The organism is Cyanobacterium sp. uoEpiScrs1 (genome assembly GCF_947331815.1).
Lineage (GTDB): Bacteria > Cyanobacteriota > Cyanobacteriia > Cyanobacteriales > Microcystaceae > Rippkaea.
In genome coordinates, this window is sequence record NZ_OX373462.1 from 807,398 (window position 1) to 865,068 (window position 57,671).

Consider the following 57,671-nt stretch of genomic DNA (forward strand, 5'->3'; position numbering starts at 1 on the left):
TTACTTCTTGGTGTTTCTCAGCAAATTCAGTTCCTAAACGAGATAGAGCTTTTTCTAATTCCTGTTCTCGAATACTTTCTACTTTAGTTCGCAGAGAACTGATGGTGGGAACTGTTTCTAAAGAACGCCACCATAACTCAAAGGCCTTTATTTCTTCTTCAAGGGGTTTTTCAGCTTCTTGTGCCATCTGACGACGGCTTTCATGATTTTGAGCTACTACTGCTTTTAAATCATCCACATTGTATGATTCAATGATATCCATCTCTTGAACATCAGCAGCTACATTTCGGGGAACTGAGATATCCAACAATATTAAGGAGTGATTCGGAGCTAATGCCTTGGTCAGATTTTCCTTACACAAAATCGGTTCTGTTGCTCCTGTGCTCGTAAAAACAATATGGGAAACAGCTACTACTTGCATCGTCTCATTAAGAGATTTTAAGGTAAGGGGCGCTTGAGAAAATTTATTAACTAAGTCTTGAGCACGTCGTTGGGAACGGTTAACAACCGTAATATCTGTTGCCCCTTTAGCTAAAAGATGCTGAACTAACAAACGAGCCATTTTTCCTGCACCAATAATAGTCACTCGACGATTGGCAAAATCTTTAACTTTAGTTTGGGCTAATTCCACCGCTGCAGAACTTATAGAAACAGCTCCAGTTCCGATATTGGTCTCGCTGCGAACCCGTTTCCCAGCAATTATTGCTTGTTTAAAGAGACGATCAAGTAATTGTCCAATGCCTTTATATTTTTTAGCTAATTTATGGGTGGTTTTCACTTGAGCTAAGATTTGTCCTTCTCCTAAAACTAGACTTTCTAAACCCGCAGAAACTCGTAGCAGATGACGTACTGCATCCTGATGGAGCAAAATAAATAAGTATCGTCGTAGAAAATTTAATGGCAAATGACTCACTTCAGATAGAAATTGGTTAATTTCTATTACCCCTTTTTCGGTATCAGTAACCACTGCGTAAATTTCCAAGCGATTGCAAGTGCTAATAATTGCTACTTCGTCGATGTGGAGATAGCTTTTTAAATGGACAATAGCTTCTTCTATTTTGGCTTCTTGAATACTCAACTTTTCGCGGATTTCGAGAGGGGCTGTTTTATGGCTTAAACCCACAACGGCAATATTCATGTGTTCTCCTATAAGGATTCGATCTTGCACTGTTAAGCAATGAAGAATTTAAGTTCTGTTCTCTTTGATTTGGATCATTTATATCTAAGTAGCCACTATAGCTAATATTTATTGAAATAAACCTTATAAAATTTAAAACAGAAACTAAAAGTTTGGAAATTGAGAGCCACGAAAATTTTTACTCAAAAGCCTTACTCTTCTAGACTCCTATATAGGCAATACTCCTAAGCTATAGAATCTAAAATTGGTAACTCTTACGGTCTCTTACTCCTTACATTTTCAACTGAGGCGATTTAGTGAAGATTAATAGACTTAGGTGTGTCAAATAAATGAACAGTATCGATAAAACGGGCTGTTTTAGACTGACTGGAGATAAATAAACTTTGGGTTCTAGCTCCTCCTTGAAATATACGAACCCCTTTCATTAAAACTCCCGGAGTAATTCCACAAGCAGCAAAAAGAACAGTTTCTCCACATGCCAACTCATCAGCATCATAGATCCGATCAGGATCTTCGATGCCCATTTCTTTCAGTCGCATCAGGTTTCCCTCTTTGCTCTCCCCAGTTAAACCAATTTTAACAATTGCGGGATCATAGATTAATTGTCCTTGAAAATGCCCATTTAAACAACGGATAGCTGCAGCGGAGATAACTCCTTCAGGAGCTAATCCAATCCCCATCAAAGCATGGATATTAGTTCCTTGAAAAGCGCAGGAAATAGCGGCAGAAACGTCCCCATCACTGATGAGTTGTACACACGATCCCGCATGGCGAATTTCTTGAATTAATTCTTCGTGACGGGGGCGATCCATAACAACCACAACTAATTCTTCAACGCTGCAATTTAGACATTTGGACAGAATATTAAGATTATCCGTGGCGGACTTATTCAGATCCACATGCCCTTTTGCCACCGGGGGAGCTGCTAACTTTTTCATGTAGAAGTCAGGAGCAGCAAATAATCCACCCTTTTCAGATACAGCGATAACTGCCATAGAACCATTCTGTCCATAAGCAACTAAGTTTGTTCCTTCACAAGGATCAACAGCTATATCAACTTCAAGAAGTTTTTCTGGATTAAATGTCTTAGCATTTTCTCGGGTACATATTCCAACTTCTCCCCCAATGTAGAGTGTGGGAGCTTCATTTCGTTCTCCTTCTCCTATAACAATACGACCGCGCATATGAATTTTATTCATGCGTTCACACATTGCTTCAACAGCAGCATGATCAACGGTGTTTTTGTTACCTTTCCCCACCCATTTATATGAAGCAATTGCTGCTTGTTCAACAACTTCAACAATTTCCAAGCCTAGTGTACTTTCCACAAATTTTTTTCTCCCAACTGTTGATTTAGTTTTCTTTAGCGTTCTACAGACATTAGTCAAAAGTCTATCAGAATGAGAAATATCATCAAGATTTTACCCCTCTAGGAGTTTTGTTACGTTTGATATTGCTATGGGGAACTGGTGAATAAACTTAGATCAATTTAAAATAAAAAAAGTTAAGAAAGAGTGATTTGTAATAGATTGTACTCAGCCAACAATGTTTATTGAACTAATAAAGTAACAAGAAAATAGATCAAGAATTTCAAAATTTAGCCATCTCATGTCTCGTACTATTACCTACAGTCCTGCTTATACTCTTGTTGTTACCTACGAGTGTTTTAATCATTGTACCTATTGCAATTTTAGAATTGCTCCTGGTGAAGATTTGTGGTTAAGTATTCCCAAAGCATGGGAAATTTTACAGTCTCTCCAAGGACAAAATATTTGTGAAATACTCATTATTAGTGGAGAAATTCATCCCCATTCCCCAAAAAGAAAATTGTGGTTACAAAGAATTTATGATTTGTGTCAACTTGCTTTATCGTTAGGCTTTCTACCACATACCAACATTGGTCCATTAAGTCTCACAGAGATGGAAACTCTTAAATCCGTCAATGTATCGATGGGGTTGATGTTAGAACAAATTACTCCTAAATTATTAGAAACCGTTCACCGCCGCGCTCCTAGTAAAGTTCCTCAACTACGTTTACAACAATTAGAATGGACGGGAGAATTAAAAATTCCCTTCACCACAGGACTTTTATTAGGAATTGGAGAAAATTCTAACGATTGGTGGGAAACATTAGGAGCTATAACTCAAATTCATCAAAAATGGGGTCACATTCAAGAAGTAATTCTACAACCTCATAGCCTTGGATATCAACAAGCTTTTTCAACCCCTTCCTTTGATTATTCTCAACTACCAGAGATAATACTCAAGGCAAGGCAAATACTACCTAATACCGTTACTATACAGATTCCTCCTAATTTAATATTAGATCCTTCTTGTTTACTCGATTGTTTGGAAGCAGGAGCTAAAGATCTTGGCGGAATCAGCCAAAAAGACGAAGTTAATCCAAGTTATCCTCATACCCATAGTCAGGGCTTAGTTAAGCTACTTCAATCTCAACAATGGAATTTAGTTCCTCGTCTTCCTGTTTATCCACAATACGATCATTGGTTGTCTTTCCCGTTAAAACAGGCTGTAAGAAACTGGAGAACCCAATTAAAAAGAAATAGCTTACCTTCTGTGACGAGGTAAGCTATTTCTTAAAAACAAATCCTGGCATCGAGCTATTGTCCCGGTGGGCTACCCCACAAGTATCTTGGCCGCTGCCGCGTTTCACAGACGAGTTCGGGATGGAATCGCAGTGGTACCACGGTGCTAGAGACACCAGGAAGTGATTCAGATAGAACAAATACCTTCAAGACTGCAAAAAATGAGAAAGAGTTAAGTGATGATACATTGATGTATTAAGGTCAAGCCCTCGATCTGTTAGTATGTCTCGGCTTCATTCATTACTGAACTTCCACCTAACACCTAATAAACGGGTAGTCTTCCCGTGATCTTACCAGGTTTACCCTGTGAGAGCACTCATCTTGAGGTGGGCTTCCCACTTAGATGCTTTCAGCGGTTATCCGCTCCGCACTTGGCTACCCTGCGTTTACCGTTGGCACGATAACAGGTACACCAGCGGTGCGTCCTTCCCGGTCCTCTCGTACTAAGGAAGGCTCCTCTCAATGCTCTTACGCCTACACCGGATATGGACCGAACTGTCTCACGACGTTCTGAACCCAGCTCACGTACCGCTTTAATGGGCGAACAGCCCAACCCTTGGGACGTACTTCCGCCCCAGGTTGCGATGAGCCGACATCGAGGTGCCAAACCTCCCCGTCGATGTGAACTCTTGGGGGAGATCAGCCTGTTATCCCTAGAGTAACTTTTATCCGTTGAGCGACGGCCCTTCCACTCGGTGCCGTCGGATCACTAAGGCCGACTTTCGTCTCTGCTTGACTTGTAGGTCTCGCAGTCAAGCTCCCTTATGCCTTTGCACTCTTCGGCTGATTTCCAACCAGCCTGAGGGAACCTTTGCGCGCCTCCGTTATCTTTTAGGAGGCGACCGCCCCAGTCAAACTGCCCACCTGAAACTGTTCTTTCCCCGGTTAACGGGTTAAAGTTAGAATTCTAGCCTTCCTAGAGTGGTATCTCACCATTGGCTCCATCTGACCCACAAGCCAGATCTCAAAGCCTCCCACCTATCCTGCGCAAGAAAAGCCCGAACCCAATTCCAGGCTACAGTAAAGCTTCATAGGGTCTTTCTGTCCAAGTGCAGGTAGTCCGTATCTTCACAGACAATCCTATTTCGCCGAGCCTCTCTCCGAGACAGTGCCCAGATCGTTACGCCTTTCGTGCGGGTCGGAACTTACCCGACAAGGAATTTCGCTACCTTAGGACCGTTATAGTTACGGCCGCCGTTCACCGGGGCTTCAGTCGTTAGCTTCGGTTACCCTAACCAACTTCCTTAACCTTCCGGCACTGGGCAGGCGTCAGCCCCCATACTGCGTCTTACGACTTGGCGGAGACCTGTGTTTTTGGTAAACAGTCGCCTGGGCCTCTTCACTGCGACCACCTCTCGGTGGCACCCCTTCTCCCAAAGTTACGGGGTAATTTTGCCGAGTTCCTTAGAGAGAGTTATCTCGCGCCCCTTAGTATTCTCAACCTCCCTACCTGTGTCGGTTTCGGGTACAGGTAATTAGAAATTAACGTGGTTCGGGCTTTTCTGGGAAGCCTGACATCAGTCACTTCCTCTCCGTAGAGAGTCGGACTCGCAACTCAGCTCAGGATGTTTTCTCCATCCCTCAACACCTCGTATACTTACACCGGGAACCATCATCCGGCTGACTTAGCCTTCTCCGTCCCCCGCCACAATTTCTAACCAGTACGGGAATGTTAACCCGTTGTCCATCGACTACGCTCTTCAGCCTCGCCTTAGGTCCTGACTAACCCTCCGCGGACGAGCCTTCCGGAGGAACCCTTAGGGTTTCGGGGTATATGATTCTCACATATATTTTCGCTACTCAAGCCGACATTCTCACTTCTATGCTGTCCACACCTGCTTGCCGCTAGTGCTTCACCCTACATAGAACGCTCCCCTACCACAGTTTCCTGTCCACAGCTTCGGTAGAATACTTAGCCCCGTTCATTTTCGGCGCAGGAGCGCTTGACCAGTGAGCTATTACGCACTCTTTTAAGGGTTGCTGCTTCTAGGCAAACCTCCTGGTTGTCTGTGCACTCCCACCTCCTTTATCACTTAGTATTCATTTGGGGACCTTAGCTGGTGGTCTGGGCTGTTTCCCTTTCGACGATGAAGCTTATCCCCCACCGTCTCACTGGTTGATGCATAATGGGTATTCTGAGTTTATCTCACTTTGGTACCGCTCTCGCAGCCCGCAGCGAAATAGTGCTTTACCCCCCACTATGGTACACAACCGCTGCGCCTAAACGCATTTCGGGGAGAACCAGCTAGCTCCGGGTTCGATTGGCATTTCACCCCTAACCACAGCTCATCCGCTGATTTTTCAACATCAGTCGGTTCGGACCTTCACTTGGTATTACCCAAGCTTCATCCTGGCCATGGTTAGATCACCCGGGTTCGGGTCTACAAATTGTGACTAACGCCCTATTCGGACTCGCTTTCACTTTGGCTTCAGGTATTTCCCTTTAACCTGCCACAACCTGTAAGTCGCCGGCTCATTCTTCAACAGGCACACGGTCAGACGTTGAATCGTCCTCCCATTGCTTGTAGGCTAACGGTTTCATGTTCTATTTCACTCCCCTTACTGGGGTTCTTTTCACCTTTCCCTCGCGGTACTATTTCACTATCGGTCACACAGGAGTATTTAGCCTTACGAAGTGGTCTTCGCTGATTCACACGGGATTCCACGTGCCCCGTGCTACTCGGGATCCAGCTAGGCTGTTTGAGTTTTCAACTACAGGACTTTCACCTTCTTTGGTACAGTATTCAGCTGTTTCATTTAACCGCTACAGTCCACATTGCTGTCCCACAACCCCATCGGCCTAAGCTGATGGTTTAGGCTGTTCCCTTTTCGCTCGCCGCTACTAGGGGAATCGCTTTTGCTTTCTTTTCCTCGGGTTACTAAGATGTTTCAGTTGGCCCGGTTGGCTCGTATCACCCTATATATTCAGGTGGTCGTGTTTAAAGGTTGCCCTATTCGGAGACCTCCGGCTCAATGCTTGTTTCCAGCTCCCCGGAGCGTTTCGTCGGTAACTACGTCCTTCATCGCCTCTGTGTGCCTAGGTATCCACCGTTAGCCCTTTGTAGCTTGACCATATAATTGATCATCACTTGGACTTTTGGTCATAACCTTACGTATAACGTAGAGTCATAACCGCTTTCTCATTTTTATGCAGTTTTCAAGGTACTTTACTGGACTTTAACCATCCAGCAGTCTGTCTTACCCTAAAAAAGTAAGACTCGGTGCTGAACTCGGTTTTCATATTAATTAGGTGGGCCATCCTGGACTTGAACCAGGGACCTCACCCTTATCAGGGGTGCGCTCTAACCACCTGAGCTAATAGCCCTTGTCCTGAACCTAGTCTTAGTTTAGAAGCTACTCCAAATAATTTCCCTTGCACGACCTTGGGATTAGTTCTAAGGAAAGGCTTATTTTTAACATGAGTTTTAAGACTTTGCTTTCGACTCTTTGCCTTTTTCCTTGAACTGAGGTCTCCCTATAAGGAGGTGATCCAGCCACACCTTCCGGTACGGCTACCTTGTTACGACTTCACCCCAGTCACCAGCCCTGCCTTAGGAGTCCCCCTCCAAAAGGTTAGGGTAACTACTTCGGGCGTGACCAGCTTCCATGGTGTGACGGGCGGTGTGTACAAGGCCCGGGAACGAATTCACCGCAGTATGCTGACCTGCGATTACTAGCGATTCCTCCTTCATGCAGGCGAGTTGCAGCCTGCAATCTGAACTGAGGCTGGGTTTGATGAGATTCGCTCTCCCTCGCGGGGTCGCTGCTCGTTGTCCCAACCATTGTAGTACGTGTGTCGCCCAGGGCGTAAGGGGCATGCTGACTTGACGTCATCCTCACCTTCCTCCGGTTTGTCACCGGCAGTCTCCCTAGAGTTCCCAACTTAATGATGGCAACTAAGGACGAGGGTTGCGCTCGTTGCGGGACTTAACCCAACATCTCACGACACGAGCTGACGACAGCCATGCACCACCTGTGTTCGCGTTCCCGAAGGCACCCTCAAATTTCGTCGAGGTTCGCGACATGTCAAGCCCTGGTAAGGTTCTTCGCGTTGCATCGAATTAAACCACATACTCCACCGCTTGTGCGGGCCCCCGTCAATTCCTTTGAGTTTCACACTTGCGTGCGTACTCCCCAGGCGGGAAACTTAACGCGTTAGCTTCGGCACGGCTTGGGTCGATACAAGCCACACCTAGTTTCCATCGTTTACAGCTAGGACTACAGGGGTATCTAATCCCTTTCGCTCCCCTAGCTTTCGTCCCTGAGTGTCAGTTCCGGCCCAGTAGCGCGCCTTCGCCACCGATGTTCTTCCCAATATCTACGCATTTCACCGCTACACTGGGAATTCCCGCTACCCCTACCGAACTCTAGTTTCTCAGTTTCCACCGCCTTTCCAGAGTTAAGCTCCGGTCTTTGACAGCAGACTTGAGTAACCACCTGCGGACGCTTTACGCCCAATAATTCCGGATAACGCTTGCATCCTCCGTATTACCGCGGCTGCTGGCACGGAGTTAGCCGATGCTTATTCCTCAGGTACCGTCAGAACTTCTTCCCTGAGAAAAGAGGTTTACAACCCAAGAGCCTTCCTCCCTCACGCGGTATTGCTCCGTCAGGCTTTCGCCCATTGCGGAAAATTCCCCACTGCTGCCTCCCGTAGGAGTCTGGGCCGTGTCTCAGTCCCAGTGTGGCTGCTCATCCTCTCAGACCAGCTACTGATCGACGCCTTGGTAGGCTTTTACCCCACCAACTAGCTAATCAGACGCGAGCTCTTCTCCCGGCAATAAATCTTTCACCTTGCGGCACATTGGGTATTAGCAGTCGTTTCCAACTGTTGTCCCCAACCAAGAGGTAGATTCTCACGCGTTACTCACCCGTCCGCCACTAGCTCCGAAGAGCCCGTTCGACTTGCATGTGTTAGGCATACCGCCAGCGTTCATCCTGAGCCAGGATCAAACTCTCCATAGTGTTTGTTTGATTTGGCTCATGCCGATACATCCCAGATAACTGGTTCTTCGACTTCTTACTTCATCTTAAAAATTATGTCTTTATTGCTTATCTACTAGACAAGCAGACTAATAAGATGTACAATTGTCTTAAATGACAAGGGGCTTACTGTTGTTAGCTTCTAAACTATGATCTTTTCAAGGTTCGGTGCGCTGTAGGGAGCGTGTTGCTCTTAACCGCGCATTTACCAATGTACTCAATGTCTTAGAAAATGTCAACCCTTTCTCAAAAATTTTTTATTTATTCTCCCAAAAGTGGCTCTATACAAAGAGTAGATGCTCTAAGCAAGAAAAGTCTTGCTTAGCTTAGGTTGTTTATTTCTAAATTCTCTCCGCAACGCAGTGACATGGATTCTCTACTTTCTGCCTTAGTATAGATCCGATGAAATAAAAAACACTGATATTATTCATCTCTAGATATCTAAATGACAATGAGCCGAAGGTATTCCAACGAGGATTAAGTAGTTGTCACATTTAAAAAAGAGATGAACTAGCCTCATCATCTCACTTTACTATTTAAATAGAGAGTTTATAGGTGAAGAATCTTCATATAAATCATGTAATGAATACAAAATGATTCTAAACGCCCAACCTCTCAATATCCCTTACTATTTATTTAGTAAATGCTTATGTTTATTATTGTCAGTAAATATATATTACAGATAGGATGTTATTTTATTGAACGAATAAAATAACATCCTATCTGTAATTCACAAAAATTATATTGATTTTCTTATTTGAAAGCTAGGATTGAATTGAGAGAAAGCAATCACTATTTTATAAAGGACTACAGTTTTGAACCTCCAGATAATAATTGTATCGGAAACTATGATTATGTAAAAGCTATGTTAGTGATCATAATAATATCCTTAATATGCTATTTCATTAAGGTGTCAGTAACAATTTGCTGTCCCATAGGAGAAGTTGCATAACCTAAAAACAAATCAACTGTTTCTGAAGGAGGTTTTTTATAGACATAATAGAGTGATCGCCTATAGGGATATTTGGGAACTTCAAGGGTATGATCATCAATAGGAATAATTCGTACTGTCTTTTCGTTGGTAATCTGAGAATAGATCATATAACTAATATCATTAGTTCCTAAATTTCGTAAAATAGAAGTGTCAGTATCTTGAGTTGTAATAGCGATGTCTGGAGTATTTTTATTATCTTCTCTCTTTAGGATCAATTCTTCAAAGATCTGACGTGTACTACTGGCAAAAGGGTGGTTAATTACTCGAATTGCTCCAGACGACCGTCCTAAGGCTGACCAGTCAGTAATTTTTCCTTGGAAAATGTCGATTACTTGAGCTTGCGTTAACCCATGACGAAAAGAATTTTGAGGGCTAATTATGATGGCGACCTCATCTTTTGCTATAAGAACAGAAGTTAATCCCAGAATTTTTTCATTACTGGTGATATCACGAGATATCACTGCGACATCAGCACTACCCATTAATAATGACTGAATACTTTTATTGGATTTCTGTGTGTTTACAATGACTTTAGTTTCTGGAAATTGTTGTTCAAAACCATTTTTGAGGGCTCGATTAAATAATGCCATACTGGTCGAGTTACTCACTTTAATGATAGTTCCTGGGGTGACTTTTGTAGGAAAAAAAAAAGTTCCTGAATCTGTCAAAGAAGGTGGTGGCGACAAAGGAGAGCCGGATGTAATTACCTGGTTGTTAGGAAATATAGTTGTTCCGAAAAAAATAATTGGGAGATTCTCTCCTAATCTTTGAATTAACCACAAAGAAACCCCTCCTACAATTCCGGTAGTAATTAGAAGAAACATAATAATTGTAAAGGATCTATTTTTTTGTGACATAACCTGCTCTTAATAACGACCTCTGCTATTTGTTATAAATTTTGTTGGAGCTGGTCTGAGTTAAAGTAGGAATAAGAGCTAAAAAATAGAGTCTTTTATCTAACACAACGCAATCGTACCTTAAATCTTTAACACCGAATTCAACTTCAACTTGTACAATTCATAATAATCAACGTAGCAATCCGTTAGGATTATAAAAACAGAATATCAAGTTGGCATACACCAACAGTTTTAGTTATCCCCCTCTTGAGAAAAAACTTTTTTAGGAGTTTGAATGAGCAACGAAACTTATTTCAACCATCCCACCTTCGGACTACTTTATAGAGTATGTTCACTAGATAATAATGAAGAGTTATTTACAACATTGTATGCCCAACGGTTATTTTTCTTATTGAAAATACTGCCTACTAATATGCTTTTTGAGCCAGTAAGTCGTTCTGGTGCTAGGCTATTGGTAGAGACTCGCGTGCGTGACCTACGCCGTTTGGGAGCTCTTCAGGATTATCAAGAACTACAGACAATTTACGAACGAACATTTCCTTAATTACTCAGAATATTCAACTTTAGGCTAGGATTATATTTTGTCGACCAATGACCATTGCTCAACGTCTTAATCAGATTAGTCAACAGCTGCCTTCTCATGTCCGTTTGATAGCTGTCACTAAACAAGTGTCTGTTTCTCAGATACGAGCGGCTTATGAATCTGGAATACGAAACTTTGCTGAAAGTCGTCTTCAAGAAGCCATATCAAAACAAGAACAACTCAATGATTTGCCAGATATTTGTTGGCATTTTATCGGGCATTTGCAAGCAAATAAAGCTCAAAAAGCCATTTTACATTTTGACTGGATTCATTCAGTTGACAGTATTAAAATTGTTCAGCGTCTAAATCGACTTGCTGCTGAATCTTCTCTATCTCCTAAAGTTTGCCTGCAAGTCAAAATTGTATCCGATCCCAACAAATATGGTTGGACAGAAGAAGAACTGTACACATATCTATCAGAACTAGAGAACTGTAAAAATTTAAGAATAAAAGGTCTAATGACAATTTTGCCCTTAGGTTTATCTAAAAAAGAAATGTTAGCCACTTTTAAAAAAGTAAAAAGCTTAGCTGAAAAAATAACAAAACAGTCAAACTTAGAGCTCAAACAGTTATCAATGGGGATGTCTGAAGACTATCCATTAGCCGTACAAGCAGGGGCAACGATGATTCGCCTAGGGAAAATTATTTTTAGAGAAAGGGATTAAACGTCTCTAGTATTTAACCTTATCCTTAAATATGTAGTGAAAAGCTTCCTTGTTTTAATTCAGAATCAAAAAATCACATAATCTAACAGATTTATTGTATTTTACAAATTCTTTACATTTTTTAAGGATATTTGTCTATTGATATCCTAAAATGTAAGACAGCTGGTCAAACATGTTCTAGAATGTAAGACAGCCGGTCAAACATGTACTAGAACATTGAAACGTCCAGTTGGACTATGTCTTTCTAAAATCTAAACGGGGGAACATGTTATAGAGCTAAAACGACTAAGAACATAATTATTGAACTAAAACAACTAAATGATGTAGCTGTCTTTTGTGGTCTAGTTAGTCCAAGAAGGTTCACTATTTATTAGAACAGTCAGACAGTGAAGAAGTGGGCGAATAGCGCTCTGAAGCTAATTTTAAACCAATAGGTGCGACATTGTTATTCATCCTTTTGTTCACCCTATGTGGTTGACTCTTTGTAGAAAATTGTAAAAACGGAAATTTTGAATATGTCTTTGACAGAGAAGCTAAAAAGAATTGTAGGTATTGACGAACCCGTATATGAAGAATACGATCCTTATGGTTCGGAAGAATATAAAGGAATAGACGAAGAGCAGCACCTTTCTTCTATGGGAAAAAATTACACTCAGCCATCTTCACGCAACCGTGATTTGGATTTAACTTCTGATTCACAGATAGGAACAAACAGAAGCAATGTTATTGGAATGCCAGGGATTACTAATAGCATTGCTGAAGTGGTAGTAGTTGAACCTCGTTCATTTGATGAGATGCCTCAAGTCATTCAAACCTTACGGGAACGTAAGTCTGTTGTTCTGAATCTGAATGTGATGGATTCTGAAGAAGCACAAAGAGCCGTGGATTTCGTAGCAGGTGGAACTTATGCTCTTGATGGACACCAGGAGAGAATAGGTGAAAGTATTTTCTTATTCACACCCAGCTGTGTCAAGGTCAGCACTCATTCGGGAATGGTTCACGATGTACCAGAAGTTCCCACAACTCCTGCTCGTACTTCGGCACCTACACCTAGTTGGGGAACTGATACCAGCCGCTTAGTTCAATAACTCGGTTGTTTTGGTGAAAGCTGAATCGTTAAGTTAAATTTGATTAAAACTTGTGTCTATTAGATTGGGTGTCATCGGCGGCGGGGTAATGGCAGAGGCTATTATATCCCGCCTTCTGAGCAAAAAACTTTATCAATCCCATGAGGTGTTAGTTAGCGAGCCTAACCAACAGCGGCGGGAATTTTTTGAAAAAACCTATCAAGTTCATACTACTGAAAATAACCAGACAGTAGTTGAATCAAAAGAAGTGTTATTGTTATCTATCAAACCTCAGGTGTTAGATGAAGTTTTGACTAGTCTAAATGTGGTAGGACATTCTCGTCCCTATCCCCTCGTTGTCTCTATTTTAGCTGGAGTTTCTTTAATTCGCTTAGAAACAGGGTTTCCTGGGTATCCAATATTACGGGTAATGCCTAATGCACCGGCTGTCGTCGGGGCTGGGATGACCGTACTCTCTCCTGGACAAATGGTTAAACCTAACCACTTGGTATTAGCCACTACTCTCTTTGAGGCGATTGGACAGGTTATACAAGTGCCAGAATATTTGATGGATGCGGTGACAGGGCTATCGGGATCAGGTCCCGCTTTTGTAGCAATGATGATTGAAGCTTTGGCTGATGGAGGAGTGTACGCCGGGTTGCCGAGGGGAACAGCCATTCAACTGGCATTACAAACAGTGTTAGGAACTGTACAATTGTTACAAAACACTGAGTTACACCCAGCTCAACTAAAAGATAAAGTCAGCAGCCCTGGGGGAACTACCATTGCTGGAGTAACTCGATTAGAAAAGGCGGGATTTCGTTCAGCTATTATTGAAGCAGTACAAGCAGCCTACCAGCGATCTCAACAATTAATGGATAGGTAGGTGGCTTTAAATAAAAGTTAGAGTAGTAGATTATCTCGTTTTTCTGTATTTAAGTATATATTCAAACGATTAGTCTGGGATTTATAATATTTAAATATAGATATAATTCTTTAAAGAATTTTTCTGTTTTATCTGCCCCTTTATTATGAAATTTCTTTCTTTTAAACTACTTTTTCATAAAATATTATTGAAAACCCCACTTGCTTCGAACCCCTCTATTATATTTATTTAGTCATTTTTTAACTTTCTGGAGCTACATTATTTTTTATTTCACCCTTTATATAATTCCATAACCATTCTTTTTCCTGAATCATTCGTCTTGGAATTTGTTTTATAAACGTATAGTCTAAATCGTTTTATCTATAATTACAAACACATTTGACTTTTTATCTATTTAGATTAAAAAATAATATCTCTATTTTAGCTTTCATTGTGTAAGAAATCTTTGGACTGTGAGTCCAGTTTTAAATTATGTCTGTTATTTATCCTGTGAGCCTTATTTATACGTAGGCTTAGATCTTAAGAAACAATTCCCTTTAGTCACCTTTCTATTACTTACTTAGTTATTCAAATTATTCATAATAATGACTAATGATTTTATTTATTATTATCCTCCTCTAATTTCAGGAATTTTAATTAGACGTTATAAACGATTTCTAGCTGATATTCAACTTGAAACAGGGGAAATCATTACAGCTCATTGTGCTAATACAGGTCCAATGATAGGGGTATCTAAAGCTGGAAGTCATGTCTATGTTTCTAAAAGTGATAATCCTAAACGAAAATTATCCTACACTTGGGAAATGATTAATATTGAGGGGACTTGGGTTGGAATCAACACAGCTCTTCCTAATAAAGTAATTAAACTAGCCTTGAAACAACAATGTTTATTAGAGTTGACAGGACAATACACTCAGGTTCGTTGTGAAGTACCATATGGGAGCAATAAAAAAAGTCGTATTGATTTTCTTCTAACAAAAGAAGGAGAGAAAGCGCCCATTTATATAGAAGTAAAAAATACAACCCTTAGCCAGGGAAAAATAGCTCTTTTTCCCGATACTGTTACTAGTCGCGGACAAAAGCACTTAAAAGAATTAATATCACTTTTGCCAAATGCAACACCAATTATGCTTTATTTCATCAATCGAAAAGATTGTTATGCTTTTGCCCCCGGAGATAATTTTGATGCCACCTATGGACAAATTTTGAGAAAAGCAGTTAATCAAGGAGTAAAAATATTACCTTATCGTTTTGAAGTTACTCCTAAAGGCATTCGCTATTTAGGACTTGCAAAATTTTTAACAAACTCTCTATGATAGGGTCATAAGTAGGTTATTCCCGTTAACTTGAAATTACTTGGTTATGAATAGTCGGAAAACACGTAGTATTTATCTCTGTTTTGTATACACAAAATAACAAAAGGGTATTTAATAGAAATATCTCTTCAGAGATTTAAATCATTATCATAATAAAGAAAATCTAAAACTAGAAAAGAGACAAGTCATCAATTTTTAGATATTTGTTCACTAAATTTTCTAGGAGCGATCATACTATATTCTTTGTTTGGCTAGTTAAATCTTTACTTTTGGGTTCTGAACTTGGACCATAGCGTATGTTCCTTGTATATTCCTTAGACCCTCTGCTTTAATAATAGTAATTATGCTGCGACAACTTAGAGCATATACACAATGACCTGGTATTTAACCTTTTACATTGTTTACTATTGATTGTGTTAATTTTCAATATTTGTATAATGAGTTATATCAAAAGAATGATTTTCAATTCAATAATCATATAAGACTTTTTGAGATCAAACACAAGGGAAGGTCGGGCTTTATAAAAGTGAAATGTGCCTTCAGATTCTGATTGTCAGTTAATGAAGACAGTCTGTAATTGTGTTACATTCTAAGTCAAATATAGCTATTATTTATTCTTATCATTGGCTGTTGATTCTGTATTTTTACTACTAGTTTTGCTTTTTGTTGATTTGCGATTTGTCTTTTTCTTGGTTGTCACTTTTGTAGCTAATAATTCTAACGCTGTTTCTAGAGTTAAAGTATCAACCTTTTCTTTTTCAGGAAGACTGACATTAACCTTGCCATGTTTAATATAAAGTCCATAAGGTCCCTCATAAATATTAATGGCTTCTTTGTCTTCAGGATGAATGCCTAATTCTCTCAGCGGCTTTTTAGCCCCTCGACCTCCTTTTCTTGTTCGCTTTGGTTGAGCTAACAATTCTAAAGCTCGTTCTAGGTCAACTGTTAAGATATCATCTTCTCCTTTTAGGGAACGATAATCCTTACCTTCTTTACCCTGATCGTGCACTATATAAGGACCAAAACGTCCTAACCCAGCTTTGATTTTAGCTCCTGTATCAGGATGATTTCCTAACAAACGGGGGAGAGATAACAACCCTATAGCTCTCTCTAGAGTTACGTCTTCAGGTTTCATCCCTTTAGGCAAAGAGGTTCGTTTGGGCTTTTTATTATGCTCACTGACTTCTCCTAATTGAACGTAGGGACCATAACTACCAATAAGAGTATAAATAGATTCTCCTGTTTCAGGATGTAACCCCAATTCTTTAGGGCCTTCTATTTTCTGCTTAAGAATTGTGGATACTCGTTCAGAATTCAGATCAGCTGGAGTTAAATCTATGGGAATTGAAGCTGTAATTACTTCTTCTTCTTGCATTAGCTCAATATATGGTCCAAACTTTCCCAGTCTAACAGTAACCTCTAAGTTATTTAGGTTAACAGCCTTGGCAACCGAAGGATCTATATTTTCAAGACCCAATTTAACTAGATTATCTAATCCTTTTTTCCCAAAATAAAAATCTTTAAGATAGGGGATCCAGTGGGTTTCTCCAGTAGCAATTTCATCAAGAGTGTGCTCCATTTTGGAGGTGAATTTTGCATCTACTAAATCATGGAAATGTTGCTCTAATAGACTTACCACCGCAAAAGCAGTAAACGTCGGTATTAAGGCTTTACTACGCATTTGTGCATAACCGCGATCAATAACTGTCCCGATAATACTGGCATAGGTACTTGGACGACCGACCCCTTCACTTTCGAGGATTTTCACAAGAGACGCTTCCGTAAATCGAGCAGGGGGTTGTGTTTCATGCCCTGATACGTCTAATTGCTGACAGTTAGGATGATCTCCCACTTGCAGGGGAGGAAGGAGCACTTCTTGGTTTTCTAAAGCTACTTCAGGATCATCAGAGCCTTCGACATAGGCGCGAAAAAACCCGGGAAAATCAATACGTTTGCCTGAAGACCGAAAGCCTGCATCTTCTACTTTAAGATTAATAACAATTTGAGTTAAACGAGCATTAGCCATCTGACAGGCTACAGTACGCTTCCAAATCAAGTCATAAAGGGAAAACTCACTACCTGATAGTCCTGTCTCTTGGGGGGTGCTAAACTCATTCCCTGCCGGACGAATGGCTTCGTGGGCTTCTTGGGCTCCCTTACTTTTTGTCGTATATTGACGAGGTTTGGGGCTAAGGTAGTTCTCACCATATTTTTGTTCAACACAGTTTCTTGCAGCAGTAATAGCCTGATCAGATAAATGGACAGAATCTGTCCGCATATAAGTAATATATCCTTCTTCATAAAGTTTTTGAGCAATCCGCATCGTATCTCTCGCTGAAATACCTAATTTTCGATTAGATTCTTGTTGTAGGGTGGAGGTGGTGAAAGGAGGAGCCGGTTTACGGATTGTTGGCTTTTCTTCTATTTTGCTAACAGTCCAATGTTTTCCCTCTAAACGATCTTTAAGAGTATGAGCTTGATTTTCACCAAGAAGAACCACATCACGTCCTTGAATAATTTTTCCAGTATTAGGGTCAAAGTCGTTAGCCGTAGCGATTTTTTTATCCTTTAGAGTCACTAATCTAGCATTGAATGAGTTCTTATCCTTTGTTTTTAATAAGGCTTTGAGATCCCAGTATCCTCCTGATTGGAAAACTTGACGTTCTCGTTCTCGTTGCACCAATAAATGGACAGCTACTGACTGTACTCGTCCAGCAGAAAGACCGCGAGCAATTTTTTTCCAAAGCAAGGGAGAAACTGTATAACCAACTAAACGATCTAGAATTCGTCTTGTTTCTTGAGCATGAACCAAATTCTTATCAATATCACGACAATTCTTCAATGCTTGTTGTATGGCCTCGCGGGTAATCTCATGAAAGACCATACGCTTGATAGGAACTTTAGGTTTTAGTAGCTGCAATAAATGCCAACTGATACTTTCCCCTTCACGGTCTTCATCAGTAGCAAGAATTAACTCGTCTGCTTCTTTTAAAGCAAATTTAAGTTCTTGAACTACTTTTTTCTTACCTTTGGGAACGACATAAAGTGGCTCAAAATCATTCTCAATATTAATTCCCAAATTTGACCAACTTTTCTCCTTATATGATGTGGGAACTTCCTCGGCTGAGGCAGGGAGATCTCGTACATGACCCATGGATGCTTCGACGCGATACCCTTTGGGTAGATAGTTTTTAATAGTACGAGCTTTAGTTGGAGATTCAACGATAACAAGCGTTGGCATAATAATAGTTCAGTCTAATCGAGCGAGTGTAGCAAATAAACTAGGTCTGTAACAGAATTTTAATTAGCTCATAGTATCTGGGAGATCACCTATGTTAATCAGGTTATAGCATAAAGAATTAACTTGCTTGTTAAATGTCTTTAAATCCAACACAAAACCATTGATTTTAATAATAAAGAGTGTCGGTAAATTTTTTTATCCATCTTGTTCGGTAATTTAACATGACTTATTGAAGATAAATTATTAACTAAAATGCAATTAATTTAAGAGTCAAAGTAAATGAAAAAGTAAAACGATAAATCCGGACTTGCTCCTTCTACTGAAGCCTGAAACGCCTCTTTTTCTATACTAGATTTCACTATAGGAGGATAACAAAAAGAATTGAATTGATTGGGACATCTTTCTTATTGTTTACGGTATTTGGGAAACAATTGCTTTACCAATTTCCAAAGAGGCAGTGGCTGCCGGAGAAGGCGCGTTACAAACATGTAACGCCTGTGTATCTTGAATAATTAAAAAGTCGTTGACCAATTTTCCATTAGTTTCCAGGGCTTGTGCACGAATTCCCGATTTGCTGACAACCACATCAGACATAGTTACTTCAGGGATAAGTTGTTGTAGACTGTGAACAAAGGCCGCTTTGCTAAAGGAGCGAATCATTTCCTTTATACCTTCATCAGCGTGTTTGGCTACCAGTTTCCAAAATCCTGGATAAGTCATAACTTCAGCAAAATCTCTTAAGTTGAAGTCTGTTTTTTCATATCCTTCTCGCTTCAGACTTAAAACTGCATTGGGACCGGCATGAACACTACCATCAATCATGCGAGTGAAGTGAACACCTAAAAAGGGAAAATCAGGGTTGGGAACTGGATAAATAAGATTTTTAACTAAATAACGTTTTTCAGGAATTAATTCGTAGTATTCACCCCGAAAGGGTACGATTTTAACCTGATTATCCACTTGTGCTAATTGAGCTACACGATCACTATACAACCCAGCACAATTAATAACAAAATTAGTTTTAATTGTTCCTTGATTGGTTTCCAAAATTTGGCTATCGGAATTTTTAATAATTCTTTCAACTTTTGTATTGAGGAGAATTTCTCCCCCCTGCTCTTGAATTAATTCTGAATATTTTTGGCTTACTTTTTTATAATCAACAATTCCTGAAGTGGGAACATAAACTCCAGCTAGACAGTTAACATAAGGTTCTATTTCTTTTACTTCTTGGGAACTAATTTTTTTTACTTCTAACTTTTTTTCTAAACCCCGTTGGTAAAGATTATCTAACAAGGGAAGTTCCTTCTTTCTGGTAGCAACAATAACCTTACCACAAACTTCATGAGGAATATCATAAGTACGACAAAAATCAATCATAGATTTATTGCCAACAGAAGTAAATTTTGCTTTAAAACTACCAGATGGATAATAAATTCCTGAGTGAATGACACCACTATTGCGGCCAGTTTGATGGGAAGCAATACAGGCTTCTTTTTCCAAGACTATAATTGAGGCATCAGGATACCTCTGTCTCAAGGCCATACCCGTAGAGAGTCCTACAATACCTCCACCAATAATTGCAAAGTTATACATATTTTTTAACACCACATACAATTGTATTTTATCATTAATTTTCCTTGTCTTAAAACCTTAAGAGAGGACTATGTAAAGTGTATAATTCATAAATTCTTATAGTCAACTTATCCATTGTTAATTATTCAATTTCAGACTTCATTCTTTCTAAAGTTAAGTTCATTTGATGAAACATTTGCTGAGGAGTAATTCCGAATTGTCCTAGTTGAGTTTTAAGTTGTTCAACAGTCATTTTTGCCATAAAATCTTCTGATAGTTCAAAGCGTTTCATAAATATTTTGTACCGATCCATAAGAGACTCCATTTTATCAATAAAAATTTTCTTACCTTCACGATCAAATTTTCCATATTCTCCTCCTAATTGCATTAAAGATTGATAGTCTTCAAATAATTGTCTGGCTTCTTGTTGGACAATTTCAGAATCAAAAAATCCCATTTTTATTTCACGTAATTTTATAACGATGTCAACGAGTAGACTCATTCGATAACGAAGGTCTACTCTCTATTATAAATGACTCCAAATCTATCAAAAACCACAGATCTCCGTACTATATTTAGTAGTTTATTGAGAGCCTAATAATTATAGAGTATGCATTTCCCTAAGAATTATCTAATAAAAATTGTAGCTTTACTAGTAGGCATTGTAAACTTAATAATTAATTTTATTGAAATGCCTATACTCTTAAGAAGGAACTGTTTCCCTATCAAAGATAGTCAGAAATAGTAGATTTAACAAATTGGATCAATTATTACTCTTTTATAGAAGACTCCATGGAAAGATTAGAAAATCTATTAAATCAAAAGAAAAGCCGTAAAGTTGGAATTATTTTAGCTTTACTCGCTACAATCGTTCCCTGGCCAATTGCAGGTTGTCATAAATTTTATTTAAGACAACCTGTCTGGGGAGTCATTTACTTTCTGCTATGGGATAGTCCTATTCCTCGTATTGCCTGTGCTATTGACGTGATATGGTACCTTGTACAAGGACAAGAACTATTTGACGCTCAATTTAATGGATTATCCTTGAATTATACTCAGTCTGTTGACTTTAACCCTAATATGGTAAAACCAATGCAAGTTGAGATTATCGCCGAAGGGTTACGAGAGTTAGACCAGTTACGAGAAGAAGGATTAGTCTCAGAATATGAATTTGAACAAAAACGTCGTCAACTTCTTGATCACATAGCCTAATTTATATTATAAATTTTCATAATTATCTAATCTAAATAAGTTGTGTGAATTTTCTTCTTAGACTGTAGAAAAAACAAAACATTATAGAAATATTCCTGCTGTGGTTTCTTTCTCGCCATAACTGAGCACTTCCTTATGTAGGTAAATAAATTTCTAAGATATTAACTGATCTTTATTCTAAAGATTTAAGTTTATTTTCAATAAATGCTTTTAAATTTGAAGGCTTATACAAACAAAATTATAATTTAAACACTTCGGAAAAATATAATATTGACGGTAAAAAGTACTGCGTAAACTTCTTGCCTTCAGATGACAAATAAATAAATAAATAAATAAATTTATTTATTTATTTGTCCCACTATTGTTTAACAAAAATGACGATCATAAAGGGTGTGATATAGATATAAATAATGAAAAGTCTACTCGTAATCACCTTGTATCTTTATTTTTTAAAACTTAATATCTTTCAATTTTAGTTAAAAGATATTAAGTACAATATGAAAAGTTAATATTATTTACTAAATATCAGTAAAAACTTAGATAGAGAATATAAAAAAATTTATTTTTTTAAAATATATATTAAGTTAAAAATAAGATATTAGATATTTATTAATATAAGCTTTTTTCTAAACCTTTTTAGTGCTGGTTGACAGAAGAATCTTGCTCGCTAGACACCTTGACTGATGGAGAGTACTCAGGAGAAGAGTTGTAAACTTCTCCTGTCTCTAATTCTGAGGCTATACGTTTAAGATGATTAGAAATCCCTTCAACAGATAAAATAACAACGACAATATAAATTAAATAGAGATGAAGAGGACGTAACTCAAGTGTGGGAAAGAAAATTTGAATACGGGGAGACTTAGAAAACTTTTCTCCTATTTTTGTAGGAAAACGACTTGCTAAAGCTTTGCCGTTCAAACCTAAATAATCTGCAAATTTCTTGATTAATCCCCTAATATAGATAGGCTCTGGTAAATTTTTCAGACGACCATTTTCTAGTGATTGTAATAATCTCAAAGAGATAAGAGTATCAGCAGCAACTGTCTCAAGAGAGATATTCTGTTTTTGACGAGCCTGATAGAGTTGATCTCCTATATCGGTCAAGATATCACATTGTACTTGTTCGGGATCATATGATAAGGTTTTATTCCATCGAAACCTGGGTAAAAATAGATTAATCTTTCTTAAAGAGGAAATTATTGGTGAGTATACTTGATACTCAGTTGCTGTACTTTTTTTTGTCTGGTCTCCTGTCACTAACAGATTTAAATAAATTTTAGTTATTAACCGTCGCCAAAAAGTTGGACTTCCTTTTTTGAAGGAGATTTTAGATCGTGAGTTTGACGGTGGATTAACAGAGGGCTTTTTCCTAGACATAATGCTCAACTGAGCTTTTGAGATACTGTTGTAATGAAATCGGAACGAGATCTTAGAAAATCAATTTCTGAGTTTGTTAGTAAACGATAGTGTCCGCTGGGCAAGTTAGATTCATGAAGTGACCCTGAATCTACAGTAATAGAACCGATCGAGCTACGATGAAGTCTGATTACTTTACACCCCATTTGTTGTACAATACGGCGAATCTGACGGTTTCTTCCTTCAGTAATAACCACACGTAAGTGGATTTGCTGATGAAAGCGACGGTTAATCACCTCAACTTGAGCTGGTAAAGTCTTTTTGCCCATAAGCATAACACCTTCACGCCATTGTTGTAAGCGTGTTTCTGAAATATTTCCAGAAATTACTACCTCATAAGTTTTTGGCAAATGATACCGAGGATGAGTTAAGTTAAGAGTTAATTCTCCATCATTAGTCAAGAGTAAAGCCCCAGTTGAATTAAAATCTAGTCTTCCGACTGGATGGAGCCCTGTACCATGACAAAGTTTTTCTGGCAGTAAATCAAGTACCGTAATACGATGTTGAGGGTCATCACAAGTAGAAACAACTCTTTTAGGTTTATTAAGTAAAATATAAAGAAAATCAGGACGTTTGATCAGTTGAATAATTTGACCGTCTATTTCTAGTAGATCACACTTAGGATCAACCTTGTCTCCTAGTTGAACTAGATGTCCATTGAGTTTTACCCGTCCGGATAAAATCAATTTTTCGGCTTTTCGACGAGAGGTAATCCCCCGCTGGGATAAAATTTTTTGAACCCTTTCTTTCATTGGCTTTACCTAACTTAATAAATTGTAATGTAAACCGAAAAACTCTAAATACTGTCTTCTGTAAATAGATTTTTTGGCTTAATTTCAGGAGAAAACCAATCCTTTAATAATTTTGATTGAGGATGAAACATTTACGCTATCTTATTATTTCTCAGCTTGTTGAAAATTCTTATTAGAATAGAGGTTAACTATAAAAATAATCTTGGTGAGACTTTAGTTTTGACCAAAAACATTATTTTAATTCCGAACAATTTTTAGTGGCTTTTAAGTCATAGGAATAGTAAAATTAACCTGATTTAATACTCAATTTTTAATTTATGTTTCCGATTAATCGTCCTCGTCGTCTGCGTCAAACTGTCCGACTGCGCCGCATGGTGCGAGAAACGATTGTGACAGCTAATGATTTAATTTACCCTTTATTTGCAGTTCCTGGGGAAAAAATTGCTACAGAAGTTAAGTCCATGCCAGGAGTTTATCAGCTCTCAGTAGATAAGATTATTGACGAGGCTAAAGAAGTTTATGAGTTAGGAATTCCATCCATTATCCTTTTTGGTATTCCTAAAACTAAGGATACGGCAGCAACAGAAGCTTGGCATGATCACGGAATTATCCAACAGGCAACTACGGCTATTAAGGAAGCTGTACCTAATTTAGTAGTCATTGTCGACACCTGTTTGTGTGAGTATACTAACCATGGTCATTGTGGCTATCTAAATGTAGGGGACTTAACTGGGAGAGTACTCAATGATCCTACTTTAGAGTTACTGAAAAAAACGGCGGTTTCCCAAGCTAAAGCAGGAGCTGACATTATCGCTCCATCAGGAATGATGGACGGACTTGTCCAAGCGGTTCGAAGTGGATTGGATGAAGCAGGATTTAATGATACTCCTATTCTTTCCTATGCTGCCAAATATGCTTCTGCCTATTATGGTCCTTTTCGTGATGCGGCTGAATCTTCCCCGCAATTTGGAGATCGCCGTAGTTATCAGATGGACCCAGGAAATGTTCGAGAAGCTCTCAAGGAAGTAAAATTAGACGTCGAAGAAGGAGCGGATATGTTGATAGTTAAACCTGCTTTATCCTACATGGACGTAATATGGCGCGTTAAAGAGATAACTGACATTCCTATAGCAGCTTACAATGTTTCTGGAGAGTATTCCATGGTCAAAGCAGCAGCTCTCAATGGTTGGATTGATGAGAAAAAAGTAATTCTAGAAACTCTTACTAGTTTCAAACGGGCAGGAGCAGATTTGATACTAACTTATCATGCCAAAGATGCGGTACAGTGGCTAGAAGAAGTTTGAAAGAAAGAGTAAGGTAACAAAAAGGGGCTTTTAACTCCAAATTCCAAACTCTTAAAAATACGTTGTTAAGCCCAATATTAAATCTATATAAAGGAGAAAAACTTGTGACTCGTCAATCTGTCCCCAGTTTACAGTCTTTAATTGGTGGTATTATTGCTGCTTTATTGCTTGTTATTAGCTTTAACTCATTTATTGTAATTAACCCTGGTCAAGCAGGAGTCTTAAGCATTTTAGGAAAAGCCCAAAATGGGGCATTATTAGAAGGAATACACTTTAAACCACCGCTGATTTCAACAGTAGATGTTTATGATGTGACAGTACAAAAGTTTGAGGTTCCTGCCCAAAGTGCTACTAAGGATTTACAAGACCTTACTGCTAGTTTCGCAATCAACTTTCGTCTTGATCCTTTACAAGTAGCTCAAATTCGCCGAACACAAGGAACATTACAAAATATAGTTGCAAAAATTATTGCGCCTCAAACCCAAGAATCTTTTAAGATTGCAGCAGCTAAACGCACTGTAGAACAGTCCATCACCCAACGGAGTGAACTGAAACAGGACTTTGATGATGCCCTTAATGAGCGCTTAGCAAAATATGGAATTATTGTGCTTGATACAAGTGTTATTGATTTAAACTTTTCTCCTGAATTTGCTCGCGCTGTTGAAGAAAAACAAATTGCTGAACAGCGGGCGCAACGAGCAGTTTATATTGCTCAAGAAGCTGAACAAGAAGCTCAAGCTGATGTTAATCGTGCTAAGGGGAAAGCAGAAGCTCAACGTTTACTAGCAGAAACTCTAAAAGCTCAAGGTGGGGAGTTAGTTCTCCAAAAAGAGGCAATCGAGGCCTGGAAAGAAGGAGGGGCAAAAATGCCTAATGTATTGGTAATGGGAGGTGAAAATAAAGGAAGTGTACCATTTCTATTTAATTTAGGGGATATACAAACTTAATAACTTTTATTTAACACTTTAAAATATCTTGTCTAGCTTCCGCACGGGGATCCCTGTGCGGAAGGTAAGTGGAACCAGTCAAACCAGAAAGAAGTATTTAAAACATTCCGATTTTAGGATAAAAGTAAGCTGAAATAATTTAAGTTACAGGGTACTTTTCATCAAGCTAGTCAGAAGATAAAGAAACGAGAATAAAAACAGCTACATGACATTAGCTATCAAACAGTGCATGTACTTGTAAAATCTTGTAACTTTATCAATGCTATAATGTGTAGTACCATGAACTTGACTATTATGTCCACGCTGCAAATTTATAATAATCTAATTAACGATAATAATTTCAATTTATTTAAAAACAAGATAATATTTCAAATCAAAATAAAGTAATTTTACTTACATTTACTTAAATTCTAGGAACTTGTGTATTTGTACACTGATTCGCCAATCGGGATGTTTCAAAACAAAATCATAAATTAGTTGCTTACTTTTAAGCTTATTCCATTCTGGCTGTAAATACTTAATAGTGTTCAAAGGTACTTTTTTCGCTTCTTGCTGTCCCCACTGTAAATCCAATTCTGATGAAATAACTATTTTCAATTCATTAACCTGATCATAAATAGTGTTATTGGGTAGCTTAAACGGTTTTGGAGAAAAGGTTATCCAGTCGAAATTACCGCTGAACGGATGTGCGCCGGATGTTTCTAAATGAACTTGTAACCCTAACTCCTTTAATTGATATGTCAATGGATTTAAATCATGAATCAATGGTTCTCCTCCGGTGATAACAACAATGGCGGGATTAGTTTTTTTTGCCAACTTTGTTAATTTTTCTACAGACCATTGGGGATAAGCTTCAATTGGCCAAGACTCTTTTTGATCACACCAGGAACAGTGGACATCACATCCAGCCAAACGAATAAAAAATGCACTTACTCCCATCCATGCTCCCTCTCCTTGAATTGAGTGAAAGGTTTCTACAATAGGATAAGTAATTGTAGTTGATGAAGTTACTTTCATTTAAAACGACAATAGACTATTAATTTACCATGACTAAGAATATATCCAAAAGACAAATATTTCTGTCAAACAATAATTAGCAATTTGTATATAAAAATAGACTATATCATATATCGTCTATTTTATCTTTTGAACTAGTTGTTTTCAAATAAAAAAAGATTTAGCAAATTATTGATATTTAGAAAACTTATCTTGACTTTCATAATTTTATTTGGATTTTATCTTTCCAATACTGTTTTTTTACCCATTGTAGTTATCTCCAGACGTGTGACTTTATTATCCTAATGATATCAAGCAAAATCGTATTTTACCTCTTCTCAGTAAATATCTAAATTACCATTGAAGTTGGATATTAAAAACTAATCTCAATATAATCAATGTAAACGAAACATTATAATATCAATAGTACAACATATCATATTTTTGTATCAACTCAAAATCAATAAAATGTTTTTAGCGATAAGAGAGATTTTGGATTGAATGTCTTACCATTAATTTTACAGTAATTTTAAGAGATATCTTTTTTAAATGTAAAATAATACAATCGATTATTAATGCTTAACTAAAACCAACTTTACTATATTTTATATGTAATTCTAAAAATAGAGAATTTTGAATTTAAGAAGCTAAACTATGACTTATTTAACTTATGCTTTGCTAATATCAGTAATATAAAATATTCAATTAAACGATATGATCATGAGGCATTAACAAAAAAATATCAGTTGATTTTAAAACATCTCCTAAAAATTAATCAGTTTTTGACTATATAGTTTCTTTTCTTGACATTTCACTGATTAATTTTGGTAGAATAAAAATTTTCTTTAAAGTATTTTGTATTACGATACTAAAGTATTGTAATCTGGATTTAGTGACTTAATTTTAAATTTACTCTCACTGACTATTAAAAGAGTTTTTTTCTAGTTTTTAACTAAATTAACTTGACCGCTCTTTTTTAGGATCTATCAAACCATTAGTCAACTGATTTTGCCATGGTAACTTTAACAAATTTTCAAGTTAATGATTATGATTTGTCTGATGATACCTTGCACCGATATTTAACTACTCCAGTCATTGCAGTGGATACAGAAACTATGGGGTTAATTCCCCAACGAGACCGTCTCTGTTTAATTCAATTATGCGATTCTGATGGATTTGTAACAGCTATTCGCATTAAACTAGGGCAAACAGAAGCCCCTAATTTAAAACAATTAATGGAGTCTAAAAAAAATCTTAAGGTTTTTCACTATGCACGATTTGATGTAGCGCAGTTGCTGTACCATTTTAAGATTCAGACTGAACCAATTTTCTGTACTAAAATTGCAAGTAAATTAGCACGTACTTATACAAACTCCCATGGATTAAAAAGCTTAGTGAAAGAACTAGAAGGTATTGAGCTAGATAAAAGTTCTCAAAGTTCAGATTGGGGCGACGCCTCTAATTTATCTGAATCACAATTGAACTATGCAGCCAATGATGTCCTGTATTTAATATCTATTAGGCGAAAATTGATGACTATGTTAAAACGAGAGGGAAGATGGGGATTAGCCCAGAATTGTTTTGATTGTATCCCTGTTTTTGCAGATTTAGACATTAGACAATATAGAGATATTTTTGAACACTGAAATCTTAATGAGAATAAATACCGAACTGTTAGCTCATGAGATATCATCTATTCATGTTGAACAGAAAAATGAACTTCTAAAAAACTATATCTATCCTATTAGGAGCACTTTTTCAAAGCTGAGAGAATTTATCTCTAATAATCCTTATCAAATGCCAGGCTTCGCGTTAGTATGGCAATAATAAATTTTAAAGATTAAATAGGTTGAGGTTGACTATGGAAGCAATGACACTCACTCGAGATAATGTAGAACAAGTATTAGACGAGATGCGTCCATACTTAATGGCTGACGGTGGTAATGTAGAACTCGTAGGCATTGACGGTCCCATCGTTAAACTTCGCTTACAAGGCGCCTGCGGATCTTGTCCTAGTTCAACTATGACCCTTAGGATGGGACTTGAACGACGTTTAAGAGAAATGATTCCTGAAATTGCCGAAGTAGAGCAGGTTATATAAGGTAATAACTGGGACCCATCATCGCCTTCTAATTCAGATAATGGGGTCCAGTTACGCAAGACTATATTATGGACTTCTGTCAAATTTAGATTCTTCAACAGTCAATATTCCAATCTGCAAAATTGGGACGATTGGAGTTGATTTCTTGTGAAGTATCCTCCATTAGATTTAATCTTGGTTGATTACTTACTCAAGATTTGTTCCAAAATAATATGATTACTAAAATAAAGTCATATAACCATGATTCCTCTGTTTTGGTAGTAGAAAAATTCAGGTTCATGACATATGGAATTCCTTGCGGCAAAAAAAGACAAAATATATTGTATTGTAAGGAAAGACTATGTTTGACAATCTATTCTTCTTGGGATGAGGTCCCCATTTGACAGAAATATAGTGTGAGATAAAAACTATCGTTAATTATTAAGATGATAAAATAAAAATTGACTAATTTCATAATGGATGTCTTTAAAAATCATGTTAGATAAGAGCAAGGAATCTAATGACTTTTGAGTCTTCAAAACTGAAAAATTATCCCTCGAATAGTTTGTGGCGAAATATTTGGCGGCGCTTTTGTCGTAATCGTCTAGCTTTATTAGGGTTGAGTTTATTAGTCATTATTATGACTAGTGTAGTTATTGGTCCGTTTTTTTATCATGTTTCTATTGATGCCATTGATTTTACTCAAGCCTCTACTCCCCCTAGTTGGCAACATCCTTTCGGGACTAATGATCTTGGTCAAGATCAATTAGCAAGGGTGTTATTTGGAGGACGTATTTCCTTAACTGTAGGATTAATGTCCATGGTAGTGGCGATTTTTTTAGGAACGATTATCGGGGCGATTGCTGGATTATATGGGGGAGTAATAGACAGTGTACTGATGCGTTTAACAGATTTATTTCTATCATTACCCCAATTACCCCTACTATTATTGGTAGTTTATTTATTTCGAGACACAATTAAAGTAATTGCCGGACCTGAGTTGGGTATCTTTATCTTAGTTGTGATAGTTATTGGTGGACTTAATTGGATGTCCGTAGCGCGACTTGTAAGGGCAGATGTATTAAAGCTACGGGAGATGGAGTTTATGAGTGCAGCATCTGCTATGGGTGCGAGTCCCTTACGATTAATCTCAGTTCACATTCTACCTAATGTCCTTAGTGTTATTATCGTAGCGGCAACTCTGGCAGTAGGTAATGGAATTATTACCGAATCTACTTTAAGTTTTTTAGGATTGGGATTTCCTCCTGATACACCAACCTGGGGGCAAATGTTATTTCAAGCCAAAGATTATTTAACTTGGTCACCACATATGGCTTTTTTTCCGGGGTTAGCGATTTTTGTGACTGTTTTAAGTATTAATTATGTTGGAGATGGTTTACGAGATGCTTTCGATCCTAAAGTTCGTCATTAAGTTTTAATTAATGATATTCGAACTGACGATAAAAAATGTTACCCTAGAAGTTGTTGTTATGGGTGCGTAGCTCAGTGGATAGAGCACCAGGTTCCGGTCCTGGGTGTCGGGGGTTCGAATCCCTCCGTTCCCGTTTATAATAGGTACTCATTTTGTAAAAATTTCGATAGTTATCCTCTAAATATGCTAAGTGCTTCCATCCGTTTAATAAGTTGATACCGAGAAAGACCTATAAGACAAAATAAATAATATATATACGGAAGTTAAATTTTAACCTTTTTGTGCTGACTGTTATAAATCAGTATCTAATACTTTATAGTATTCTAATTGAGATTTGACAATATATAACAATAACTTCAGTATTTACATCCTATAAGTCAATTATTTTGTTTCCTATCTTTTTTATAAAAAAATAACTTTAATTGTTTTTTATTTTATATTTATAGTATTATCGTTACAATCAGTGTCAAAAACTAATAGTATCAATATTAAAAATATTTTCTAGAAATTGTCAGAATGGTAGATACTTAATATTCAAAATAATTATATTATTGACTAATAATTTTTTTTGATTAATCAAATCATTAAAAAATACTGGATTAAAGACAACTTTTCAGTGTTCTAATGATTAAAAGCAATTTTTATTTTAGAACACTAAGATTAAGTAAAAAATAAATAATATCCCAGATTATATTTATAATTGTTAAGAGAGATATTTTAGATAAAAATATTAGTTAATACTCATATAATTTATCTTCATGGAAAGAAAAATATATTTATTTCTATGTTTCAATTATTTAAACAAAATTAATTTTTTACTAAAAATATTAGATTATTCTTTTAATGAAATAAATAGGATAGATATAAGTTATTTTATTTTTGGTAAAAACTGGAATTAATTTGTTAGTATCTTTAAATTTAATTAATATATTATTATCTTGTTTAGTTTCTATTATCGTAAAATAGAGAGAACCTATTATTAGTATATATCTAAAAGTTAGTTTAAATATCAACTTTTTAGTTCTACTATTTTCAGTAATACCTCTCTATAGATTGTGAGAAAACTAAGATGGATAATCAAAGATACTTAATAAGTGAATCGCTATAAGTATTTCCATTTTTATTTATTTTGCCAGTAATTACCTTGGTATTCATTATTTTAATTTAATTGATATTTTTTAATTAAACTTCACTCTTGTATTGAAAAGGAGATACTGGTCAGTCTAGAGATAGAGACAAATAGAAAGATTATTGATTTAAAAGAGTTCAAAAAAGTTTAAATTTTGAACAGGTAATTCTAAAAAGAAAAATAGTTCCAGAAAAGTAATCACCAATAGGACACAATCAAAAGAAAATATCAAACTTAAAACTATACTATTAACATATTATCACTACAAAGAAAAAACTCTTTGAGAGATATATGAGTATTAAGATTAACTACATAGTAAATCTTTTTTTCCCTCTTGATAATTTATCTTTTTCAAAGAGTTAAGCTTCTCGATGTATCTAATTCTATAGTGATAGAATATAAGAATTTAAAGCAATCTTTTTATCAAAAAAATCAGACTTCCTACATTGATAGTATTCATGATATATTATAAGATTCAATATAATTACTTCATAATGTTTAAAAATATTTCTATCAATATTAAACTTATTATCTAAATTGTTAAAATCTGATACAAAATACATTTTGTCCTCAACTGTTCAGTATTTCGTGTTCTGATTGTGATAGAGCACAGTTTATAAAGGATTCTGAGTTACCATTCCTACCTGACGTGGAAATTGTCGGGTAGTCTTAGATATTTTTTTAATATAGATGAAGTTGCGAACACTCTGAGTTAATGGAGTTTCAATGGTTTTAATCGATATAATTTTACCTCCTAATTTTCTTAAAGCAGGTTGTAGAGTAAATTTGTCTCCATCGTACCAATGCCCCCTATATAATACAGCTATTCCTCCAATTTTTAAAAAAGGTAAGGTATATTCAGCACAAACAGAAGGTGTACCAACAGCGCGAATTAAAGCCAAATTATAAGTTTCTCGATGTTCTTTCATATGTCCAACAGTTTCCGATCTTCCAATTAAGGTTTGACAATTATTGATCTTTAACTTCTCTAAAACAAAGTTGATGAATTTGATTTTTTTTATTATTGAATCAAGAAGTGTTACTTGTAAAGTAGGATAAGTTATGGCTACTGGTATGCCTGGAAATCCTCCTCCTGTACCAATATCGATTACCTTTAAATGTGAATTAATATTAATTATTTTTTTATCAATTCCTACCAAGGAATCCCACAAATGTTTTTCCATAAAATCATCAGAATTAGTAATTCTAGTTAAGTTAATTTTACGGTTAGCTGATATAATTTCTTGATAGAGTTGATTCCACTGTTTAAATTGTAATCTAGTGGGTTTCCAATGTAGAGTTTCTTCCCAAAGTTCGTTAAATTCAGGCAATAAGTCAGAGGGCATAAATTATTAAATTCTAGTACTAGGAATAAGTAATTCAATGTATATATTCTACCCTAACAATATTAATATTTTTTGTTTTCAAATTGATAATCTTTTGTAATCATATAAAAAAAAGAGTAGAAATTTACAAGTTAAATAGATTTCTGCTATTGTCCCTTTAACACTTTTCTGTCAAAAAATCGTGCAATTTAGAATAAAAACTTATATTAATGTTTAAAAGTTAACTAATCACGAGTATATTCCTAAATTTAAGCAATACGTAAAGTTATAAAAATATTTTAAGATATCAAAATTTGGCAATTAATTTTTCCCGGGAAAAGGACTATATTATCTAGTCTCAATAACAGTAGAAAAATTCTCATTAAGGGAAACCTGCTATCTGTTCCTCTATTTTAGAAATACCAATAAACACACTGATATTTGTATTCGTATAAGGTATAGATATAATAGAATTGGACTCCAGGGTGTATTTCTGTATAGACCCTAATTTACTTTGTCTATTATTTGAATTCCAAGTCTTGAGTAATTCTTCGGTTAGTTTATTGATAATTTTTCTTGAAAAGGATTATATAAATAACTAAGCTAACTTTTTTCTAGTTTTTTTATAAAGTCTTATATCAGATAATTGGGCTAGGGACTTATTAATAACTCTTAGTATTTATAATACTCGTTATATCATGAGGTTATCCAAGCAAGAAAATATTTTAACAATTGTGGAGATTATTTTTTTAAGGTATATACTTTAAAGTTACTCCCACTATATAAGGCGAATAATATTTTTCATATAGAGTTTATACCTTCCTGATTTTTATTATTTAAAAAGGCATTACAATCTAAGTCAAATAGTACAGATAGGCTAATATTATTAGTCAAGTAGAATAATATTTCTCGATAACCAACTCAAGTCTTTATATAAAAACTTAAGCGACTTACATACTTAGAATAGTTAACTATATAATTTTCGCTCTTAAGAAACAGTCAACCAACTTAAATAAAAGATTATGGCAAAAATTTATCTAAAGCTGATTTTAACTCCCTAATTTCCTTGTCAAGGTTACTGTTATGTGCTACACGTGCTATACATTCATTAAAATGTTCATCTAAAATTAACCTAGATACTTGGTTAATCGTGTCCCTAACTACTGCTAATTGAACCAAAATTTCCGGACAGGTGTGATTCTCTGCTACCATAGTTTTGACTTCTCTTATATATCCTTCAATGCGAAAAAGACGATTATAGATTCTTTTTAAAGATTCATTGCTATGAACAGGGGAACATCCACCATGATAATTGTCGTTATTCGTTGGCATAAATATTGACTCTATGTTTTTGTGGGGCTATCGTAAATTGTTGTTCGAACTAATGATTCAACTTTTGAAGTACAGAATACATATACCTAGCTAATTACTATACTATTTTAGTACAAACGATGATTATCAAAACCATTAGCTATATTTTCAGGTGTTATTTGCTCATAATATTCAAAAGGTTGATGAATCCAAGGATTGTTTTCTAAATATTTCACATAATAATCAGGTTGAATTGCAGAACAACTTTTATACCAGAGAACGGCAGAGCGAATCTCAATTATGCTTTGATTATTATCATAGTTGTGCAACCATTGAATTACATTTTGAATGCTCATACCGGAATCAACTAAATCGTCGACTAACAATATCCGATGTCCTAATGATTCTTCCATCATGGCTAAGTGATTAGAAATCTGTATTTTTTCTCGTTTTTTATTTCTTTTGTCTAGATATGAAGCAGTATAAATAATTGCTAGAGGTTTCTTATAGAGACGACATAGAATATCTCCTATTCTCAACCCTCCTTTAGCCAAACAAACTATTTGATCAAATTTCCATTTTGATTTATATATCTGAATCGTTAAAGTTTCGATATATTTATGATATTCCCTCCAGGAGATATATAAATCATGCATAATCTAAACTGTGGCAAAATAATTAAATAACATGCACCATTATACACAATAGTTTTATAAATTAATAAAAATATCTCTTTTATTTGTTTTTACACTTATACAATAGTTATTTTTCCTCAGAATATATATTGCTATATATAGTATTATTTTTTAGGCATGTATCTTAATTAAGACAAATTAAGATACATGCCTAAATAGTATTTTATAGTTATTGCTTGTCTTTACATTATTGTTGTCCCATCGTAAAACAGTTCTTAAAGTAATAGTTATACAACACTATTACTTTAATACACACACAATATAAGCATAAAGATTAATACTTGATAAAAAAATAAAATACAAAGTAAATAGTAATAAGTATTTTGACTAACCTCATATTTAGAATATTAAATGTTTAATAAAAGTCTACTAATATAATAACAGTAGATTGATCAAAATAAAATTATTTACAGTATTATATACTAAGTTTATTGTAAATATACATAAGAATATTTTTATAAAAAATTATTTATTGACAGTATTTTATCATTTAAAACAATTGTTTCTATAGTTAAAATAAGACAAATACACAGTAAAATTATGAATAAAATAATTTAACAAAAAAACAAAATAACTAGAATAATATAAATAATGGTTTTTCATCTACTTTTAAAAATCATTGCTTAATCTATAAAAAATATAGATATTATTTCTCTAGTTTTACTGATATAATAAAAATAAAGTTGTCTTGTATAAAACTTTTTGTATTCAACTACTCAAATAAGTTTCAATCAGTCTTATATTTATTGGGTTAAAGTAATTACTATATAAGATAGTATACTAATAATCGTTAACTCTATCATATAAACTAAAGTCAATACTTACAGATCAGAGGATAATAAATAGTCAGGATATTTAAATTCTTAAAAAAATATTAATAAGTGAATCGGCTTTAACTATCTGATATATTAAACTATCAAAACTAATATAGTCTATCTATACTTAAGAACTACCTTAGAATGTTTATTATCTTCCAAATTACTTTATAAGTTTAAACATTTATTCTTGTATCGAATCTGTTGTCTTGTACTGTTCTGATTATTATTGTAGGTATTTTGAACTTTTTTGTTATTTAATCGTTTTGAATACAAAGGGAGTACTCTTATCGAAAGCAGAAGTTACAAATAGAGACATTCACTGTCAATCATAGATACACTAATAACTGACGTAGAGGTCGACTGCTGTTGACCTCTACTGATGAGAAATAACTCTACACCGACCTACTCAATTAAATATTATGACAACATTCGAGGGAACTTTCACTCAAAATCTATCTACCTTACGCTTTGCGATCGTTATCGGTCGTTTTAATGACCTAGTGACTGAAAAACTTTTATCAGGTTGTCAGGATTGTCTAAAACGGCACGGCATTAATATTGAACCTGATAGCACTCAGGTTGATTATATTTGGGTCCCAGGAAGTTTTGAAATCTCTTTAGTAGCTCGTCAACTAGCTTTATCTAACCGCTACAATGCCATTATTTGTCTTGGGGCTGTAATTAGGGGGCATACTCCCCACTTTGATTATGTGGCCGCAGAAGTTGCTAAAGGGGTCGCAGCAGTAGGTTTTCAAACAGGTATTCCGGTAATTTTCGGAGTTCTAACTACCGATACTATGCAACAAGCTTTGGAAAGAGCTGGAATTAAGAGTAATTTGGGCTGGAATTATGCTCTCAATGCATTGGAAATGGCCAGTTTAATGGGGCAGATCCATGAGCAAGCTTTTTCAAGGTATCAGGGTAACAATCCCCCTGAATTACCAGTTTCCTCTCATAACCACCCACTAAGTGAGTCTTTCTCAAAAATTGCAGATCAGCCAGAATAAATTTCGAAATTGATTGATCAACCAACTTTGTTTTAGCAATCTAAAAGCCCCGTTAATCCTAATAGATTAACGGGGGTATTAATTGAGTATGTTTAGACTAAAGCAACAAAAGTATTAAAATATTAAGCTGTTTCAGCACCAGCCACATGAAAGAAGCTTAAATGCAAAACTGTTCTTTTCCATGGATGGGCTTGTACTTCTCTAATTAAAGCATTGCCTGTCCAGGATAGCTCAGGGATCTTAACCTCTATAATAGTCTCATTGACTGAGACCTTTCTCAAAAGGTTAACTGCTTCCTTTGTATCAACAACTAAAGACACAGAATTCGCCCCATCATGTCCATATAAACTGCCAGGAATTAATCCTTGACGACGCAGGGCATTAGGTTTACTGCCTTCAGGTCTTTTTTGACATTCAATACTAAGAGGCATAGATAATTACTCCCTAAAATTAAGATCATTGATTATTAGTCAAATGTTGAATTAACGGGATCCCCGTTAATATCAAGTAACGCCCGTTTCGGTCCGTGAATTGGATCCTCGACGATAATTGTTTGATCACGGCTTGCCCCCAAGGAAACAATTGCAATGGGGGTTTCCATTAGTTCCGCTAGGAACTTAAGATAGTTTAAAGCAGTTTGAGGAAGATCATCGAGAACACGACAATTAGTAGTAGATTGTTGCCATCCTTCTAAGGTTTCATAAATAGGCCGACACTGAGCAAATTCTTTAGCGTTACTAGGAAGATGATTACAGATTGCCCCATTGAGTTCATAGGCAACACAGACTTTTATTTCCTTCAATTCGTCAAGGACATCCAGTTTAGTAATAGCTAAACAATCTAAGCCATTAATCCGCACTGCATAACGGCCGATTACTCCATCAAACCAACCACAACGACGACGACGTCCAGTAGTGGTTCCGAACTCTGCGCCACGATCACCTAATAATTCCCCTATTTCTCCATGTAATTCTGTTGGAAACGGACCTTCCCCCACGCGAGTTGTATAAGCCTTAGCAACCCCAATCACCCGATCTATAACGGTTGGACCAACTCCAGCTCCCACACAAGCTCCTCCTGCGATAGGGTTAGAAGAAGTAACATAAGGATAAGTGCCGTGATCTAAATCTAGTAAAGTTCCTTGAGCCCCTTCAAACAGAATATTTTTACGTTTATGGATAGCTTCAGCAATCTTGAGAGAACTATCTACTACGTAGGGACGTAGTAGCTCAGCATATTCTATATATTCCTCGATGACAGCTTTTGGATCCAGAGGAGATAGGTTATACAGTTTTTCTAAAATGACATTTTTATAATTAATCGTCCATTCTAATTTTTCCTGCAAGCTATTGAGATTCATCAAATCAATGATCCTAATGCCTGTTCGTTCCGACTTATCCGCATAAGTCGGACCTATTCCTCGTCCTGTTGTCCCTAACTTATATTCACCCCTGATTTTTTCAGATGCCGTATCAAATAGACGATGATAGGGCATTGTAACGTGGGCAGTTTGAGAAATAAAGAGGTTTTCAGTTGACACCTCTAGAGCCTGGAATTGCTCCAATTCTTCAAGTAAAACTTTGGGATCAATAACTGTCCCTGAACCAATAATACACTCTGTATTTGGGTAGAGAATTCCTGATGGAATCAGATGGAGTTTGAAAGTTTTTCCCTGAACAACAATGGTATGGCCGGCATTAACTCCCCCTTGGGGACGTACCACCACATCGGCTGAACGGCTCAATAAATCAGTAATCTTCCCTTTTCCTTCGTCGCCCCACTGTGCGCCGATGACAATTACGTTAGCCAAGAGTTTACAAAAAAGCTAAAGTTCACACAAACCATCATTATCTCTCATCAAATAAGTTTGTGTCAAGTGCGCTAGTTTATTATTTGAAGGGCTGTGTGTTTCAGATTAGTTTTCTAACGACAAAAATCTCAATTTTTCTGCGAAAAAATAAATTTTTAGGGCTCAGAACAGAGTATGGCAATAGCGCCTTATGAAGAACAAACTCTAAAATATTCTTTTGAGAAAATAAGGAATGCAATATCAGAAATTTTATATACTGTAAAATCACATAATATTAACTCCATTTGAATCCTGATGGTGAAGTAATTTAGCTATTTTGACCTTAGTTTTATTCCTTTTTGTTCTTTCTAAACTAATAAATATTTTTCATTCTATTTATACTTTCTTAGTTTTAGTTCTAGTTACAATTATTGAGTTTAACTGCCTCTGTTTATTTATTCTATAGCTACTTTTATGCTGTATATCGAAAACAATATATTTGAAACTTATTTATGTACTGGCATAAATAGTTAATTTTAAGGTAATATAAATAACAGCTAGTTATTTTTAATTAAGTCGTTTAAGATAAAATATCATATGAACATTATAGAATTGATTCTTTATAGTAAACCTGGCTGTCATTTGTGTGAAGGGCTACAAGAAAAATTAAAACAGATTAAAACTTTGAATGTCAACATAGAAATTAGAGATATTACAATTCGCGATGATTGGTTTCAAGCCTATCAATATGAAATTCCTGTTTTATATCAAAAATGGGGAAAGTACGAAAAGATAATTCCTCGTCTTTCTCCTCGTCTTTCCGTTCCTAAATTGGAACAAATTTTATTAAAATATGTATTGGGACAGGAAGAACAAAAATAATCTTTATTCATTATTTACTGTAGCAAAATATCATCCACGAGTGCCTACTGCAGTAAGTTTAGAATAACTACAATAGTTAATCTACTACTTTATCTAATCCATTACTAAAATTAAACGTATAATGATAGCCTCAATCAATACATCCAACTAGAACTTATAGCCAGTGTTTATGACTAACTAGTCAGTTGTGATATTAAGTTTGGTTGTTTTTTTTATTTATTGTGCTTCATAATGGTTGCCTGGTTACAAATGAGTGCTGTTTTTGATTTAATTAATCAAAAACTTATGCAAAATGTGGCAACACAAATTACTATATATATTTATTTTCTTATCTGTACAAATAAAACTTAACCAAGTGCAGCGATTATGTTACCTAGGCTGGAAACAACTTTTACTACTTTCAGTTTAATTATTCCTTTCTTAATAACTTCAAATTTAGTTATTGCAACCATTACTTTAAAATAATAACTCTATTTTTTAAAAAATAGGATTATTATTTAGCTATTTACTTAAAAAGAAAATATATTAAGTAAGATTTAATGAAGATTACTTATTAGTTAATAAAGTTGCATAACTTCAGTAATAGACAATCGAGAAGTTACATTTAAGGTTAAAGAAGAAGTATGTCCTCTGGAAAGATGAGCAGCCGCAGCACAGCCAATCATTGCAGCATTATCAGTGCATAATTTTAAAGGAGGAAAATGAATTTTTAAATTATGTTTGACTCCTGATGCTTGTAACTGTTTTCTCAATTCGCTATTAGCCGCAACGCCTCCTCCAATAGCAATAGAATGAAGACCATTATCTAAAGCACAAGCAATAGTTTTTTTTGTGAGTGAGCGTGCTACAGTTTCCTGAAAACTTGCCGCTATATCAGCTACAGGTAATGGTTTATTATCTCTCTTATCTAATTTTTGAATTAACCTTAATACTGCTGTTTTCAAGCCGCTAAAACTGGAATCATAAGGGTGATAACCACCTTTTGGCAAAGAAATTCGTCCCTCTGGGAAAGAAAATGCCTGAGGATTACCGGTTTGAGCAAGATAATCAATTGCTGGACCCCCTGGGTAGCCTAAATTTAATAATCGTGCGACTTTATCAAATGCTTCTCCAGCTGCGTCATCACGAGTCGTGCCTAATTGTTCATAAATTCCACAATCTTGAACTCGAATTAAGCTGGTATGACCGCCTGACACCAATAAACATAAAAATGGAGGTTCCCAAGTAGATTCACTTAAGTAAGTTGCGTACATATGTCCTTCGAGGTGATGGACACCAATAAAAGGTTTTTGATGCACAAGAGAGAGAGTTTTAGCCGTCGTCATCCCCACCATCAATGCTCCTACCAATCCAGGAGCTACAGTAGCCGCTACTCCGTCAATTTCTTGCCAACTAAGTTGAGATTGAGCCAATGCTTGTTCAATACAAAAATTGATTGTTATTAAATGTTCACGGGAGGCTACCTCAGGAACAATACCACCATAAGCAAGATGTAAAGGAATTTGTGAAGCTACTACACTACTACAGATGTTACGGTTATTTACAATTGCAACTGCAGTTTCGTCACAACTTGTTTCTATTGCTAATACTGTCGTCATTCTTTACTAACTTGCAACAAAAGACTACTTATTTCATTCTTTTTATTTTATCTACTTGACTGACAGTCTGGCGATAAAATGCCATAAATATGTAACTAGTTCCCTTATCTCATGTATAAAACTTAACTTTTTGTTATTAAGGTAAATAGTTTTTATGAAAGAAATATTTATTTAAACTAAAATATAAACTCTCCAATCTGATTTTATATCTTCCCCTCATTCATTGAAGGGGGTCGATTGCTTACCAGCACAAATGTAAAAATGTCCTGCATGCAATACCGCTAAAAAAATGTGCAGGACATTTTTACATTTCTAATATTTCTTGTTTCCCTCTATGAACAGATTTAACCAACTAAGTTTATCTAATTATTATCAACAATTAGATTAATATAAAATTCAGAAAAATTTTATTGGTTTTATAACTACATTTGTTTTTCTTTGCTTATAAAATAGTTTGTAAAATTTATCTACTTAAATAAAGTTTTTATTAACTATAGATATCCAGCCTATCTATTAAATTTTGCTAAAATCATGGAACACTCACCTGGTAATATTTTTATAAATCCGTCTCTTTTTTTATGAAAATTATCCAATTTTCTTTAACCTCCGCTATCAGCTCACCAGGAAGAGAAGAAGTGCGTGTTCGCTCAGGAGCATTAATTAATTTGATTAATGATTCTATCTGTTCAAAGCTCGGATTTTTAGAACTTATTTTAAAAAAAAATTGGCGCATTACTCTACGTTGTAATACAAGAGGAATTAACTGTAAAACTGAACGGTTTAACTGAGTTTCATCTTCACTAAGTGCTCTTGTTAAACTCACTCTAGCACAATTTTCTAAATATTCAGTTTCATCTCTTATTATCTCAGCGGTTCTTGCTAAAGTTTTTTCAACTTGAGGATTAAAGTTCATTTCAAGATAAGGGATTAATTCTTTTCGAATACGGTTACGAGCATAGTTTAAATTTTCATTTGTTATATCTTCCCATATTGGAAGTTTATGCTTCTGACAAAAATCCCAAACTTCTGAACGATTAATAGTTAATAAAGGACGAACTAAAATAATGTTATTTGTTAGGGGACGTTGCCAAGTCAAAGCACTTAATCCATCATTTCCTGAACCGCGAAAGAGATTATAAAGTAAAGTTTCAGCGCGATCACTTTGTGTATGTCCCGTAACAATTATAGGAAAGTTGTTTTCTTGGGCAACTTCTATTAATGCTTGATATCGCCAATTTCTAGCTGCTGCTTCGGTTTCTTTTAGTTTAGATGTAGTTTTCAAATGAAAGGGAATTCCCCATCTTTTTGCTAATTGTTGTACATGCTGTGCTATTCCAGTATCGTGTTCCCATCCATGATCACAATGGGCAATTGCAATTTTCCAATTCCACTTGGATTGCAAGTCAAGTAAAAGCTTAAGTAAACATAACGAATCTTGTCCCCCTGAAACGGCAATTAGAATATATTTGTGTTGAGGTAGCAGTTTTCGTTGTCGTAACGTGATGTGTAAGCGAGCATGGAGAAGAGTAAACATATCTGTTGAAAAAATGAAAAGTAAAAAATATCGAGATAAATATCAAGTAAGATAAGAAGTTTGAGACATAAAAAATTTGCCAAAGGAGAGAATTAACTTAACTTACTGATACTTAAAATTATTTAAGATATTAGTTTTAATGAGTTATATTATCGATATAATTTTTCATATAGTCTAAAATAAATAGTTAATAGATTACATAGGGATTCATAATTCAATAATTTCGCTTAATACATAGATATTGTTTAATCAGTAATATAATTCCCAGTTATTCAACAATACAGTACGCTAGGTACATTTTTTGATTCAGATTACAACAATATCATTACTTCAGCAGTTTTTGTCTATAATTCACGTTGATATTTTAATCATATTTGTGGTTTGAATAAAACTTTTTTTGATATTCTATTGTATTCCCATAATTATTGTAGAAAGATAGATGAGAATAGTTATTTATGATGTATTTTTATGATCAATACTTTTAAAATAATCTCTGTGTTGCTTGTATAAATTTTTATTAAGTAAAATAACAATAATTTACCATTAGTTAATTAAGATATAAAAGGGTCTAACGATACAAGTGGTTTATATATATAAATCAAATCATTTATTGTTTTACTTAATTTTTAAAAAGATAATAAAGAAATATATTTAATATTTATTTTTGATAACTACTCAGTATATTTTAGGCATACTAATAGCTTTTTTGTTAAAAAAATTTTATTGGACTGCTATTTATAGTAATCAATTTAATTTGATATAAAATATAACAATATATTTTTAAGTTTAATCATACAATTAAAAGATATAAATTGTTTTATATCTTTAATATCTTCTCTGCACAGTTTTGAGAACTATTAATTTTTTTAAATTTACACTTCTACAAAACAACACAGTGCAGAAATAAAAAATAGTCGTAAATTTCACTATGGAAATAGTAGACAGTCAAAAAATACATCATCTAATTGTGTTATGCACCTTTCGCCAAAAAGAACCTGCAGAGTAAGATAGCTTATGTTTAGGTAAGTATTCATAAACAAGTACAATTATTAAAGAGATAATTTTTTTTAAATAGAGTTTAACTTAAAAAAATAATTATTTTTTTAAGTTATTAATAGTTTTTATCACTATTTTTACATTCTTTTTGGTTGATTTTTACTAAACTATAAAATTCTAAAGAATTTTATAGTTTAGTAAAAATAATTATTGTTATTATTTTTAACATATAATTATACTCATTATTTTTTTAATCACTCAGATAATTATGTTTATATTTGCTGCTTATAATAAACAATTAATATCTATGATATGTTTATAGAATGAATATATATATTAACAATGAAGTATTAAAGTTATTTTATTAAATAAATGTTATTTGAATGGCGTTTCTAAAACATCTACTCTAAGTAAGTTGTCCTTAATGTTAGTCATCGATATAGGCAATACAATCCTATAACTTTAGCTATGTATGGCATAAGAAATGAATAAGGATTAACTTTTAATCTTTCGTAAGAACATCAGCGATTACTCATCCATCAGATTTATACGCAACAGCGGTGTCATAATAATACAATTGGAGGAAAAAGACCAACAGCCATATGTCAAAAATCGAAACTAGAACTGAGCCCATGGTACTAAACATGGGTCCCCACCATCCCTCAATGCACGGGGTATTACGTTTGATCGTAACCCTAGATGGAGAAGACGTGGTAGACTGTGAACCCGTGATAGGTTATCTCCATCGAGGAATGGAAAAAATAGCTGAAAATCGTACAAATGTGATGTATGTACCCTATGTTAGTCGGTGGGACTACGCTGCAGGTATGTTCAATGAGGCAATTACTGTTAATGCCCCTGAAAAACTAGCGGACATTGAGGTTCCCAAGCGTGCTCAATATATCCGCGTCATCATGCTGGAACTAAACCGTATTGCCAATCATTTATTATGGTTAGGTCCATTTTTAGCAGATGTCGGTGCACAAACTCCATTTTTCTACATTTTTCGTGAGCGGGAGATGATCTATGATCTTTGGGAGGCAGCATCAGGAATGCGACTAATCAATAACAACTACTTTCGTGTTGGAGGGGTTGCCGTTGATTTACCCTATGGTTGGATTGATAAATGTGAAGACTTCTGTAACTTTTTCGATCCTAAAATTGATGAATATGAAAAATTAATCACTGACAACCCAATTTTTCGTCGTCGTGTTGAAGGAATCGGGACCATTACCCGTGACGAAGCCATTAATTGGGGACTATCAGGTCCAATGTTAAGAGGATCTGGTGTCAAATGGGACTTACGCAAGGTTGACCATTACGAATGTTACGATGACTTTGATTGGGACGTTCAGTGGGAAACTGCAGGGGATTGTTTTGCCCGCTATTTAGTCCGTATCCGAGAAATGCGTGAATCAGTGAAGATTATCCGCCAAGCCTTAAAAGGTATACCAGGAGGCCCTTATGAAAATCTCGAAGCAAAGCGAATGATGGAAGGGAAAAAGTCTCAATGGAATGATTTTGACTATCAGTATATCGCCAAAAAAGTTACTCCTACCTTTAAAATCCCTGAGGGAGAACATTATGTCCGGCTAGAAAGTGGTAAGGGAGAAGTCGGCATTTTTATTATGGGTAATAATGATGTTTTCCCTTGGCGTTGGAAAATTCGTGCAGCTGACTTTAATAACCTGCAAATTCTGCCTCACCTTTTAAAAGGGATGAAAGTCGCTGATATTATGGCTATTTTGGGGAGTATTGATATTATTATGGGGTCGGTAGACCGCTAATAGTTTTCTAGCAATCATTAGTTCTTAGAGGAGATCAATCTCCTCTTTTTTTTTATTTAATTTATTGATTAGGTGATTAGAGTTTAGAGACTATCTAAAAACTAAATATCAATTAAGATATATTAGGTATATTGTAGTTTGCTAGGTGATCTTTACTTTTATACTCTTTCTTTTTTAAGGTATTTTATTTTAACATAAATCCTAAAAAATTCTTAATATTTACTTTATCAAAAATTTTTTGTATTTTATGTTTTTTTTGTAAAAAAGTTGTATCTTATATCCTAACTATAATATTTAATATTTTATGACTGAATTTTATCAAGCTGTCCAATTGCCAACTTATGAAAGTGCCATTGCTTTAACAGGCATTGGACAAAAAAACCTTAAATTTTTGTCTAGTCATACTGGAACTAATCTAGTTTTAAGAGGTCAAGAATTACAAATTTATGGGAAAGAAAAATCAGTTAAACGAGTAATACAGATAGTAAGGTTGCTACAACCATATTGGCAGACAGCAAAAGCAATTTCTTATCCTGATTTAATAACAGCTTTTCAAGCTGTAGATACAGGAAAAACTGAGGAATATAAAGACTTACAACAATCAATTTTAGCTAAAACTAGGCGGGGAGAAACTATTCGTGCAAAAACGTTTCGTCAGCGACAATATATTAAAGCAATTCAGACTCATGATATCGTTTTTTGTATTGGTCCAGCAGGAACTGGAAAGACTTTTTTAGCAGCTGTCTTAGCTGTACAAGCGTTATTAAATAATCAATATGAACGTTTGATTTTAACCCGTCCTGCAGTGGAAGCTGGAGAAAAATTAGGTTTTTTACCAGGAGATTTACAGCAAAAAGTTAACCCTTTTTTACGGCCTCTTTATGATGCATTATATGAGTTTATTGATCCTCAACGCCTTCCTGATTTAATGGAACGAGGAGAAATAGAAATTGCACCTTTAGCTTATATGAGAGGAAGAACTTTAAGTAATGCTTTTGTAATTGTTGATGAGGCTCAAAATACCACTCCTGCTCAATTAAAAATGGTATTAACACGTTTAGGGTTAGGCTCGAAAATGGTGATAACTGGAGATATAACTCAAACTGATTTACCTCGTCATCAAAATTCAGGATTAGTAACAGCACAAAAAATTTTAAGATCAGTAGAAGGAATTGCTTTTTGTCAATTTTTACATGTGGATGTAATTAGACATCCATTAGTTCAAAAAGTTGTAGAAGCTTATGAAAAGTTTGATGCCTAATTAAGCAGTATTCCCCTATATTGTTTCTAGATTAATTAAAATTTTGACTCATAGATATAAAATATCATTTAAATTCTATCAAAATGTTTTCTAATTTAGACAATTTATATTGAGGCTTAAAATAAATAATATTCTTTAATAAGATAATTATTTGTCTTATACAAAAATTACAACAATTATCATTACTGATCATTGCTAAATATATAGAACTACCAAAAAAATATATCATAATACTACTTTTTTACTAGTCTATAGTAAACAAATTCCATAAATATGAATGACTGTTAACTTATGTTTGAATAAATATAAAATTTAATTATTATTTTTTGGCAGATTAAAGATATATATCTACATAAATATTAATAGTATTCTACAGAGAAGAACTGCAATAAATTATTGAATATAAAATATAAAAATTGATACAATTAACTAACAATATAATATTTTATCCTATTTTTAGATAAATATTTGTTTAATTAGATTTAGATATTTTACGTTATAAAATTAAATTATATTTGTCAAATACAAGAATTCATAAGTATATAATTATGTATACTTCCAAGACTTTATTTTTATTTTTAATAATAAATCAAAAATAGAGTTAAGATTATTTAAATACAAACATTACATTGTGCTGTATTATAATATAACGTATTATTATGCAGTAATAAAATTAGGTTATTTATAATGCTATATTTAACAATATACAGAAAATAACTTATCTAAATAAGTTAGAGATTAAAATAACAACATATATTATTATATTTTAATTTTATTTAATAAATTTTATTTCTTATAAATTAGAGGATCTTGTTTGTTTTTTGTATAGTAATTTACATCAATATATATAATTAAATATTTAGGGCAATAAGATTTTAATCTATTATTTAATAATAAATTTGATTAACTTTAAATTAATACTTCTGGTTTGATATTAGATTAATAAATTTTCTAGTCTAGATTTATACAATAATTCTAATATTGCTTGTCTGCAGACTAAGGGTTTAACTATAGTTAAAGTTTGTATAACTTGTAGATTAACTTTTATTTAGCTGATCATTAGAATTTTACATCAAATTCTAATGATCAGCTAAAAGTATTTCTATATTATCGTAATAGATTTCTAGATAACAATAGTTAAGGTCAACCCAAAAATTAAACTCTGAATCAATTTTTTTCACACAAGTAAGCAAATAACAAGAATCAATCTCAATTATAATAATGAAATAGGTTATGATTATAACAAAAATAGTTTTAAACAATTAAGACTATTCAGATCCCAGAACAATGTTTGTTATCTGACGACTGTGTAAAAGTGTTAAGTTGAATGAGGAATCTCAATTAATTTTTGTATTAACTCCATGACTTCAGCCAATACTGACCAAAAATATAATGATAAGATGTTGGAGGCGATGAAAAACTTTGCCGAACAATATGCAAAACGGACTGATACTTACTTTTGTAGTGAACCATCCGTAACAGCAGTAGTTATTGAAGGCTTAGCAAGACATAAACAAGAGTTAGGTGCTCCTTTATGCCCTTGTCGTCATTACGAAGATAAAGAAGCTGAAGTAAAAAATACTTTTTGGAACTGTCCATGTGTTCCCATGCGTGAACGCAAAGAGTGTCACTGTATGCTCTTTATTACCTCGGACAATGATTTTGCGGGTGATAAACAGCAGATTGATCTTGAATATATCAAGGAAGTTCGGGACAACATTGGTTCTTAAACAAGACTATGTCGACAAGACAATTTTGGCGAGGAATTGAACAATTCAACACTCGGAAATTCTATAGTTGTCATGATACCTTAGAGGCTCTATGGATAGATGCTGTGGAGCCGGATAGACAATTTTATCAAGGTATTTTACAAATCGCTGTCGGTTGTTATCATTTAGAAAACCATAATTGGCATGGGGCAGTACTTTTGTTAGCAGAAGGTATTAAACGACTCAGTTCTTATCAACCCGACTATCAGGATATTGATGTATCTAGCCTAGTAATAGAAAGCAAAAAACTATTACATTATCTTCAACAAACTAATTCTGAAAAAATTGAAGTGGAAGCTAAACAATTTGAAAACATCTCAGAGAACTACACTCGACTTTTTCCCTATATTCTTGAGGTAAACTATTAACAAAAATTTTCATAATCAACTGTTGAGTATGCTGGTTAAATACTTAGTATCCTTAGATACTAATAAATGGTTGATTATTTATAGATAATTTCATCAATTAATTAATTGGTATATTTATAAATTCGCTTTTATAGTTTTTGCTAAAAAATAATACTCACCTAAAAAATAAAAGTTAAGCAAGCAATAATTATCCCAGACAAATAGTTAGAGAAATGATACTTATTGATACAATAGCTTTTAGGACTAATATTTTGTTTTATATAAGTAAAAACACATAAAATTTTTATAGATTTTTTAAATAAAATCAATTTTTTTATAAAAAATCTATAAAATATAATTATTAGAAATAGATATATTACTAATGTGTTGATTAAATTCAATACTTATGTGTGTTTATTATTTTTACTTAATTTTAATATCTGGACTGCGATTATTTATTCAAAATATTTGATAATTGATCTGATAACTAGAAATCAGATTTCGTTATTTAATAATAATTAAACAGTAACTGGGGTTAAGTAAAGTTTAAATATAACTGAGAGGTTTTCAACTATTTATATGGATATATAACGACTATTATCTACACTTTTCCCAAAAATATTCATAGACCTCTAAATTTTAGAAGCTTAAAAAATTTTTAGGTCGAAAAGTAAAGGAAATCAAGAGCTAAAAAATAGTTTTAGTTTTATCTACATAAAATATGCTACCATAGGCTGGTGTATCCTGGAGAGGTGGCTGAGTGGTTGAAAGCGGCTCCCTGCTAAGGAGTTATGGGGTAACACCCATCGAGGGTTCGAATCCCTCCCTCTCCGTTTTCGGGCTATTTAACCTTGCCCATTGAAAAGTATGGTGGACCGTTCTCAGGTTCCACAATTTGACATAAGCTTTGTCTGCATTTTAAGGTAAAAGCCTCAATAGAACACCTTATGTAAGAGTTAACGATAAACGATGACCAATTTTTTAAGAGAAAATTGTTTAAGATATTCCACCACCCTAATTTTAGCCCTTACCTTGAATAGCAGCTTATTAATTGGTTGTAGTCAAGAACAAAAACCAAGGATTAACTCCTCTTTCCCTGATGAACTAAAATTAGGAGCTTTATTGCCTGTAACCGGTGATTTATCTTCAATTGGTCAAAATATGCCTGAAGCTGTCAAGTTAGCCATCGATGAAATTAACGCTTGTGGTGGAGTTAATGGCACGTCGGTAACTCTTGTTACCGAAGACACTCAAACTGACCCTACTACTGGAGTATCAGCTATGACAAAATTGGCTGAAGTTGATAGAGTTGCAGGAGTAGTTGGGGCATTTACAAGTAGTGTATCCAGTGCAGCTATTACCATTGCGGCTAAAAATAATGTGATGTTAGTATCCCCAGGTAGCACTAGCCCTGTCTTTACTGAGCAAGCAAAAAATGGTGATTTTAAAGGTTATTGGGCCAGAACAGCTCCTTCCGATACCTATCAAGCTCGAGCGTTAGCAGCCTTAGCTAGTAAAGAAGGCTTTAAAACTATTGGAACAGTGGTAATTAATAATGATTACGGGGTGGGGTTTGAACAGGAATTTATCTCTGCGTTTGAAAAGCAGGTAGGAAAAATAATAGGTAAACGTAAGCCTATTCGTTATGATCCTAAAGCAGCTGTTCTTGATAGTGAGGCAGCTGCAGCCTTTACCGGAAAGCCTGACGCTGTGGCTACAGCTCTTTATCCTGAAACAGGGAGCGTTTTATTGCAAGCAGCCTATAAACAAGGGCTAACCCAGAAGGTAATTGTACTATTAACAGATGGAGTTTACTCAGAAGATTTTGTCGAGCAAGTTGGAAAAACACCCAACGGGAGATCCATTCTAGCAGGGGCTTTAGGAACAGTTCCTGGGGCTGATGGTGAAGTCTTAGAAACTTTTACTACTAAGTGGAAAGAAAAAACGGGGAATAAACTTACCGCCTTTATACCCCATAGTTGGGATGCTACTATCCTCTTAATGTTGGCAGCGGAAGCAGCAGGCACTAATACAGGAGAAGGAATTAAGAGTAAGATTTATGAAGTTGCTAATGCTCCTGGTATAGAAGTTACTAACCCTTGCAAAGCAATAGAGTTGATTCGCAATGGAGAAGAAATTAACTATCAAGGAGCCAGTGGCAATGTTGATATCGATGAGAATGGAGATGTAGTTGGAATTTATGATGTTTGGACCGTAAAAGAGGATGGAACTACTGAAGTAATCGGTCAGATCAGTCCCGCTAATGTAACTGACGACTAAAATATCTGTCGACTATACTAGTTTTTCCTAAAAAGTGAACAATTTTCAATTTCCTCTTTAAGTCTATCAATTCTAGATACCATAATACAATCACTCTTATTGAGTCCAGCAATAGTATGATTCCAGCAGGATACTATCTTCCCTCCCACTATGTTAGTAATACGGGATGATATACTTCTGATTCAGCCAGATCTCCAACAGCTTTAGTAAAAGAAATTGCCTGTTGGAAATCTGGAAATCTATATAATCTTTCTAATCGTAATTATCTTTGTTTCTTAACGATATGCCAATCAGTAATCTGAGTCTTTAATCGTCCAATTTTTTCTAGAAAAACAAAGTATCTGTGAGCATTATAAACTTCAAATGCTTGTTTTTTACAAGACCATTAATGATTATATTTTCAGGTCTACATCATTAATCAACATTATAGTCAAATTGGCTTTTTTAATAGAGAAGGAGTGGTTTTTCTCATACATCTTTTGAACTTATACTTTATCAGTTCAGACAGATAGGGAGTCTTCATGGTACAATCCATATGGTTCTTATAACAGCATCAGGAAAAACCAACTGTGGTTCAAGTATCCGTATCCTCCTCTCCCCTACTTCATCAAGAAGGGAAACAGACTTTAAAAGACAGGCTGAGGCAATTAGCTCAAAGGATTATTGAAGGTAATCACATCACTAGAGCAGAAGCTCTAATTCTCACAGAAATTGAAGGACAGGAAAATATTTTATTGTTATGCGAGGCTGCTGATTATATTAGACATGCTTGTTGTGGAACAACAGTGGATCTGTGTAGTATTGTCAATATAAAATCGGGAAACTGTTCGGAAGATTGTAGCTTTTGCTCCCAATCTGCTCGCTATCAGGGAGGAGATTCTCCTGTTTATGGACTCAAGTCTTCTAAAGAAATTATTGATCAGGCTAAGTCCGCGGCAGCAGCTGGGGCAAAGCGATTTTGTTTAGTGAGTCAAGGGCGAGGTTTTAAATACCAAGGAGCAAACTCTAAGGAATTTGAGCAAATTTTAGAAACTATCCAACTCATCACCGCCACAACAAAAATTAAGCCTTGCTGTGCTTTAGGAGAAATTACGCTCGAACAAGCTCAGTCCTTGAAGGAAGCAGGAGTTACCCGCTATAATCATAATCTGGAAACCTCCGAAAACTTTTATACTGAGATAGTTACAAGCCATAGTTGGCGTGACCGCGTTGAGACTGTTAAAAATCTTAAAGAAGTCGGCATTCAAGCCTGTTCAGGGGGCATTTTAGGTATGGGAGAAACATGGGAAGATCGAATAGATCTTGCTCTAGCTCTAAGGGAATTAGAGGTAGAATCTATTCCTATAAATTTGCTTAATCCCAGGAAGGAAACCCCTCTTGGGGATCGTTCCAGACTTGAGCCCTTTGAGGCACTTAAAGCAATCTCTATTTTTCGCTTTATCCTCCCTCAACAAATTCTTCGTTATGCAGGAGGACGAGAAATAATTATGGGTGAACTACAAAGCCTAGGGTTAAAAGCTGGAATTAATGCTATGCTAGTCGGACATTATCTGACAACCCCTGGACAACTCCCAGAACTGGATATTGCTATGCTTGAATCGTTAGGACTACAAGGTGGTGAAGCTCCAATTCCTGGTGAATATCAAACACAATTGTAACAAATCAAAACCTATCTTTACCTCAAAATTACCCCCGATATAAGGTGTCTGCTACCAATGAGTTTCTCTGGGCGATAATTGGTCTATTATTAACGGTTTTCAGTACGTTCGTGCAGGCCTTTATAGTGAGTTTGCCGTGGAATTGGGAACAACAAAGTATAGGATCACTCCCTTTGGGAGTAACCTGTCAAGTAGGAGCCGTACTATTAACAGGATGTGTGGGAGGAAAAAATGCTGGTGTCTTGTCGCAAATTGCTTATATTTTCTTAGGTTTGTTCGGACTACCTGTCTTTGCTCAAGGTGGAAGCCTAAATTACTGGCAAGAGCCCAGCTTTGGTTATCTGTTAGGATTTATCCCAGGAGCTTGGCTATGTGGTTTTATAGCTTCTCAGGCTAGGCAAAAATTGGAATGTTTAGCCTGGAGTGCTGTATGTGGATTATTTATGATTCATCTATGTGGCTTAGTATATTTAATCGGGTTATCTTTCTTAAATCCTACAACAGTTCCTCTTAAGAACTTACCTGAGTTTATCATGAATTATTCCGCCAACCCCTTACCCAGTCAGTTAGCAATTGCTTGTGCTGTCGCTGTAGCGGCTTTCATCTTACGTAAACTGTTATTTTATTAAAGGACTTTATTTGAGCAGAAATTAGGGTTGTAAGTCACCCTAAACATAGCGGACACACATGAGAAAAAACAGTTTTTTTTGGCTGGTTGGCCTAGCTGGTTTAATAATTGATCAAATAACTAAATATTGGGTTACTCAATGGTTTACAAATTTAGGACAGACTATTCATATCTGGTCAGGAGTATTCCATTTGACCTATGTTATTAATACGGGGGCTGCATTTAGTTTTTTTACCGGAGGTGCAAAATGGCTACGCTGGCTTTCATTAGGGGTTAGTTTAAGTTTAATGGTTTTAGCTTTGTGGGGAAGTAGAATGAAGTTTACGGAACAGTTAGGTTATGGATTTATCTTAGCAGGAGCATTGGGAAATGGAATAGATCGTTTTTTATTTGGATATGTGGTTGATTTTCTCGACTTTCGATTAATTCAATTTCCTGTTTTTAATTTAGCTGATATTTTTATTAATTTTGGGATTATTTTTTTACTAGTTGCTAGTTTTTCCGAGCCATCATCTTCTCATAAGTCAGACTTTTGAGTTTTAAAGGTTATTTGTTTCAGTATCCCCCAGAAAATAGCTATGATGTATTGAGGCTATGTTTATGTTAATAGTCTTACAGATTTAAAATCTTTCCCAAATCATAGTACTGTTAATTAGAGAGATTAGTATCATTCACTATTGTTTACTAAGATAACGGTTAGCAGGTAACTAATTATTGATGTAATAGAATAAAATCAAAGTTTAATTAATGTATGATTGTTTGTTTTGTATTTATTAAGTTAATTATTCTAACTTATTGCTCTTTATAGAGTTGCTCACATGGTATTTTATACCATAATAAGTCAGACAGTTTAAAATAAGAGTAAAAGTATTGTTGCTAGTTACGGATCAATAGTAGTAATCTACTAATGTAGAGGAATGTTTATGAACGTTTTTGGTATTGGACTCCCAGAAATGGCGTTAATTTTTGTAATTTCCTTATTAGTTTTTGGACCTAAAAAACTACCAGAAATTGGACGAAGTTTAGGCAAAGCTATTCGAGGGTTTCAAGAAGCCTCTAAAGAGTTTGAAAATGAGTTTAAGCGTGAAGCTCAAAAATTAGAGAGTTCTGTTACGATGCAAGCTCAATTAGAGGACAATAAAGTTGCTAAACCATCATCTTTAAACAGTTCTGTCAAGGAGACAATAAATAACACACAACAAGAGTAGATAGTCAATAAATTGGTATTTAACTTACTTAGCAGCTTAAACAATGTGGAGAAATACTTGAAGAGGAAATTTAAATGAGTGAACAAAGTCCCTATGAGGTTCTGGGAATTAATGATTCAGCCTCATTTGAGGAGATACAAGAAGCAAAAAATCGTTTAAGTCAAAAATATTGTAAAGATAATAAAGTCGTTGAAAGTATTGAAGTTGCCTATGACGCTATTATCATGGATCGTCTGAGAATGAGACAAGAGGGAAAGATTAAAGTACCATATCGTATTCGTTTCCCAGAAAAATCAGTAGAGATTCCTTCAACTCCTCTTCCCCTATCTTTAGATAATTCTCTCCCGTGGCTACAAGGTTTTATTAACACACCATCTTATGACGATGTTCTTTGGACAACTGGGATATTTGCGACTTTATTTATTTTTATTATCTTTGTATCTTTTAGTAAAATTCCTTTGATTTTAATGTTAGGAGTTTTTGTCAATATCTATTTTCTTAACCGTAAGGGAGGACAAATTGGAAGAGCGTTTTTGATAACTATCATTGGTTTATTAATTGGTGTAGGATTAGGGACAGGTATCATTAGTTTGCTAAGTAGCTCCAATTTAACTATCTTCTTAGAGTCAGACAAGTTAGCAGGTTTCATTACACTAATTGTATTTTGGTTTATTAGCAGTTTTATTCATTAAAATAAATAACTAGGATCGAGTTAAGACAGTTATCTAGTACTGTTCACCACTGTCTGTAAGTAGCATTTGCTATCTATAAGTTTCACATAATTTTATACAAAAAATCAATTAAGTAAAGACTGCATAGTTCAAGGCTAAATTAACTCGATGTAAATTAACTAACGCTTTAATTCTGTTTTATCTACATAGCTTGCCTCAATTATACTTCTTTTTAGAACAGTGTTAGAAACTAGACTTGCCATGGTAAGATTAGTTCTTACTAACTAATTTTGAAAACATAAGTGGTTACCATCTATTGTAGTTAGAATACATTAATTGATTTAAAAGAGCTTAGAGCCTTATTTCATATATTCTACTTTTAATAAATAATTTAAAGCTATATATTTACTCGGATTTCAATGGAGACAATAAGTTTTCTAAACTGGGACTATATCCTAAATATTTAATTATAGATTCACATACTTCTTAGTATATTCTTTCAACGTTTAGGAATTAGATATTTTATCTATTCCATGAACAGTAATTATAAAGTTGCCGTCTAGATAAAAATAACAAATATGTCACAAAAGTAAGAATATCAATCAATTTATGCAAAATTCACTATTGCAAGCAATCTTTATATTAAAATCAAAACTTGTATCTTTTCTATATCTAATCTTCAATTTTAGATTGTAGTGATTAGTTTAATAATTTATTTGGTTATCCTATTTTTAGATTATCTAATACAATTACTATATTAAAATAATCACTACAAATTACAAGACTATAAATACAAAATAAATAATAAAAATCTTTGTTTGATTTACAGATAACTATTTTATTTTCAGATATGATTTTCATTGAGTTTATTTAGTAAAATTTACAATAGCTTTTAGATTCAAAGATACCCTTTAAATTAAATCAAACAGTTCTAATCCAATAACAGAGTGTGATTAGGGAAATTTTAAGGATTTTGTTAATATTAATGTCACAAGCGAGCCATTGGAGAACATTCCAAAATTATGAGCCAATCTACTAAACCCACCGTAATCTCCCCTTCCATTCTCTCGGCTGACTTTAGTCTTTTAGGAGAAGAGGTCCGAGCTGTAGACGAAGCAGGAGCTGATTGGATCCATGTCGATGTCATGGACGGTCGTTTTGTTCCTAACATCACTATTGGTCCACTAGTCATTAAAGCGATTCGTCCTTACACAAATAAACCTTTGGATGTTCACTTAATGATTGTTGAACCTGAAAGATATATTGCTGATTTTGCTGAAGCTGGTGCTGATATTATTTCCGTTCATGCTGAACATAACGCATCCCCTCATCTACATCGCACTCTAGGACAAATTCGAGAGTTGGGTAAAAAGGCTGGTGTAGTTCTTAATCCTTCTACTCCCCTAAACTTAATCGAGTATGTTCTGGAACTATGTGACTTAATACTGATTATGAGTGTTAATCCGGGATTTGGTGGTCAAAGCTTTATTCCCGAAATGGTGAATAAAATCAGTGCACTGCGTCAGATATGTGATGAACGCGGACTAGATCCTTGGATTCAGGTTGATGGGGGGTTAAAACCAGACAATACTTGGCAAGTTTTAGAAGCAGGTGCTAACGCTATTGTCGCTGGGTCGGCGATTTTCGGAGCTCCTCACTATGGTGAAGCTATTGAAAAAATTAGAAACAGCAAGCGTCCTCAACCAGAATTAGCGGTAGTTTAATCTCTAAAATTTGGGCTTATGTTCCTATGAACTTAAAGCTCTTCAAAGGCGATCAGTTTGATCGCCTTTTGCACCAAATTAGCTCTCTGTTTGATTATTACGCTTCATCGTATGCAACTCTTGCAAAAGAACATCGATTTCAGCTTCTAGATGTAAATATTTGAGTTGCTGTATTGTTTGATAGGATGTGCTCAATTGTCTTACTGAGTTTTTCTCTATCTCCGTTTGTGGCCACTGCTGAGTCAAGGATTTAATAGAAGTCTGATGATTTTGTAAAGACGAATAGGTAAGGGTTTGAATAGTCATCTACTGTTTGATTAAGTAAAGTTACTTATTATTTATTGATACAACCCGAGTATTATAACTTAACTATGGGTTAAAGCATACGCTTATAGTATTCATTGTATAGATATAAAGAATTAAAAAATTTAATTTACTACATAATTTCGATTTTACTTAAATAAACTTTCAAATAAAATCGAAGCTTACTAAAAAACAATTAAGTTAAATTAATTAATTTATAATAATAGAATAATTTCTGTCTCCATTATTAGTATTTTTGCAACTTTTATGAAATTAAAGTTGATATTGACTTAGGAATTGACTGATGACTAGTCTACAATCTAAGATTATAAACTACATGTTTTTCAACATATTTAGTAATTGTTAAAAACGTTTAGTCAAACTAACGTGTAGTATTTAGCTTATTTATACTAAAGAATATATATCTGATATGGCTTTTAATTTATAATCACTACTTGTTTGTCAATGGGGTAGTCATATACACTTGTAGCACATGCATTTGTACTTTTGGAGACCAACATTATGCGAACCCTTCCACGGACTTCAACAACCGAGATGGAAGTTACCAGTATTCGCTTAGAACGAACTTTAAAGGAAAAGCTTAAAGAATTAGCCGGCAATCAGGGTTATCAAGCATTAATCAGGGATATTCTTTGGAACTATGTACAACAGAAGTCAGGAGATTACCGACCTCAATTTTCCAAAACTGATATTCGCGCTACCATTGAAGCCTCTGCCAAAAAAGATGAAAGTTGCGTTCTCACAGGTAAACTAATTCCAGAAAACGAACTCATGTTATTGGGATTGACTATTCATGGAGATCTAGTTCCTTTGAGTATGGAAAGTGTTACTAGTCATTAATACACTCCTTCATTCAAGTCTATGATTACAGTAGGGGGTTATT

Annotated in this window: 43 protein-coding genes, 3 tRNA genes, 3 rRNA genes and 1 pseudogene (1 of these 50 cut by a window edge); 28 read left to right on the forward strand and 22 right to left on the reverse strand. The window is 34.9% G+C overall.

Going from position 1 to position 57,671, the window contains the following annotated elements; genetic code table 11:
- Both OXU93_RS02805 and glpX read right to left on the reverse strand, forming a co-directional pair.
- A protein-coding gene (locus OXU93_RS02805) for a glutamyl-tRNA reductase (protein WP_267384364.1) crosses the window boundary here: on the reverse strand, positions 1-1,138 show its 5' portion. The gene continues 149 nt to the left of window position 1, outside the view; the window shows 1,138 of its 1,287 coding nt (coding positions 1-1,138); its start codon is at positions 1,136-1,138; its stop codon lies off the left edge, out of view.
- A 293-nt stretch (positions 1,139-1,431) separates the two neighbouring features.
- On the reverse strand, positions 1,432-2,466 hold the full coding sequence (gene glpX / locus OXU93_RS02810) for a class II fructose-bisphosphatase (protein ID WP_267384365.1): 1,035 nt from the start codon (positions 2,464-2,466) through the stop codon (positions 1,432-1,434).
- A gap of 280 nt (positions 2,467-2,746) precedes the next feature.
- Here glpX and cofG point away from each other — a divergent pair, with 280 nt between their 5' ends.
- Complete coding sequence (cofG, locus tag OXU93_RS02815) at positions 2,747-3,727, forward strand: 7,8-didemethyl-8-hydroxy-5-deazariboflavin synthase subunit CofG (RefSeq protein ID WP_267384366.1); 981 nt, start codon at positions 2,747-2,749, stop codon at positions 3,725-3,727.
- Positions 3,728-3,746: 19 nt separating this feature from the next.
- Here the strand turns inward: cofG and rrf are convergent.
- The 5 genes from rrf to OXU93_RS02840 form a co-directional block, all read right to left on the reverse strand.
- Positions 3,747-3,864 (reverse strand): 5S ribosomal RNA (gene rrf, locus OXU93_RS02820).
- A 77-nt stretch (positions 3,865-3,941) separates the two neighbouring features.
- Positions 3,942-6,816 (reverse strand): 23S ribosomal RNA (locus tag OXU93_RS02825).
- 179 nt (positions 6,817-6,995) lie between these two features.
- A tRNA-Ile gene (locus tag OXU93_RS02830) sits at positions 6,996-7,069 on the reverse strand.
- A gap of 153 nt (positions 7,070-7,222) precedes the next feature.
- Positions 7,223-8,709, reverse strand: a 16S ribosomal RNA gene (locus OXU93_RS02835).
- Together the 16S, 23S and 5S rRNA genes with 1 tRNA gene alongside form the textbook arrangement of a ribosomal RNA operon.
- A 915-nt stretch (positions 8,710-9,624) precedes the next feature.
- Positions 9,625-10,545, reverse strand: a complete 921-nt coding sequence (locus tag OXU93_RS02840) for a substrate-binding domain-containing protein (protein WP_267384367.1) — start codon at positions 10,543-10,545, stop codon at positions 9,625-9,627.
- Between the two features lie 307 nt (positions 10,546-10,852).
- On the opposite strand from OXU93_RS02840, the gene pipX reads away from it, so the two are divergent.
- From pipX to sfsA, 5 genes are all read left to right on the forward strand, one after another.
- Positions 10,853-11,122 carry a transcriptional coactivator PipX gene (pipX, locus tag OXU93_RS02845; RefSeq protein ID WP_267384368.1) on the forward strand — a complete coding sequence of 90 codons (270 nt, stop codon included), beginning with the start codon at positions 10,853-10,855 and terminating at the stop codon, positions 11,120-11,122.
- A gap of 47 nt (positions 11,123-11,169) precedes the next feature.
- A complete protein-coding gene (locus tag OXU93_RS02850) occupies positions 11,170-11,826 on the forward strand; it encodes a YggS family pyridoxal phosphate-dependent enzyme (protein ID WP_267384369.1) in 657 nt (218 codons plus the stop codon).
- A 515-nt stretch (positions 11,827-12,341) separates the two neighbouring features.
- Positions 12,342-12,914, forward strand: a complete 573-nt coding sequence (locus OXU93_RS02855; RefSeq protein WP_267384760.1) for a cell division protein SepF — start codon at positions 12,342-12,344, stop codon at positions 12,912-12,914.
- Positions 12,915-12,966: 52 nt separating this feature from the next.
- Positions 12,967-13,779 carry a pyrroline-5-carboxylate reductase gene (gene proC / locus OXU93_RS02860; RefSeq protein WP_267384370.1) on the forward strand — a complete coding sequence of 271 codons (813 nt, stop codon included), beginning with the start codon at positions 12,967-12,969 and terminating at the stop codon, positions 13,777-13,779.
- Positions 13,780-14,363: 584 nt separating this feature from the next.
- On the forward strand, positions 14,364-15,095 hold the full coding sequence (gene sfsA, locus OXU93_RS02865; RefSeq protein WP_267384371.1) for a DNA/RNA nuclease SfsA: 732 nt from the start codon (positions 14,364-14,366) through the stop codon (positions 15,093-15,095).
- Positions 15,096-15,702: 607 nt separating this feature from the next.
- Here sfsA and topA read toward each other — a convergent pair.
- The 3 genes from topA to OXU93_RS02880 form a co-directional block, all read right to left on the reverse strand.
- The gene (gene topA / locus OXU93_RS02870) at positions 15,703-18,336 is read right to left on the reverse strand and encodes a type I DNA topoisomerase (RefSeq protein ID WP_267384373.1); all 2,634 of its coding nucleotides are present in this window, start codon (positions 18,334-18,336) and stop codon (positions 15,703-15,705) included.
- A 411-nt stretch (positions 18,337-18,747) separates the two neighbouring features.
- Positions 18,748-19,929: an L-2-hydroxyglutarate oxidase gene (gene lhgO, locus OXU93_RS02875; protein WP_267384375.1), complete on the reverse strand. Its 1,182-nt coding sequence runs from the start codon at positions 19,927-19,929 to the stop codon at positions 18,748-18,750.
- Between the two features lie 121 nt (positions 19,930-20,050).
- On the reverse strand, positions 20,051-20,365 hold the full coding sequence (locus tag OXU93_RS02880; RefSeq protein WP_267384762.1) for a DUF1825 family protein: 315 nt from the start codon (positions 20,363-20,365) through the stop codon (positions 20,051-20,053).
- A 335-nt stretch (positions 20,366-20,700) separates the two neighbouring features.
- On the opposite strand from OXU93_RS02880, the gene OXU93_RS02885 reads away from it, so the two are divergent.
- On the forward strand, positions 20,701-21,120 hold the full coding sequence (locus OXU93_RS02885; RefSeq protein WP_267384377.1) for an SHOCT domain-containing protein: 420 nt from the start codon (positions 20,701-20,703) through the stop codon (positions 21,118-21,120).
- Between the two features lie 636 nt (positions 21,121-21,756).
- On the opposite strand, the gene OXU93_RS02890 is transcribed toward OXU93_RS02885, so the two are convergent.
- Entirely contained in the window at positions 21,757-22,497 is a 741-nt protein-coding gene (locus OXU93_RS02890; RefSeq protein ID WP_267384379.1) for a helix-turn-helix domain-containing protein, read from the reverse strand.
- A 5-nt stretch (positions 22,498-22,502) separates the two neighbouring features.
- Positions 22,503-23,288 carry a pseudouridine synthase gene (locus tag OXU93_RS02895; protein ID WP_267384381.1) on the reverse strand — a complete coding sequence of 262 codons (786 nt, stop codon included), beginning with the start codon at positions 23,286-23,288 and terminating at the stop codon, positions 22,503-22,505.
- Positions 23,289-23,605: 317 nt separating this feature from the next.
- Here OXU93_RS02895 and hemB point away from each other — a divergent pair, with 317 nt between their 5' ends.
- Together hemB and OXU93_RS02905 are read left to right on the forward strand one after the other, a co-directional pair.
- Positions 23,606-24,592, forward strand: a complete 987-nt coding sequence (gene hemB / locus OXU93_RS02900; RefSeq protein WP_267384382.1) for a porphobilinogen synthase — start codon at positions 23,606-23,608, stop codon at positions 24,590-24,592.
- Between the two features lie 104 nt (positions 24,593-24,696).
- A complete protein-coding gene (locus OXU93_RS02905) occupies positions 24,697-25,539 on the forward strand; it encodes a prohibitin family protein (protein WP_267384384.1) in 843 nt (280 codons plus the stop codon).
- Positions 25,540-25,938: 399 nt separating this feature from the next.
- Here OXU93_RS02905 and OXU93_RS02910 read toward each other — a convergent pair whose 3' ends face one another.
- Positions 25,939-26,556: a 7-carboxy-7-deazaguanine synthase QueE gene (locus OXU93_RS02910; RefSeq protein ID WP_267384386.1), complete on the reverse strand. Its 618-nt coding sequence runs from the start codon at positions 26,554-26,556 to the stop codon at positions 25,939-25,941.
- A gap of 992 nt (positions 26,557-27,548) precedes the next feature.
- On the opposite strand from OXU93_RS02910, the gene OXU93_RS02915 reads away from it, so the two are divergent.
- The 4 genes from OXU93_RS02915 (at position 27,549) to OXU93_RS02930 (ending at position 30,180) form a co-directional block, all read left to right on the forward strand.
- Positions 27,549-28,181, forward strand: coding sequence for a ribonuclease H-like domain-containing protein (locus OXU93_RS02915; RefSeq protein WP_267384388.1), 633 nt, complete (start codon positions 27,549-27,551; stop codon positions 28,179-28,181).
- 215 nt (positions 28,182-28,396) lie between these two features.
- Positions 28,397-28,636: a NifU family protein gene (locus OXU93_RS02920; RefSeq protein WP_267384390.1), complete on the forward strand. Its 240-nt coding sequence runs from the start codon at positions 28,397-28,399 to the stop codon at positions 28,634-28,636.
- Between the two features lie 499 nt (positions 28,637-29,135).
- Positions 29,136-30,047 (forward strand): ABC transporter permease, encoded by a 912-nt coding sequence (locus tag OXU93_RS02925; protein ID WP_267384392.1) that lies wholly within the window; start codon positions 29,136-29,138, stop codon positions 30,045-30,047.
- A 60-nt stretch (positions 30,048-30,107) separates the two neighbouring features.
- Positions 30,108-30,180 (forward strand) — tRNA-Arg (locus OXU93_RS02930).
- A gap of 1,610 nt (positions 30,181-31,790) precedes the next feature.
- Here OXU93_RS02930 and rsmG read toward each other — a convergent pair.
- The 3 genes from rsmG to OXU93_RS02945 all read right to left on the reverse strand — a co-directional run bounded on the left by rsmG (position 31,791) and on the right by OXU93_RS02945 (position 34,468).
- Positions 31,791-32,522, reverse strand: a complete 732-nt coding sequence (rsmG, locus tag OXU93_RS02935; protein WP_267384394.1) for a 16S rRNA (guanine(527)-N(7))-methyltransferase RsmG — start codon at positions 32,520-32,522, stop codon at positions 31,791-31,793.
- A gap of 999 nt (positions 32,523-33,521) precedes the next feature.
- Entirely contained in the window at positions 33,522-33,833 is a 312-nt protein-coding gene (locus OXU93_RS02940) for a metal-sensing transcriptional repressor (protein ID WP_267384395.1), read from the reverse strand.
- Positions 33,834-33,940: 107 nt separating this feature from the next.
- Positions 33,941-34,468: a phosphoribosyltransferase gene (locus OXU93_RS02945; protein ID WP_267384396.1), complete on the reverse strand. Its 528-nt coding sequence runs from the start codon at positions 34,466-34,468 to the stop codon at positions 33,941-33,943.
- 1,276 nt (positions 34,469-35,744) lie between these two features.
- Here OXU93_RS02945 and ribH point away from each other — a divergent pair.
- A complete protein-coding gene (gene ribH, locus OXU93_RS02950; protein ID WP_267384397.1) occupies positions 35,745-36,332 on the forward strand; it encodes a 6,7-dimethyl-8-ribityllumazine synthase in 588 nt (195 codons plus the stop codon).
- Between the two features lie 140 nt (positions 36,333-36,472).
- Here ribH and rplY read toward each other — a convergent pair.
- Positions 36,473-36,763 (reverse strand): annotated as a pseudogene (gene rplY / locus OXU93_RS02955) (50S ribosomal protein L25); the annotation flags it as partial.
- 35 nt (positions 36,764-36,798) lie between these two features.
- Positions 36,799-38,142 carry an adenylosuccinate synthase gene (locus tag OXU93_RS02960; RefSeq protein WP_267384398.1) on the reverse strand — a complete coding sequence of 448 codons (1,344 nt, stop codon included), beginning with the start codon at positions 38,140-38,142 and terminating at the stop codon, positions 36,799-36,801.
- A gap of 576 nt (positions 38,143-38,718) precedes the next feature.
- On the opposite strand from OXU93_RS02960, the gene OXU93_RS02965 reads away from it, so the two are divergent.
- Positions 38,719-39,003 (forward strand): glutaredoxin family protein, encoded by a 285-nt coding sequence (locus OXU93_RS02965; RefSeq protein ID WP_267384399.1) that lies wholly within the window; start codon positions 38,719-38,721, stop codon positions 39,001-39,003.
- Between the two features lie 557 nt (positions 39,004-39,560).
- On the opposite strand, the gene tsaD is transcribed toward OXU93_RS02965, so the two are convergent.
- Together tsaD and tilS are read right to left on the reverse strand one after the other, a co-directional pair.
- Positions 39,561-40,601, reverse strand: coding sequence for a tRNA (adenosine(37)-N6)-threonylcarbamoyltransferase complex transferase subunit TsaD (gene tsaD, locus OXU93_RS02970; RefSeq protein ID WP_267384400.1), 1,041 nt, complete (start codon positions 40,599-40,601; stop codon positions 39,561-39,563).
- 556 nt (positions 40,602-41,157) lie between these two features.
- Positions 41,158-42,135, reverse strand: a complete 978-nt coding sequence (gene tilS / locus OXU93_RS02975; RefSeq protein ID WP_267384401.1) for a tRNA lysidine(34) synthetase TilS — start codon at positions 42,133-42,135, stop codon at positions 41,158-41,160.
- Positions 42,136-43,733: 1,598 nt separating this feature from the next.
- Here tilS and OXU93_RS02980 point away from each other — a divergent pair.
- The 6 genes from OXU93_RS02980 to OXU93_RS03005 all read left to right on the forward strand — a co-directional run bounded on the left by OXU93_RS02980 (position 43,734) and on the right by OXU93_RS03005 (position 50,575).
- Entirely contained in the window at positions 43,734-44,918 is a 1,185-nt protein-coding gene (locus OXU93_RS02980) for an NAD(P)H-quinone oxidoreductase subunit H (RefSeq protein ID WP_267384402.1), read from the forward strand.
- Positions 44,919-45,222: 304 nt separating this feature from the next.
- Positions 45,223-46,179 carry a PhoH family protein gene (locus OXU93_RS02985; protein WP_267384403.1) on the forward strand — a complete coding sequence of 319 codons (957 nt, stop codon included), beginning with the start codon at positions 45,223-45,225 and terminating at the stop codon, positions 46,177-46,179.
- A gap of 1,361 nt (positions 46,180-47,540) precedes the next feature.
- Positions 47,541-47,909 carry a ferredoxin-thioredoxin reductase catalytic domain-containing protein gene (locus OXU93_RS02990; RefSeq protein ID WP_267384404.1) on the forward strand — a complete coding sequence of 123 codons (369 nt, stop codon included), beginning with the start codon at positions 47,541-47,543 and terminating at the stop codon, positions 47,907-47,909.
- Positions 47,910-47,917: 8 nt separating this feature from the next.
- A complete protein-coding gene (locus OXU93_RS02995) occupies positions 47,918-48,316 on the forward strand; it encodes a DUF309 domain-containing protein (RefSeq protein ID WP_267384405.1) in 399 nt (132 codons plus the stop codon).
- A gap of 725 nt (positions 48,317-49,041) precedes the next feature.
- Positions 49,042-49,128: transfer RNA gene (locus OXU93_RS03000), tRNA-Ser, on the forward strand.
- A gap of 136 nt (positions 49,129-49,264) precedes the next feature.
- Positions 49,265-50,575, forward strand: a complete 1,311-nt coding sequence (locus tag OXU93_RS03005) for an ABC transporter substrate-binding protein (protein WP_267384406.1) — start codon at positions 49,265-49,267, stop codon at positions 50,573-50,575.
- 148 nt (positions 50,576-50,723) lie between these two features.
- Here the strand turns inward: OXU93_RS03005 and OXU93_RS08650 are convergent, their stop codons facing one another.
- On the reverse strand, positions 50,724-50,792 hold the full coding sequence (locus OXU93_RS08650; protein ID WP_324127489.1) for a hypothetical protein: 69 nt from the start codon (positions 50,790-50,792) through the stop codon (positions 50,724-50,726).
- Positions 50,793-51,144: 352 nt separating this feature from the next.
- On the opposite strand from OXU93_RS08650, the gene bioB reads away from it, so the two are divergent.
- The 6 genes from bioB (at position 51,145) to rpe (ending at position 56,464) form a co-directional block, all read left to right on the forward strand.
- Positions 51,145-52,233 carry a biotin synthase BioB gene (bioB, locus tag OXU93_RS03010; RefSeq protein WP_267384407.1) on the forward strand — a complete coding sequence of 363 codons (1,089 nt, stop codon included), beginning with the start codon at positions 51,145-51,147 and terminating at the stop codon, positions 52,231-52,233.
- A gap of 44 nt (positions 52,234-52,277) precedes the next feature.
- On the forward strand, positions 52,278-52,862 hold the full coding sequence (locus OXU93_RS03015; RefSeq protein WP_267384408.1) for a biotin transporter BioY: 585 nt from the start codon (positions 52,278-52,280) through the stop codon (positions 52,860-52,862).
- A gap of 58 nt (positions 52,863-52,920) precedes the next feature.
- Positions 52,921-53,397 carry a signal peptidase II gene (lspA, locus tag OXU93_RS03020; RefSeq protein ID WP_267384409.1) on the forward strand — a complete coding sequence of 159 codons (477 nt, stop codon included), beginning with the start codon at positions 52,921-52,923 and terminating at the stop codon, positions 53,395-53,397.
- A 387-nt stretch (positions 53,398-53,784) separates the two neighbouring features.
- The gene (locus tag OXU93_RS03025) at positions 53,785-54,069 is read left to right on the forward strand and encodes a TatA/E family twin arginine-targeting protein translocase (protein ID WP_267384410.1); all 285 of its coding nucleotides are present in this window, start codon (positions 53,785-53,787) and stop codon (positions 54,067-54,069) included.
- A gap of 74 nt (positions 54,070-54,143) precedes the next feature.
- Positions 54,144-54,761 (forward strand): CPP1-like family protein, encoded by a 618-nt coding sequence (locus OXU93_RS03030; protein ID WP_267384411.1) that lies wholly within the window; start codon positions 54,144-54,146, stop codon positions 54,759-54,761.
- Positions 54,762-55,762: 1,001 nt separating this feature from the next.
- Entirely contained in the window at positions 55,763-56,464 is a 702-nt protein-coding gene (gene rpe / locus OXU93_RS03035) for a ribulose-phosphate 3-epimerase (protein WP_267384412.1), read from the forward strand.
- Positions 56,465-56,542: 78 nt separating this feature from the next.
- Here rpe and OXU93_RS03040 read toward each other — a convergent pair whose 3' ends face one another.
- Positions 56,543-56,770 carry a hypothetical protein gene (locus tag OXU93_RS03040; protein WP_267384413.1) on the reverse strand — a complete coding sequence of 76 codons (228 nt, stop codon included), beginning with the start codon at positions 56,768-56,770 and terminating at the stop codon, positions 56,543-56,545.
- A gap of 519 nt (positions 56,771-57,289) precedes the next feature.
- Here OXU93_RS03040 and OXU93_RS03045 point away from each other — a divergent pair.
- Positions 57,290-57,628, forward strand: a complete 339-nt coding sequence (locus OXU93_RS03045) for a hypothetical protein (RefSeq protein WP_267384414.1) — start codon at positions 57,290-57,292, stop codon at positions 57,626-57,628.
- Positions 57,629-57,671: the final 43 nt, after the last annotated feature.

What these genes read in the sequence shown, in the direction of transcription:
- cofG (WP_267384366.1), top strand. Translation starts at nt 2,747, where the DNA reads ATGTCTCGTACTATTACCTACAGTCCTGCTTATACTCTTGTTGTTACC.
- OXU93_RS02840 (WP_267384367.1), bottom strand. Translation starts at nt 10,545, where the DNA reads ATGTTTCTTCTAATTACTACCGGAATTGTAGGAGGGGTTTCTTTGTGG.
- pipX (WP_267384368.1), top strand. Translation starts at nt 10,853, where the DNA reads ATGAGCAACGAAACTTATTTCAACCATCCCACCTTCGGACTACTTTAT.
- OXU93_RS02850 (WP_267384369.1), top strand. Translation starts at nt 11,170, where the DNA reads ATGACCATTGCTCAACGTCTTAATCAGATTAGTCAACAGCTGCCTTCT.
- OXU93_RS02855 (WP_267384760.1), top strand. Translation starts at nt 12,342, where the DNA reads ATGTCTTTGACAGAGAAGCTAAAAAGAATTGTAGGTATTGACGAACCC.
- sfsA (WP_267384371.1), top strand. Translation starts at nt 14,364, where the DNA reads ATGACTAATGATTTTATTTATTATTATCCTCCTCTAATTTCAGGAATT.
- topA (WP_267384373.1), bottom strand. Translation starts at nt 18,336, where the DNA reads ATGCCAACGCTTGTTATCGTTGAATCTCCAACTAAAGCTCGTACTATT.
- lhgO (WP_267384375.1), bottom strand. Translation starts at nt 19,929, where the DNA reads ATGTATAACTTTGCAATTATTGGTGGAGGTATTGTAGGACTCTCTACG.
- OXU93_RS02880 (WP_267384762.1), bottom strand. Translation starts at nt 20,365, where the DNA reads ATGGGATTTTTTGATTCTGAAATTGTCCAACAAGAAGCCAGACAATTA.
- OXU93_RS02885 (WP_267384377.1), top strand. Translation starts at nt 20,701, where the DNA reads ATGGAAAGATTAGAAAATCTATTAAATCAAAAGAAAAGCCGTAAAGTT.
- OXU93_RS02890 (WP_267384379.1), bottom strand. Translation starts at nt 22,497, where the DNA reads ATGTCTAGGAAAAAGCCCTCTGTTAATCCACCGTCAAACTCACGATCT.
- OXU93_RS02895 (WP_267384381.1), bottom strand. Translation starts at nt 23,288, where the DNA reads ATGAAAGAAAGGGTTCAAAAAATTTTATCCCAGCGGGGGATTACCTCT.
- hemB (WP_267384382.1), top strand. Translation starts at nt 23,606, where the DNA reads ATGTTTCCGATTAATCGTCCTCGTCGTCTGCGTCAAACTGTCCGACTG.
- OXU93_RS02910 (WP_267384386.1), bottom strand. Translation starts at nt 26,556, where the DNA reads ATGAAAGTAACTTCATCAACTACAATTACTTATCCTATTGTAGAAACC.
- OXU93_RS02915 (WP_267384388.1), top strand. Translation starts at nt 27,549, where the DNA reads ATGGTAACTTTAACAAATTTTCAAGTTAATGATTATGATTTGTCTGAT.
- OXU93_RS02920 (WP_267384390.1), top strand. Translation starts at nt 28,397, where the DNA reads ATGGAAGCAATGACACTCACTCGAGATAATGTAGAACAAGTATTAGAC.
- OXU93_RS02925 (WP_267384392.1), top strand. Translation starts at nt 29,136, where the DNA reads ATGACTTTTGAGTCTTCAAAACTGAAAAATTATCCCTCGAATAGTTTG.
- rsmG (WP_267384394.1), bottom strand. Translation starts at nt 32,522, where the DNA reads ATGCCCTCTGACTTATTGCCTGAATTTAACGAACTTTGGGAAGAAACT.
- OXU93_RS02940 (WP_267384395.1), bottom strand. Translation starts at nt 33,833, where the DNA reads ATGCCAACGAATAACGACAATTATCATGGTGGATGTTCCCCTGTTCAT.
- OXU93_RS02945 (WP_267384396.1), bottom strand. Translation starts at nt 34,468, where the DNA reads ATGCATGATTTATATATCTCCTGGAGGGAATATCATAAATATATCGAA.
- ribH (WP_267384397.1), top strand. Translation starts at nt 35,745, where the DNA reads ATGACAACATTCGAGGGAACTTTCACTCAAAATCTATCTACCTTACGC.
- OXU93_RS02965 (WP_267384399.1), top strand. Translation starts at nt 38,719, where the DNA reads ATGAACATTATAGAATTGATTCTTTATAGTAAACCTGGCTGTCATTTG.
- tsaD (WP_267384400.1), bottom strand. Translation starts at nt 40,601, where the DNA reads ATGACGACAGTATTAGCAATAGAAACAAGTTGTGACGAAACTGCAGTT.
- tilS (WP_267384401.1), bottom strand. Translation starts at nt 42,135, where the DNA reads ATGTTTACTCTTCTCCATGCTCGCTTACACATCACGTTACGACAACGA.
- OXU93_RS02980 (WP_267384402.1), top strand. Translation starts at nt 43,734, where the DNA reads ATGTCAAAAATCGAAACTAGAACTGAGCCCATGGTACTAAACATGGGT.
- OXU93_RS02985 (WP_267384403.1), top strand. Translation starts at nt 45,223, where the DNA reads ATGACTGAATTTTATCAAGCTGTCCAATTGCCAACTTATGAAAGTGCC.
- OXU93_RS02990 (WP_267384404.1), top strand. Translation starts at nt 47,541, where the DNA reads ATGACTTCAGCCAATACTGACCAAAAATATAATGATAAGATGTTGGAG.
- OXU93_RS02995 (WP_267384405.1), top strand. Translation starts at nt 47,918, where the DNA reads ATGTCGACAAGACAATTTTGGCGAGGAATTGAACAATTCAACACTCGG.
- OXU93_RS03005 (WP_267384406.1), top strand. Translation starts at nt 49,265, where the DNA reads ATGACCAATTTTTTAAGAGAAAATTGTTTAAGATATTCCACCACCCTA.
- lspA (WP_267384409.1), top strand. Translation starts at nt 52,921, where the DNA reads ATGAGAAAAAACAGTTTTTTTTGGCTGGTTGGCCTAGCTGGTTTAATA.
- OXU93_RS03025 (WP_267384410.1), top strand. Translation starts at nt 53,785, where the DNA reads ATGAACGTTTTTGGTATTGGACTCCCAGAAATGGCGTTAATTTTTGTA.
- OXU93_RS03030 (WP_267384411.1), top strand. Translation starts at nt 54,144, where the DNA reads ATGAGTGAACAAAGTCCCTATGAGGTTCTGGGAATTAATGATTCAGCC.
- rpe (WP_267384412.1), top strand. Translation starts at nt 55,763, where the DNA reads ATGAGCCAATCTACTAAACCCACCGTAATCTCCCCTTCCATTCTCTCG.
- OXU93_RS03040 (WP_267384413.1), bottom strand. Translation starts at nt 56,770, where the DNA reads ATGACTATTCAAACCCTTACCTATTCGTCTTTACAAAATCATCAGACT.
- OXU93_RS03045 (WP_267384414.1), top strand. Translation starts at nt 57,290, where the DNA reads ATGCGAACCCTTCCACGGACTTCAACAACCGAGATGGAAGTTACCAGT.